At 60.7% G+C, this 57,671-nt stretch carries 45 protein-coding genes and 3 tRNA genes (1 of these 48 only partly in view); 11 read left to right on the forward strand and 37 right to left on the reverse strand.

The features are described from left to right. Positions 1 to 66: 66 nt before the first annotated feature. The 14 genes from DES49_RS07590 to dsbD all read right to left on the reverse strand — a co-directional run bounded on the left by DES49_RS07590 (position 67) and on the right by dsbD (position 11,134). Entirely contained in the window at positions 67 to 291 is a 225-nt protein-coding gene (locus DES49_RS07590) for a hypothetical protein (RefSeq protein WP_133735813.1), read from the reverse strand. After that, positions 279 to 1,979 carry a DUF6792 domain-containing protein gene (locus DES49_RS07595; protein ID WP_133735814.1) on the reverse strand — a complete coding sequence of 567 codons (1,701 nt, stop codon included), beginning with the start codon at positions 1,977 to 1,979 and terminating at the stop codon, positions 279 to 281. The genes DES49_RS07590 and DES49_RS07595 overlap by 13 nt, the downstream gene beginning before the upstream one ends. A 17-nt stretch (positions 1,980 to 1,996) precedes the next feature. Next, positions 1,997 to 3,106: an RCC1 domain-containing protein gene (locus DES49_RS07600; RefSeq protein WP_133735815.1), complete on the reverse strand. Its 1,110-nt coding sequence runs from the start codon at positions 3,104 to 3,106 to the stop codon at positions 1,997 to 1,999. A 31-nt stretch (positions 3,107 to 3,137) separates the two neighbouring features. Next, positions 3,138 to 3,293 carry a hypothetical protein gene (locus DES49_RS15480; RefSeq protein ID WP_166646031.1) on the reverse strand — a complete coding sequence of 52 codons (156 nt, stop codon included), beginning with the start codon at positions 3,291 to 3,293 and terminating at the stop codon, positions 3,138 to 3,140. Then, entirely contained in the window at positions 3,269 to 3,703 is a 435-nt protein-coding gene (locus DES49_RS07605) for a beta-barrel domain-containing protein (RefSeq protein ID WP_166646032.1), read from the reverse strand. The genes DES49_RS15480 and DES49_RS07605 overlap by 25 nt, the downstream gene beginning before the upstream one ends. Positions 3,704 to 3,803: 100 nt before the next feature. Then, positions 3,804 to 4,910, reverse strand: a complete 1,107-nt coding sequence (locus tag DES49_RS07610) for an RCC1 domain-containing protein (RefSeq protein WP_133735817.1) — start codon at positions 4,908 to 4,910, stop codon at positions 3,804 to 3,806. A 31-nt stretch (positions 4,911 to 4,941) separates the two neighbouring features. Continuing rightward, positions 4,942 to 5,508, reverse strand: coding sequence for an HlyD family type I secretion periplasmic adaptor subunit (locus tag DES49_RS07615; RefSeq protein ID WP_243864951.1), 567 nt, complete (start codon positions 5,506 to 5,508; stop codon positions 4,942 to 4,944). A gap of 314 nt (positions 5,509 to 5,822) precedes the next feature. Then, a tRNA-Cys gene (locus DES49_RS07620) sits at positions 5,823 to 5,896 on the reverse strand. A 21-nt stretch (positions 5,897 to 5,917) separates the two neighbouring features. Then, positions 5,918 to 5,993, reverse strand: a tRNA-Gly gene (locus DES49_RS07625). 99 nt (positions 5,994 to 6,092) lie between these two features. After that, positions 6,093 to 7,154, reverse strand: a complete 1,062-nt coding sequence (locus tag DES49_RS07630) for a flavin monoamine oxidase family protein (RefSeq protein ID WP_133735819.1) — start codon at positions 7,152 to 7,154, stop codon at positions 6,093 to 6,095. Positions 7,155 to 7,178: 24 nt separating this feature from the next. Then, positions 7,179 to 7,820 (reverse strand): SOUL family heme-binding protein, encoded by a 642-nt coding sequence (locus DES49_RS07635; protein WP_133735820.1) that lies wholly within the window; start codon positions 7,818 to 7,820, stop codon positions 7,179 to 7,181. Positions 7,821 to 7,920: 100 nt separating this feature from the next. Then, positions 7,921 to 8,490, reverse strand: a complete 570-nt coding sequence (dsbG, locus tag DES49_RS07640) for a thiol:disulfide interchange protein DsbG (protein WP_133735821.1) — start codon at positions 8,488 to 8,490, stop codon at positions 7,921 to 7,923. Beyond that, the gene (locus tag DES49_RS07645) at positions 8,490 to 9,317 is read right to left on the reverse strand and encodes a TlpA disulfide reductase family protein (protein ID WP_133735822.1); all 828 of its coding nucleotides are present in this window, start codon (positions 9,315 to 9,317) and stop codon (positions 8,490 to 8,492) included. The genes dsbG and DES49_RS07645 overlap by 1 nt, the downstream gene beginning before the upstream one ends. 11 nt (positions 9,318 to 9,328) lie before the next feature. Then, complete coding sequence (dsbD, locus tag DES49_RS07650; RefSeq protein ID WP_133735823.1) at positions 9,329 to 11,134, reverse strand: protein-disulfide reductase DsbD; 1,806 nt, start codon at positions 11,132 to 11,134, stop codon at positions 9,329 to 9,331. 78 nt (positions 11,135 to 11,212) lie between these two features. Here dsbD and DES49_RS07655 point away from each other — a divergent pair, with 78 nt between their 5' ends. Both DES49_RS07655 and DES49_RS07660 read left to right on the forward strand, forming a co-directional pair. Beyond that, positions 11,213 to 11,899 (forward strand): response regulator, encoded by a 687-nt coding sequence (locus DES49_RS07655; protein ID WP_133735824.1) that lies wholly within the window; start codon positions 11,213 to 11,215, stop codon positions 11,897 to 11,899. Beyond that, the gene (locus DES49_RS07660) at positions 11,896 to 13,155 is read left to right on the forward strand and encodes a histidine kinase dimerization/phospho-acceptor domain-containing protein (protein ID WP_133735825.1); all 1,260 of its coding nucleotides are present in this window, start codon (positions 11,896 to 11,898) and stop codon (positions 13,153 to 13,155) included. Before DES49_RS07655 ends, DES49_RS07660 begins: the two co-directional genes overlap by 4 nt. A 9-nt stretch (positions 13,156 to 13,164) precedes the next feature. Here DES49_RS07660 and DES49_RS07665 read toward each other — a convergent pair whose 3' ends face one another. The 9 genes from DES49_RS07665 to DES49_RS07705 form a co-directional block, all read right to left on the reverse strand. Then, positions 13,165 to 13,710, reverse strand: a complete 546-nt coding sequence (locus DES49_RS07665) for a DUF2058 domain-containing protein (RefSeq protein WP_133735826.1) — start codon at positions 13,708 to 13,710, stop codon at positions 13,165 to 13,167. Positions 13,711 to 13,759: 49 nt separating this feature from the next. Continuing rightward, the gene (gene pgsA, locus DES49_RS07670; RefSeq protein WP_133735827.1) at positions 13,760 to 14,302 is read right to left on the reverse strand and encodes a CDP-diacylglycerol--glycerol-3-phosphate 3-phosphatidyltransferase; all 543 of its coding nucleotides are present in this window, start codon (positions 14,300 to 14,302) and stop codon (positions 13,760 to 13,762) included. Between the two features lie 3 nt (positions 14,303 to 14,305). Next, positions 14,306 to 16,153: an excinuclease ABC subunit UvrC gene (uvrC, locus tag DES49_RS07675; protein ID WP_133735828.1), complete on the reverse strand. Its 1,848-nt coding sequence runs from the start codon at positions 16,151 to 16,153 to the stop codon at positions 14,306 to 14,308. Next, on the reverse strand, positions 16,143 to 16,793 hold the full coding sequence (gene uvrY, locus DES49_RS07680; protein WP_133735829.1) for a UvrY/SirA/GacA family response regulator transcription factor: 651 nt from the start codon (positions 16,791 to 16,793) through the stop codon (positions 16,143 to 16,145). Before uvrY ends, uvrC begins: the two co-directional genes overlap by 11 nt. Before the next feature lie 138 nt (positions 16,794 to 16,931). Further along, a complete protein-coding gene (locus DES49_RS07685) occupies positions 16,932 to 20,084 on the reverse strand; it encodes an efflux RND transporter permease subunit (protein WP_133735830.1) in 3,153 nt (1,050 codons plus the stop codon). Continuing rightward, positions 20,084 to 21,166 (reverse strand): efflux RND transporter periplasmic adaptor subunit, encoded by a 1,083-nt coding sequence (locus DES49_RS07690; protein WP_243864952.1) that lies wholly within the window; start codon positions 21,164 to 21,166, stop codon positions 20,084 to 20,086. The genes DES49_RS07685 and DES49_RS07690 overlap by 1 nt, the downstream gene beginning before the upstream one ends. A 69-nt stretch (positions 21,167 to 21,235) precedes the next feature. Beyond that, positions 21,236 to 22,522, reverse strand: a complete 1,287-nt coding sequence (locus DES49_RS07695; protein ID WP_133735831.1) for a lactate 2-monooxygenase — start codon at positions 22,520 to 22,522, stop codon at positions 21,236 to 21,238. 69 nt (positions 22,523 to 22,591) lie between these two features. Further along, positions 22,592 to 23,341, reverse strand: coding sequence for a sulfite exporter TauE/SafE family protein (locus tag DES49_RS07700; protein ID WP_133735832.1), 750 nt, complete (start codon positions 23,339 to 23,341; stop codon positions 22,592 to 22,594). Positions 23,342 to 23,350: 9 nt separating this feature from the next. Continuing rightward, positions 23,351 to 24,478 carry a pyridoxal-phosphate-dependent aminotransferase family protein gene (locus DES49_RS07705; RefSeq protein ID WP_133735833.1) on the reverse strand — a complete coding sequence of 376 codons (1,128 nt, stop codon included), beginning with the start codon at positions 24,476 to 24,478 and terminating at the stop codon, positions 23,351 to 23,353. Positions 24,479 to 24,614: 136 nt separating this feature from the next. Between DES49_RS07705 and DES49_RS07710 the strand changes: the two genes are divergently transcribed. Both DES49_RS07710 and DES49_RS07715 read left to right on the forward strand, forming a co-directional pair. Beyond that, positions 24,615 to 24,704, forward strand: a tRNA-Ser gene (locus DES49_RS07710). Positions 24,705 to 24,979: 275 nt separating this feature from the next. Continuing rightward, the gene (locus tag DES49_RS07715; protein WP_133735834.1) at positions 24,980 to 27,697 is read left to right on the forward strand and encodes a cation-translocating P-type ATPase; all 2,718 of its coding nucleotides are present in this window, start codon (positions 24,980 to 24,982) and stop codon (positions 27,695 to 27,697) included. Here the strand turns inward: DES49_RS07715 and DES49_RS07720 are convergent. Both DES49_RS07720 and DES49_RS07725 read right to left on the reverse strand, forming a co-directional pair. After that, complete coding sequence (locus tag DES49_RS07720) at positions 27,694 to 31,113, reverse strand: hypothetical protein (RefSeq protein ID WP_133735835.1); 3,420 nt, start codon at positions 31,111 to 31,113, stop codon at positions 27,694 to 27,696. The two genes, DES49_RS07715 and DES49_RS07720, sit on opposite strands and share 4 nt — an antisense overlap. Next, on the reverse strand, positions 31,110 to 32,384 hold the full coding sequence (locus DES49_RS07725) for a metallophosphoesterase family protein (RefSeq protein WP_243864954.1): 1,275 nt from the start codon (positions 32,382 to 32,384) through the stop codon (positions 31,110 to 31,112). Before DES49_RS07725 ends, DES49_RS07720 begins: the two co-directional genes overlap by 4 nt. Positions 32,385 to 32,494: 110 nt before the next feature. On the opposite strand from DES49_RS07725, the gene DES49_RS07730 reads away from it, so the two are divergent. The 3 genes from DES49_RS07730 (at position 32,495) to DES49_RS07740 (ending at position 34,720) form a co-directional block, all read left to right on the forward strand. Further along, positions 32,495 to 33,250: a CLCA_X family protein gene (locus DES49_RS07730; protein WP_133735837.1), complete on the forward strand. Its 756-nt coding sequence runs from the start codon at positions 32,495 to 32,497 to the stop codon at positions 33,248 to 33,250. 87 nt (positions 33,251 to 33,337) lie between these two features. Next, on the forward strand, positions 33,338 to 33,661 hold the full coding sequence (locus DES49_RS07735) for a DUF6522 family protein (RefSeq protein WP_133735838.1): 324 nt from the start codon (positions 33,338 to 33,340) through the stop codon (positions 33,659 to 33,661). 447 nt (positions 33,662 to 34,108) lie between these two features. Then, entirely contained in the window at positions 34,109 to 34,720 is a 612-nt protein-coding gene (locus DES49_RS07740; protein ID WP_133735839.1) for a PEP-CTERM sorting domain-containing protein, read from the forward strand. 69 nt (positions 34,721 to 34,789) lie between these two features. On the opposite strand, the gene fghA is transcribed toward DES49_RS07740, so the two are convergent. From fghA to DES49_RS07755, 3 genes are all read right to left on the reverse strand, one after another. After that, a complete protein-coding gene (fghA, locus tag DES49_RS07745; RefSeq protein ID WP_133735840.1) occupies positions 34,790 to 35,644 on the reverse strand; it encodes an S-formylglutathione hydrolase in 855 nt (284 codons plus the stop codon). A gap of 28 nt (positions 35,645 to 35,672) precedes the next feature. Continuing rightward, positions 35,673 to 36,782: an S-(hydroxymethyl)glutathione dehydrogenase/class III alcohol dehydrogenase gene (locus DES49_RS07750; protein ID WP_133735841.1), complete on the reverse strand. Its 1,110-nt coding sequence runs from the start codon at positions 36,780 to 36,782 to the stop codon at positions 35,673 to 35,675. An 87-nt stretch (positions 36,783 to 36,869) separates the two neighbouring features. Continuing rightward, positions 36,870 to 38,117: a polyhydroxyalkanoate depolymerase gene (locus DES49_RS07755; RefSeq protein ID WP_133735842.1), complete on the reverse strand. Its 1,248-nt coding sequence runs from the start codon at positions 38,115 to 38,117 to the stop codon at positions 36,870 to 36,872. Between the two features lie 117 nt (positions 38,118 to 38,234). Here DES49_RS07755 and DES49_RS07760 point away from each other — a divergent pair, with 117 nt between their 5' ends. From DES49_RS07760 to DES49_RS07770, 3 genes are all read left to right on the forward strand, one after another. After that, positions 38,235 to 39,026, forward strand: coding sequence for a 3-hydroxybutyrate dehydrogenase (locus DES49_RS07760; protein ID WP_133735843.1), 792 nt, complete (start codon positions 38,235 to 38,237; stop codon positions 39,024 to 39,026). Between the two features lie 76 nt (positions 39,027 to 39,102). After that, positions 39,103 to 40,116 (forward strand): MBL fold metallo-hydrolase, encoded by a 1,014-nt coding sequence (locus tag DES49_RS07765; protein WP_133736145.1) that lies wholly within the window; start codon positions 39,103 to 39,105, stop codon positions 40,114 to 40,116. Positions 40,117 to 40,261: 145 nt separating this feature from the next. Next, on the forward strand, positions 40,262 to 41,251 hold the full coding sequence (locus DES49_RS07770) for an aldo/keto reductase (protein WP_133735844.1): 990 nt from the start codon (positions 40,262 to 40,264) through the stop codon (positions 41,249 to 41,251). Positions 41,252 to 41,264: 13 nt separating this feature from the next. On the opposite strand, the gene DES49_RS07775 is transcribed toward DES49_RS07770, so the two are convergent. The 7 genes from DES49_RS07775 to DES49_RS07805 all read right to left on the reverse strand — a co-directional run bounded on the left by DES49_RS07775 (position 41,265) and on the right by DES49_RS07805 (position 52,190). Beyond that, entirely contained in the window at positions 41,265 to 42,956 is a 1,692-nt protein-coding gene (locus tag DES49_RS07775) for a TIGR03545 family protein (protein ID WP_133735845.1), read from the reverse strand. Between the two features lie 15 nt (positions 42,957 to 42,971). After that, a complete protein-coding gene (locus tag DES49_RS07780; RefSeq protein ID WP_166646033.1) occupies positions 42,972 to 43,490 on the reverse strand; it encodes a TIGR03546 family protein in 519 nt (172 codons plus the stop codon). 48 nt (positions 43,491 to 43,538) lie between these two features. After that, a complete protein-coding gene (locus DES49_RS07785) occupies positions 43,539 to 45,209 on the reverse strand; it encodes an ectoine synthase (RefSeq protein WP_133735847.1) in 1,671 nt (556 codons plus the stop codon). Positions 45,210 to 45,295: 86 nt separating this feature from the next. Continuing rightward, on the reverse strand, positions 45,296 to 47,317 hold the full coding sequence (locus DES49_RS07790) for a CocE/NonD family hydrolase (protein ID WP_133735848.1): 2,022 nt from the start codon (positions 47,315 to 47,317) through the stop codon (positions 45,296 to 45,298). A 151-nt stretch (positions 47,318 to 47,468) separates the two neighbouring features. Next, positions 47,469 to 48,782 (reverse strand): M20 family metallopeptidase, encoded by a 1,314-nt coding sequence (locus DES49_RS07795; RefSeq protein ID WP_133735849.1) that lies wholly within the window; start codon positions 48,780 to 48,782, stop codon positions 47,469 to 47,471. 37 nt (positions 48,783 to 48,819) lie between these two features. Continuing rightward, a complete protein-coding gene (locus DES49_RS07800) occupies positions 48,820 to 50,841 on the reverse strand; it encodes a CocE/NonD family hydrolase (protein ID WP_133735850.1) in 2,022 nt (673 codons plus the stop codon). Positions 50,842 to 50,867: 26 nt separating this feature from the next. Beyond that, positions 50,868 to 52,190: an ATP-grasp domain-containing protein gene (locus DES49_RS07805; protein WP_133735851.1), complete on the reverse strand. Its 1,323-nt coding sequence runs from the start codon at positions 52,188 to 52,190 to the stop codon at positions 50,868 to 50,870. 105 nt (positions 52,191 to 52,295) lie between these two features. On the opposite strand from DES49_RS07805, the gene DES49_RS07810 reads away from it, so the two are divergent. Beyond that, positions 52,296 to 53,333 (forward strand): D-alanine--D-alanine ligase family protein, encoded by a 1,038-nt coding sequence (locus tag DES49_RS07810; protein WP_243864956.1) that lies wholly within the window; start codon positions 52,296 to 52,298, stop codon positions 53,331 to 53,333. Position 53,334: 1 nt separating this feature from the next. Here DES49_RS07810 and DES49_RS07815 read toward each other — a convergent pair whose 3' ends face one another. Both DES49_RS07815 and uvrA read right to left on the reverse strand, forming a co-directional pair. Further along, the gene (locus DES49_RS07815; protein ID WP_133735853.1) at positions 53,335 to 55,368 is read right to left on the reverse strand and encodes a CocE/NonD family hydrolase; all 2,034 of its coding nucleotides are present in this window, start codon (positions 55,366 to 55,368) and stop codon (positions 53,335 to 53,337) included. A 143-nt stretch (positions 55,369 to 55,511) separates the two neighbouring features. Continuing rightward, a protein-coding gene (gene uvrA / locus DES49_RS07820) for an excinuclease ABC subunit UvrA (RefSeq protein ID WP_133735854.1) crosses the window boundary here: on the reverse strand, positions 55,512 to 57,671 show its end. Its footprint extends 3,408 nt past the window's final position; 2,160 of the gene's 5,568 nt are visible here — the last part of the coding sequence; its start codon lies beyond the right edge, outside the window; its stop codon occupies positions 55,512 to 55,514.

The raw sequence follows: 57,671 nt of genomic DNA on the forward strand, positions 1-57,671 counted from the left end.
ATCAGGGTGCCCAGAAGGCGGGTCATGCGTTTCATGTTGTTGGCTCCTTTTTGTTGATTCTGGCGGTCAACGTTCCCGCATACTCTCGTCCATCGACTTCATGATCGGCGACAGGAAATAACTCATCATGGAACGGCTGCCCGTCTTCACTTCCGCCGTAACTTCCATGCCAGGCCGCAACCTGACTTCCTTGCCATTCACCGGAATGGTTTCCTTGTCCATCCCCAGCCGCATCTTGAAAAGCCAGCCTGACTTCTCGTCGGGGATGGCGGCGTAGCTCAGGCCGACCACCTCAGCGTTGATGACGCCGTATTCAGTACATGCAATCGGCCATGGCCACTCCCGCCATCGAGAGCGTCAATGCCGGCTCCGCCATCCACTTCGTCATTACCGGCTCCAGCCTCAACCTGATCATTACCTTCACCGGTCTTAATATCGTCGTTTCCGTCAAGACCATAGACGCGATCATCTTTCGTGCCGGTTGTAATCGAGTCGTCATCATGGGTGCCGAACACCACCTGCTGGGTAATATCCTCCTTCAATTCAGGCGATTCGGTTCTTGGGTACCACACCTCAGATACGCCGTCCCCGTAGACTTCATCCTCTCCCAACCGGTCGTCATAGATCGTTTCCCCGGGCTCGGAAACGTCACCGTTGTCACCATCCTCGCTGTTTCGGGACAGCATCAGCGACAGGGCGTCCAGCTTATCGGCCCAGAAGGCCTCGGAATACTGAGAGGGGTCGGTGTAGGCCTCGTTGTCCATGAAGGACGGGGTGACATCGGAGAAGTCGCCTTCGACGAGAAACGAGAGGTTGTTGAGCACGCTGTAGCGGGCCACCGCACCCTGGGTGGTATCGGCGTTCAACTGGTCCATCAGGTCGCTGGAGCTGACGCTGTCCAGGGGCGTTATTTTGAAGCCTTGGTCACTGTATTGGGATGCAACCTCGCTTAATAAAAGGTGAGATTCGTTAATATCACTTTCGCCATCGGATGTGTCATTCGACGCCTCGCCGGATAAACTCGACGTGTCGAAACCCAATATTTCCGAGATCCCCTTAATAAAGGTATCGTGCTCCGCCTCCCCAGTATTGGAGCTCTCGTTCAATATTTGGCCGATATCGTCAATTGACAAGGAGCTGTCGAACTCCGAGATCATGTGGTGGGCGAACAGGGAGTGGGCCAGATTACCGCTGCCATGCCAGCCTTCTTCCGTTGCAACCCTGTAGATCTCGCCAAGGAGCGAGTTTGTGGCAGGGACAACCTCAAGGCCTTCTGTCGTGACAAAATTGGAAACGTTGTCATGACCCTGATTCGACTGAAATGTTTGCGTAAAGATATTGGCTACTGTATCGGCAATATTTGAGTCGGCTACTGACTGGTAAATCTGCTCTATTAATGTTTCCTGTTCGGATTCCGTATCGGGCAAGCTATCCACGCCCGCTCCGTTAAACGTGTAGGCGTGCTCAATGGTATCGTCATAAGCATCGGCCAGTAACGTTGTGAGATGCCCGCCCAGAGAATGACCCGCAGCGTATATTGTGGCGTCCGCAGGAACATCCTCGTTCTCCACCACCACGTCGTTAAAATAGGATGTCATCGCGGCGAGTTGATAAGAAGCTTCCCCCTGGAGGAAAACTCCACCATCCGCCAAGATACCATCCTGAAAAAGACCTTCCAGACTGTCCATTTCGGTACCACGATTAACGAACCAGTACTCACTGGATCCGTCATCGTCAGAGCCCTTTCTCTTAACCAGCATACCCTGGTAGCCGCTATCGTCCAGCTCGCTACCTTCAAAGTTGGGTGAGGTGCTGACGATTTCGAAATTATCGATGAAATAGTTTATTTCGGTTTCGGATAAGCTGCCTGATAGGCGCTCTATCAAATCATCGCTATCGGAGGTTTCTGAGATCTGATCATTGTAGACGACTACAGACAGTAGCGATGCCTCGAACGCGGATTTAGTAAATTCAGACATGGTATTTCCTGCCCTATTTAGTGGGTATAGAATTTGAAATGATAGTCTTCGAGCATATATTTATAAGGCCAGAACCAATGCTCCTCAGGGATCAACTCGGCAACACGTCCGTCCTTAAGAATAAAGAATATGGAGTGGGTATTGGAAAAGAAGTCTATAGCGCCTTGAGGCGGATAGAGTAGTTCTGGTTTCAGAATATATCCTTGGTTGGATGCCTCAATTGGTGCAATTATTTGATCCCCCCAACCCAAAAATTTCCCAGACGTTGTTTTAGCGATACGTATTGACCCACCTTCAATTTTCTCAATATCTTCCAGGTAAGGGTGTTTCTTGATTTGCCTCACAGGCGTCAGCTCCCCGTTACCGAGAGCACCTGCACCATTATCACCAAAAACGTAAACGTCACCGTTGTCACAGACGAAAACAGCGCCTGGTGGATAATCAACGCTTTTTACAGAACAGGGTATATCCAATAATTCCGGGGTCCATTGCTCCCTTCTTCCGGATGAGAATATTGGATACTGCCCGGAGCTTCCCCACGCATAGACATCCCCATCTTCTGAAATCGCAAAAAACAGGCTTCCCACAAAAACTTTTTTAATCTTATCGCCAAATTCAAAAGGTATTCCTTGCACCTCATCTGGGATTTCTCGACCCCAGACTTTTACAGTATTGTTTTCAAACAATGCCATCGAATAATAACTCTCGGCATCAAAATCCTTTATATTACAAACGCTCTCAAAACGTTTCGGTTTCTCAACCCTCTTTTCCACCTGAAACCCAAGTGGATTATATTTATTGCTCCCCCAGGCCCAGATACACCCTTCACGGTCCTGCGCCAGAGCATGCGAAGCTCCAACCTCAATACCCACAATGTTTTCCAGGCCGGGTAGCTGGAATACTTCTTCCCCCCCCTTGCCGGCATAACTAAGGTAGTAGGTTCCACCGCCATATCGCACAACGGTTCCATCATCCTGAACCATATACAGCGCTCCACTGCCCACACTGCCCTTATGCCGCTCAAGCCCCAGCCCCTGGTATTGGGTATCGGCCTCAATAGCGGCGCAGCCGCTGAGCAAAAGGCTGGCTGCGACCAGGGTGCCCAGAAGGCGGGTCATGCGTTTCATGTTGTTGGCTCCTTTTTGTTGATTCTGGCGGTCAACGTTCCCGCATACTCTCGTCCATCGACTTCATGATCGGCGACAGGAAATAACTCATCATGGAACGGCTGCCCGTCTTCACTTCCGCCGTGACTTCCATACCAGGCCGCAACCTGACCTCCTTGCCATTCACCGGAATGGTTTCCTTGTCCATCCCCAGACGCATCTTGAAAAGCCAGCCTGCCTTTCGTCGGGGATGGCGGCGTCGCTCAGACCCACCACATCGGCCTTGATGACGCCGTATTCAGTAAACGGAAAAGCGCTCACTTTGATCTCGGCCGGCTGCCCCAGGTAAACGAAGCCGATGTCCTTGTTGGCCAGCATGGCTTCTACCTCCAGCTGCGTGCCCTGGGGCACGATTTTCATCAGTGGCTGCGCGGCGGTGACCACGCCACCGACGGTGTGTATCTCCAGTTCCTGGATCACGCCGTTGACCGGCGACTTCAGGATCTGCTTTTCGTTGAGGGCTTCCGCCTTTTCCAGTTCTTCCTCCAGTGTAGAAAGTTCCTGTTTTAGGCGATCCAGTTCACTCAGGGCCTTTTGTTCGGCGTCGGATCTGAACACCAGCAGGCGCTGTTCGGTTTCTTCAAGTAAGAAACGACCGACAATAAAGATGCTTCAAATGCTGACTGAGTAAACTGGGACATCATTCTCTCCAGAACAACTATTTGTAAAACCTGAAATGGTAATCCTCGAGAAGGTATTTATACGGCCAGAACCAATGCTCCTCCGGGACCAGTTTTGCGACCGAGCCATCTTCATTAATGAAATAGATCGAGCGCCTACTCGAATAGAAGTCGATCGTTCCTTCCGGAGCATCAATTCGTATAGGCTCAACCATATATCCTTGGTTGGATGCCTCAATTGGTGCGATGATTTGATCACCCCATCCAACATATTGGTTATTCATTAACTTGGCGATCCGAATGGACCCGCCTTCAACCTTCTCTACACCGCTTAAATAGGGATGCTTCTCTATTTGTTTCCTCGGGGCACGATCTCCAGTACCAAGAAAACCTGCACCATTTCGACCAAATACATAAACATCACCGTTGTCACAGACGAAAACGGCACCCGGTGAATAGTTCACACCCTTCACAGAACAAGGGATGTCCAGTAACTCAGGCTTCCACTGATCCTTAGCTCCTGATGAAAAAACAGAGTGGTGACTCGAACGTCCCCATGCATACACTTTACCGCTCTCTGAAACAGCAAAAAAAAGACCGCCGGCATAAACGCGTTCAATCGAATCCTCTATGGAGAGGGGTTTCCCTTTCACATTTCCAGGAACCTCAACACCCCAGAATCTAATCGTGTTGTTTTCATGGAGCACAATCGAAAAATAGCTTTCCGCATCAAAATCCTTGATGTGACATAGTTCGTCATATCTGGTTGGTTGTTCTATCTCACTGTTCGGCTGAAATCCAAGTGGATCGTATTTGTTCCTCCCCCAGGCCCAGATACACCCTTCCCGGTCCAGCGCCAGAGCATGCATCGTCCCAACTTCAATACCCTCAATATTCTCCAGACCGGGCACCTTAAAAACGCCATCTTCTCGAGGCCCGGTGAGACGAATATACCCATTCCCTGGGCCATAACGAAGTACCGTGCCATCATCCTGGACCATATAGAGCGCGCCGGTTTGGACGCTGCCTTTATGCCGCTCAAGCCCCGGTCCCTGGTATTGGGTATCGGCCTCAATAACGGTACAGGCGCTCAGCAAAAGGCTAGCCGCGATCAGGGCGCCCACAAGGCGGGTCATGCGTTTCATGTTATTGGCTCCTTGTTGTTGATTCTGGCGGCTAACGTTCCCGCATACTCTCGTCCATCGATTTCATGATCGGCGACAGGAAATAACTCATCATGGAACGGCTCCCCGTCTTCACTTCCGCCGTGACTACCATACCAGGCCGCAACCTGACTTCCTTGCCATTCACCGGAATGGTTTCCTTGTCCATCCCAAGCCGCATCTTGAACAGCCAGCCTGCCTTCTCGTCGGGGATGGCGGCGTCGCTCAGGTCCACCACATCGGCCTTGATGACGCCGTATTCAGTAAACGGAAAAGCACTCACTTTGATCTCGGCCGACTGCCCCACGTGGACGAAGCCGATGTCCTTGTTGGCCAGCATGGCCTCGACCTCCAGTTGCGTGCCCTGGGGCACGATTTTCATCAGTGGCTGCGCGGCGGTGACCACGCCGCCCACGGTGTGTATCTCCAGTTCCTGGACCACACCGTTGACCGGCGATTTCAGGATCTGCTTTTCGTTGAGGGCTTCCGCCTTTTCCAGTTCTTCCTGCAGTATAGAAAATTCCTGTTTCAGGCGGTCCAGTTCACTCAGGGCTTTTTGTTCGGCGTCGGATCTGAACACCAGCAGGCGCTGTTCGGTTTCTTCAACGGTGGCTTCGATTTCTTCGACCCCTACCTGATGCTATATCCGAGGTATTTCGACAAACGCAGTCGGTGAAAGCCGGTCAAGCATCGATTCATGCAAGACAGCTGGCGTGCAGCGTGCGAAGCCGCTGATTACGGAACGCAGTATCAGATGCGGGATCTGCGCAAGAAGAGGCTCACTGAGGAGTTCCTAAGGGTACCGGCTGAACCGGGTTATTTTCCCAGTTTTGTCCCACCAGCGAAGATCGAGAAAGAGCAGCTATTTAGGTCTTTGATTTAAAGCGGTAATTTTGGAGGCGCGGGTCGGAATCGAACCGGCGTAAACGGAGTTGCAGTCCGTCGCATGACCACTCTGCCACCGCGCCAGGGAAAGGTAAAAAAGGAAATGGAGCGGGAAACGAGATTCGAACTCGCGACATCCACCTTGGCAAGGTGGTGCTCTACCAGCTGAGCTATTCCCGCTTCGTAGTGAGGCTGGCATTGCCCTCAACAACGGATGTGTATTGTACTCATGCGTGGATGGTCGTCAATAGATGTTTTCGCCGGCGGGACCATTCATCGTTAGTGCGTTCGCAGTAGCTGCTGAGCAACAGCCTCCGCCTGCTCCAGTGCTCCCTCCATAAAGCCCCCATTACGAGGAGCCATTTCTGACGCAGCAAACAGTAAACGCCCATCCCATAATCCATTGAGTTCCTGAGGCAGACCGTACACGGGGTGGTTAGGTGGCGGTTGGTGGTCGGCCTGTGTCGCGATCTCCGACTCCAGGGCCCAGTCCCTGAGAAAGGTTTGCACCGGGCGCTCAGCCTGCACTCCGTAGAGTCGCCCAAGCTGCGCGAGGCTTGCCTGGATTAACTCGTCCCGATGATCCCGCCGAACCTGGGCGGGAACCCCGTAAAACCCAAAAAGGGCGCCTGGCTGACCTGATTGGGGGCTTGCGTCATGGAGTTCCATCAGCGGCCCACTCCGGCTCATCGCATCCCCGGAAAGCCCATCCGTGCGCCAGAAGGGTTCGTCATAGACCGCCACAAGCTTGGCATGCCCTGCCATCCAGGTTGGGATATCGGTGAGCAACTGGCGCTGGCGTGGGTCAAGCGCTGGCTCGAAATGCAGCTCAGCAGCGATCCGTGGTGGCACGGCCAGCACAATCCGCTCTGCCTGCCACAGTGACCGATCAGCAAGCGTGATCTGACCATTGGCAACAACCTCCCTCACGGGCGTCCCCAGATGCAGCCGCTCTTGAGGCAATCCCCGCGCGAGTGCGTTGATCAGTGCGCTGGCGCCACCCTCGATGCGCAGAGACCCCTCCATGCTCGCATAACCCGCGCCCCGATGGACCCTGCGTTCAGCATCCTCGAAAAGCAGGTCGCCGGCGCTGTGCTGCTCGAAGACCGGCAGCCTCAGACGTTGACAGAGCTTGAGCATCCGCGGCTGGATCGACCAGAACCAGGCGGGCCCCAGGTCAAAAGTGGCTCCCAGACAATTCGCGGACTCTACGCGTCCACCCAGACGATCACGTGCCTCAAATACCTGGCAATCCACACCGCTACGTTGCAGGTGATCAGCAAGCGCCAGCCCTGCCAGTCCGCCACCAATGATCGCCACGCCTGTACTGTTTTTGGCCATACACTCGGGCCCCGGATGAAGGATTCACCCCGACTGCTCTTCAAGTGAGCGAGCCACCGGGATCATGATTTCATTGCGACGCAGGAACCAGGGCATGAACGGCGGATTATACCGGGCCCAGATCGGTTCGTCGGTCACTTCGAGCGAGTTTTCCGAAACCCAGGTCTGTAGCTTTTCGAGGTGCGTTCTATAACGCTTGGCGCTCCAGGTTCCCGAGTACCTGATCACCGCAACCCGACGTGGCGGCACCTTGTGCAGCGTCACCTCAGGGTTGGTCGGTCTGGGCAGGTTCTCGAGCGTGTAGGATTCAGGCATGACGAAAGACACCACCCAGCCGGTGTCTGTCTTTCGTTGTCCCACCGGGGCGGTCATGGCGATTTCCTGGGAAGAAGGCGTTTGGGTGACCGGCGAAGTCATCGAAATATCCGCTTCTCCGCCGTTTTCCCCTGAGATATAACCAAAGAGTCGCTGGAAAGCTTCGCCGCCGGCCTCCTCCATCGAGGCATCCACCGTCGTCTGCGCAACGACGACACTGGGATAATCCCGGAGCTCAAAGGAACCGTCTTTTTTGATGCGCTCGTAGGGTGGTTCTTCAACAAAGACGCTGCAGCCCTCCAGAAACAGAAATGAAATTGTCAGAGCAACGATTGTGGTTAATCTTCTCATGCCGGGTTTTTCGCCATAGATTTACTTAAACAAACCTACGACGGCGCATTGCGAGCAGTTCAATCACAGCATGATGCTACTCCCGCTGCCCTGACCCTCATCACTCCGGCTTCGGACTACCCATGATGTCAGCCATCTCCCGGGGCCGGGGTGCGCCCTGCTTGGCGGAAAGCTTGTCCTCGTCATCCCAGTAGATGGTGGTCGGGGTCGCCCGGGCTCCCAGATCGCGCATCAGAAAGTTGTTCTCCCGCACCTGACCTTCTGCTTTCTTCACAATCGCCTCATCCGGCTGGATACCACCCTCTTCATAGGCTCTGCGGTTGTCCGCCAATCTGGCTTCCGGATCCTCACTGCCCAGGATGGTGGCGGCCTTCGGCGTACTGCTCCTTTTGATGATGCCCACCATGATGTGGCGGAGCTGGACCCTGCCGGATTCGATCCAGGGGGTGGCCTGCTCCCGGAACTTGTCGCAGTAGGGGCAGTTGGGGTCGGTGAAAGTATAGATGATGGTCTCCGCATCATCCGCGCCGTCCTGGACCCAGTGACTGTCTTCCAGGGTCTGCCAGATGTCTTCGTCATCGGACTGTTGCGCATGCGTGGGCAGGACCAGCACGAACATGAGCACAATGCCGGCAAGAAATCGTTGGAGCGCAGTGGTGGTTAATGTCATCAGTTGTTGTCTCCTGTGTTGGTTTCGAATTCGGATAGATTATCCGCGAGTGTCGCGCTGGAGAGTTCCCCATAATGAGTGGTCACCAGCTGACCCGATGCGTTGTAGAAAAGGGTGGTGGGCAGTCCCTGGTTGCCGGTATTGGAAGCGACCTCCCGCCGACGGTCCAGGACCACATTGCGCAGCGTCAATCCATGTTCATCCAGGAAACTGTTAACCGTCGGCGGGCCTTCCCCCTGATTGACGAACACAAAGGCAATGTCCTCCTGCGCCTCCTGGGCCTTCTCCAGCACCGGCATTTCGCGCACACAGGGGGGACACCAGGAGGCCCAGAGATTGACGACCATGGGTCGGCCATCCGCCATAGTATCCAGTGCCCGAGCCTCTCCATCGCGTGACTCGACGGTCACCTCCGGAATCCCCTGCCCCTGGACCTGCATCAGGGTGATCAGGCCCCAGGGAAGGGCCCAGAGCAGGATCCCAGTCGTCACCGCAATCCCCAGGGCCCCGCGCACGGATGGATGGCGCCAGAGCTGATAGGTGGTGGCAATAGCACAGCCGATGAGGCCGGACAGCAGATGGAAGCCGCCATCGCGGATGTCGATGATCCCCAGCGGGTCATCCCAGTAATGCTCAAAATAGAGCGCCACGAAACCGATCCGCGCGCAGAGCAGCGACCAGAGCAGTATGTCCGCCAGTGGTCCGCCCACTTTCACCTGATCCCGACGGCCTGCCACGGCGCCGACAAGAAGCGCCACCACAAAGGCCGCAATGATCAGGACATGGGCAACGGAAAGGCTCAGCGGCCCCACAGCAATGGATGACATCAATACCTCCTTCAGAGTGACGACGCACCGGTGGCGGAAAGTCTATCGAGGAAGGCGTCACTGCTGATCTCTCCGGTGACACGATAGCCACGACGCTCTTCCCCATCAGGCCCGATCAGCATGATGGTCGGCGGACCCACCACGCTCAATTCCTCCGTCAGCCGCTGATCAATCCGGTCATTGGCGGTGACGTCCGCCTGCAGCAGCTGCACATCCGCCAGGGCCTTCTGGACCTCAGGGTCCCCAAAGACCTCCTCCTCAATCACCTCACAGCTGATGCACCAGTCGGCGTAGAACTCCAGAAGCGTCCACTGGCCCCGCGCGCCGGCATTCGCCACGGCCTTTTCCAGATCCTCGGGGGATTTGATGACCTCAAAACCGGCCATCCCCTCCTCGGCCTCTTGCGGGGCACTTGGCGTTGCGCCGCCCGCGTAGGGCGCAAGCGGTGAACGCAGATCACTGCCGCCCCCGGCCGCTCCACCCAGCATCAGGCCGCCCCAGACGCCAACCACCAGCGCCAGCGCTGCAAACAGCGCCCGTGCCGGCTCCGCCAGGGACGCATGGCGCACTGCGTTCAGGCCCAGAGCCGCCGTGATGAGCGCCAGGACGCCCCAGAGTGCCATAGCCACATCAGCTGGCAGGATACGCTCCAGGAACCAGACGGCGGTACCCAGCAGAATCACCCCAAATACAGCCTTGACGCCATTCATCCAGGCGCCGGGTTTCGGGAGGAAGCTGGCACCCAGGGTTCCGAATGCCACCAGTGGCGCGCCCATGCCGAGCCCAAGGGCGAACAGGCCCAGACCGCCATGGAGCGCATCACCGGACTCGGTAATATACAGCAGCGCCCCCGCCAGCGGTGCGGTCATGCAGGGGCTTGCCAGAAGCGCCGAAAAGAAGCCCATAAGCGCGGCGCCGCCCAAGTGACCGCCATTCTGGCGTCCGTTCATGGTCTCAAGGCGTTCCCGGATGAAGGCCGGCAGCTGCAGCTCATAAACGCCAAACATCGACAGCGCCAGCAGCACAAAAATCACCGCCAGGCCGCCAATGAACAGCGGCACCTGGAACGCGGCCTGAAGGTTGGCGCCAATCAGCCCCGCTGCCGCCCCCAGGACGGCATAGGTGGCCGCCATGGTGACCACAAAGGCCAATGACAGCCAGAACGCACGGCCGCGCCCGGCCTGGCTGCCCACGATCACCGCAGACAGTATCGGAACCATGGGAAGCACGCAGGGGGTAAAGACCAGAAGCAGGCCCAGCCCGAAGAACAACGCCAGGTTCCAGACGAGGCTGCTGTCCGCAAGGCTGCTGGCGAGGAACTCATCCTCGGCCTGGCGATTCTCCCCTCCAGTCGCTCCGGCATCGGATACTCCGCCTTCACCCGAGCCGGCCGTTTGCCCGTCCAGTGTTACGGTGGCGCTCTGGGGCGGATAGCACAGGCCAGCGTCAGCGCAGCCCTGCCAGCTGAGCTCAAGGGTGCGGACCTCACCCGGATCAATCATGACCTCAGCCTGATTGTAATAGACCTCCGATTCCCCGAAATACTCGTCCGTAATGATTTCGCCTTCCGGGTATTCCACGCCGGCAGGCTCCGCCTCCTGCCCGGTGATGGTCATACGCTTGCGATACAGGTAGTAATCGTCCGCAATGGTCCACTCGAGACGGAGCTGGTCACCGTCCGGAACCAGTTCATACTGGAACGCCTCTTCCGGCGACAGAAAATCCGACTGATTCATGGCGCCCTGAACCGGTAGAATGGCAGCCAGCATCAGGAACAGGGCTGCCAGAACGGCCGTTACGGACCGAGTGCGTATCATGACTGTCTCCCTGCTGCTCATTAGGAAGCAGGGATTGTGCAGCGCACCGATTAAGTGGGCATTAAGAGGTTTCCCGGAATGCATGTGCTTTTGATCGAAGACGATGAACTCGTCGCCTCCGGCCTGGTGAGCGGTCTGGAGATGGACGCGTTCGTAGTGGACTGGGTCACCAATGCCAGAAGTGCCGAAAACGCCATCGCCACGATGGACACGGACATCGTGATACTGGATCTCGGGCTGCCGGACGTTGACGGCCTGGAATTGCTGCGCCAGTGGCGCGCGCGTGGCGTCACCGTGCCGATACTGGTGCTTACTGCCAGGGATGCCATGGAGGACCGGGTGACCGGGCTGGAGTCCGGGGCGGATGATTACGTGCTCAAGCCCTTTGATCTGGATGAGCTGAGCGCCCGGCTGCGGGCGCTGCGGCGACGGGCATCAGGGCAGTCCTCCCCGGCCATTGATCACGGCGGCCTGCGTTTTTTACCGGCTCAAAGCGAGGTGACGCTGAACGGTGTTCCGATTAGCCTTTCGAGTAAGGAACTGCTGCTGTTGGAAAAATTCCTGCGTGCGGGCAACAGCCTGCTGACGGAAGAGCAGCTGAAAGATGCCATCTACGGTATGGATACTGAAATCGGCAGTAATGCCCTAAACGTCCATATTCACCACCTGCGCCGCAAACTCGGCCGTGACCTCATTCAGACCGTCCGCGGCATGGGGTATCGGCTGGGCCCACCGCCAGGCGATGTAGCTCGGGAGCAGCAATGACACTGAAGCGGCGACTGGTTCTTGGCCTCGGGCTGGCACTGGGGATGCTCTGGGCATCCGCGGCGGCCCTGCTGTTTCTGGATCTGCGGAGCCAGATCTCGGATACCCTGGATGAGCGCCTGGCCGCCTCGGCCCGGATGGTTGCAGGCCTGGTGGCCCGCCATCCCGACCTGTTGGAACAGCCCAGCAATTATACAGAACTCGTGGAACCGGACTCCGAAGGTGTGGCCTGCCAGATCCAGGCTGCCAGCGGCGAGGTTCTGGTCCGCACTGAAGGCGCCGACAGCCAGGCCCTGGCGGGCACCGAGCCCGGCTACCGGAATACCGTCATTAACAGGGAGCGCTGGCGACTCTATACCCTCGAGCACAATGGCATGCACATCACCACGGCCGACCGCATGAACGAACGCAATGCGCTGCGCCAGGGCATTTTCCTGGTGCTGGTGGCCCCTTTCGCACTGGCGCTGGCCGGCGGTATCGGCGTGGTCTGGTTCGGCATAAGCCGGGGCCTGGCACCACTGGAAAGGCTGAGCCGTGAAGTCGCCCAACGCAGCCCCTCCATGCTTACCCCGGTGGACATCGGCTCGGCCCCCTCCGAACTGCAGCCGGTGGTCTCAACGCTGAACAACCTGCTAGCACGGGTTAATGATGCCATACAGCGGGAGCAGCACTTCGCCAGCCAGGCAGCGCATGAGCTGCGGACCCCACTGACCGCGATTAAAACCCACCTGCAGGTTGCCCAACGCCAGGCGCCGGAAGCCAGCAAGGCGCTGAGCCAGGCAGAAGCGGGTATCCAGCGCCTGCAGCGGATCATCGAGCAACTGTTGATGCTCGCGCGGGTTGAACGCCTGGGCGTGGACAATCAGGAGCGGGCAGCCGTGGAAACGGTGATCCACCAGGCCATGGTGGACCTTCCGGATCGTGACCGGGTCAGGATCGAGGCGGCCCCCTCCCTGCCGGATCTTCCGGTTCCCGCTCCGCTGGCATCAGCGGCACTGCGTAACCTTCTGGAGAATGCACTGCGCCATGGCGCAGGTGATGAACCGGTGGAACTCAGGGCGGATCAGAGCGGCTCGGATCTTGTAATGACAGTAACCAACCGGATGGGCGAGAGCGCGGGCGGAGACGTCCGGCGCAGCGAAGGTCTGGGGCTGACGATCGTGCGCGCGATCACAGAGCGGTTCGACGCCCGGTTCGAATTCCGTTACCCCCGGGATGGAACCGTGCAGGCCGTCATCGTCTGGCAAGCGCGCTGAGGGCGTCCTCTACCACATCAGGTCGTCCGGGATTTCAAATCCGGCATAGGGATCATCCTCGTCATCGTCCTCCTTCTTACGCTCATGGAGGACCACGACAACCGACTCATCACGCTCCTGGATCTTGCGGGCAATGCCTTCCGGGATCACATCGTAGGTGCCGTCAAGGCAGACAACAGCCAACTGCCCGCGCGCCAGGGCATCCACGGTCTGTTCGTCCACATACAGCTTTTTGATCTTGCTGTTATGCACGAACTGGTAGGCTGTCTCACCCTCCTTCCGGCTCAAACGATTGGTTTCGACCAGCTGGCGGATCTGTGCCTGAACCGCGCGACGCTGCGCTTCCTCTTCGCGCTGACGGTTCAGCTCACGATCCCGCTCGGCCTGCTCCTCCCTGGCCTGCCGGGCCCGTTCACGGGTCTCATTGACCGACTGTGTCCCCTTGGGCTGCTGCTTGCGCTGCTTCTGCTGTTGTTTCTTTTCTTTTTTAGCAGCCTTGGCCTGTTTCTCGTCGGCCAGGCCCTGTTTCAGTAATTGATCCTGGAGTGACGGCATTGCGGGTCGTCTCCCTGGTGAAATGAATGGACTGATTGAGACCGTTGGTCTAGTCGGCCATTTCCTCCCAGGCCGCCTTGAGATACACGCTCATTGACCAGAGCGTCAGCGCCGCCGCGATGGCGAGAATGACCAGGCCTGCACGGGCCACCGGCTCTCCCGGCGGATAGGCCAGCAGCAGCACGATGGCCACCATCTGGAAGCCGGTCTTGAGCTTGCCGATATAGGACACCGCCACACTGGCCCGCTTACCCATCTCGGCCATCCATTCGCGCAGCGCGGATATCACGATTTCACGGCCAATAATGACAATGGCCGGTATGGTCAGAAACAGGGAGCCGTAATCGTGGATCAGCAACGCCAGCGCCACCGAGACAATCAGCTTGTCCGCCACCGGGTCCAGGAAGGCCCCGAGGGGTGTGGACTGGTCCCAACGCCGTGCCAGGAAACCATCCAGCCAGTCCGTGATCGCGGCTATGGCGAAAACAACGGCGCTGGCCATGTACGCCCAGTGGAAAGGCATGAAAAACACCAGCACGAGGGCCGGGATAAGAATGATGCGCGAAACAGTGAGTATGTTCGGTAAATTCATTGGCTACTCGTTATGCAAAGCGGCGTAGATGGATTCCGCGAGCTGATGACTCACACCCCGTACCTTGGCGATTTCCTCGATGCTGGCCTTGTTGATTTCCTGCAGACCGCCGAAATAGTTTATCAGGTCTTTTCGCCGTTTGGCGCCAACACCCGGAATTCCCTCAAGTGTTGACTGGCGCCGTTTCTTGTCCCGCCGCTGCCGGTGGCCGGTAATGGCAAAGCGGTGGGCCTCGTCGCGAATGTGCTGGATCAGGTGCAGCGCGGGCGAATCCGGCGGTACCCGGAAGCTGCTGTCGGTCACCGCCTCGACCAGCTCCTCCATACCCGCCTTGCGGGTTTCGCCCTTGGCCACGCCAATCAGGACCACGTCCTGAATCTGCAGCTCCTCGAACACCGCCTTGGCCACGTTGAGCTGACCCCGTCCGCCGTCGATAAACACCAGATCCGGGCGCTTGCCGTCGCCCGCCTTAATCTTACGGTAACGACGCTGCAGCACCTGGCGCATGGCACCATAATCATCACCCGCAGTTTCGCCCTCGATATTATAGAGCCGGTAATCGCTTTTCAGAGGGCCGTTCTCGTCGAAGACCACGCAGGAGGCTACGGTGTTCTCGCCCTGGCTGTGGCTGATGTCAAAACACTCCATGCGCGCGGGCACCTCGTCCAGCTCCAGGAGTTCCCTCAGGGCAAGCAGGCGGCGGTAGACCGTCTCCTTGTTGGCAAGGTGGCTGCGCAGGGTCTGCTCGGCATTGGTCTGGGCCATCTGGAGCCAGCGGCGGCGTTCCTCGCGCACGCGATGGCGCACTTTCACCTCGCGCCCCGCCTGCTCGGACAGCGCCTGATCCAGTACAGCGCGATCACCGAGCTCCATGGAGACCACGATCTCACGTGGAATCTCCCGGGGATTGCCCTCGCCCAGATAGTACTGGCCAATAAAGGCGGTAAGCAGCTCCTCCTCGGACTGATCCATCGAGAGGCGCGGGAAGTAGTTCTGGGTGCCCACCAGGCGCCCGCCACGCACCGAGAGCACCACCACGCAGACGATGCCGGCCTCCTGCATCAACCCCAGGATATCCACCGAGGCGGACCCCCCTTCAATGGCCTGTTGCTCCTGGACGTGGCGCAGATAGTTGATCTGGTCCCGGTAATGAGCCGCCTTCTCGAAATCCAGATTCGCGGAGGCGTTCTCCATGTTGCTGATCAGCTCCTCGATAATTTCCGGGTTCTTGCCCTGCAGGAAAAGCGTGGCCCGACGTACATCGGCACGGTAATCCTCGGGGGAGATCAGGCCCACGCAGGGGGCCGTGCAGCGATTGATCTGATACTGCAGGCAGGGCCGCGTGCGGTTGCGGAAATAGCTGTCACTGCAGTTGCGGATCCGGAACACCTTCTGGAGAATATTGAGACTTTCCCGCACCGCGCCGCCACTCGGAAAAGGCCCGAAAAACCTGCCCTTATCCCGCTTACTTCGACCTCTTTTGTAGTTCAGCGCCGGGTAATCGGTATGATCCGAGAGATAAATATAGGGGTAGGACTTATCGTCGCGCAGCAGAATGTTATAGGGCGGGCGCAGCGACTTGATCAAATTCTGTTCAAGCAGCAGCGCCTCGGTCTCGCTGGCGGTGACGGTGACCTCGATATTGGCGATACGACTGACCAGCGACCGGGTCTTGATCGCCTGGCCCTGGTTGCGGAAATAGCTGCTCAGGCGTTTTTTGAGATTACCGGCCTTGCCGACATAGAGGATATCGCCATCGGCATTGAACATCCGGTAAACGCCGGGACGTTCGGTGACCTGCTTGAGGAATGCGGCGGAATCAAATTCGGGTGCAACGTCTTCAGACTTCATCGGCGTCAAGAATGCCGTGTTTCACCGCTTTGAGGGTGAGCTCAACGTCGCTTTCAATGCCGAGCTTCTCGAAGATGCGATAGCGGTAGGTGTTCACCGTCTTGGGGCTGAGACAGAGCCTGTCGGAGATCTGCTGGACCTTCTGGCACTGCACGATCATGGTTGCAATCTGCAGCTCGCGTTCGGACAGTTCGTCGAACGCGTTGTGATCCTCATCGCCCCCGTTCACCTTGCCAAGCGCCATCTTCTGCGCAATTTCGGGGCTGATGTAGCGTTGCCCCAGTGACGCCCGCCTCACGGCCTGGAGCATCTCCTTCAGGTCCGCCCCCTTGGTGATATAGGCGTGGGCTCCCGCCTGCATGACGCGCGTTGGGTAGGGGTCGTCAGCACAGGCGGTGACGGCGATAATCCGAACATCATCATTGATCCGCAGGATCCGGCGCATCGCCTCAAGCCCGCCGATGCCGGGCATCCGCAGGTCCATAAGAACCACGTCCGGGGCATCCCGGCGCACGTGCTCGACAGCAGCCTCTCCTGACTCCGCCTCCCCGATAATTTCAATCTCATTGTCATCGGAAAGCATCCTTGTTATGCCGGTACGGACCAGTTCATGGTCATCAACCACCAGAATCCGGATCAAACTCACACCTCTTGGCATTCACTGGGAATCAACGGGCAGTATAACGGACGCGCTGCTCTGAATCCTCCGCTGAATCGTAAAACGGCGCCTGTTATAGGATTGTGAAACTTACAGGTCGCACCGGCAAGAGGCAATCCCTCAATCCGTGCTCCGTCTGAGTCTCAGCACGGAAACCGTCAGTGCGGGCAGGAAGGTAACAGTTACCAGCGTGGCGCCCAGCAGACCAAACAGCACAATGGCCCCCACACCCCGATAGAGCTCGGTACCCTCACCGGGCATGAACACCAGCGGTGCCAGCCCGAAGGCCGTTGTAAGCGTGGTCATGGCAATGGGCCGGAGCCGATACTCAACCGCTCGCCTCACCGCCTCAGCCGCGGTTATACCCTGTTCACGGAGGTTCCGGCGGGCCTGGTCCACCACCAGGATGGGGTTGTTCACCACCGTTCCGAGGAGAATCAGGAAGCCCAGCATCGTGATCATGTCAAAGGGCTGGCGGATGGGCTGAAGCCCGAGCAGCGGCAGGACACCCTGGCCGACGAGGTTCATCAGCACAAGGCCGACAATGCCGCCCGCAATGCCCAGCGGTACCGTGGTCATGATCAGCAGCGGGTAGCCCCAGTGGGCGAAAATCGCGACCAGCAACAGATAGACAATGGCCAGTGCGATCATGAAGTTGCCGCTCAGGGCGTCCCGCGTCGCCTCCATCTGCGTACTGGCCCCCGACAGCGAGACACTGACGCCGGAAGGCCACTCCCCGCTGGTCCGCAGCTCCTCCAGGAGCGCCTCCCGCACCCGCTCGACACCGGATTCAAGGGGCACGTCCGGCGGCGGAATGATATTGAGCGTAACAGTCCGCTGCCCATCCACACGGCGGACCGTGCTGGTATCCACCGTCTCCTCGATCCGGGCCAGGGAGGACAGCGGCAGTGTTCCACCCGCCGGCGTGTGGATGCTGATTTCGGAGAGCCGGCTGAGTTGCGGGTCCTTGCCCGCCTCCCCATAAACGTAGAGGTCGATCTTGTCGTCGCCCAGGAAGAAATCATCCACGTAGCTGCCCTCGGTCAATGCCGCTACCGCAAAACCGATGGCGTCCGTATCCAGCCCGACTTCCTCCGCGCGCTCATAATCAGGCCTCACTTCGACCAGCGGCTGGGCCAGGGTCAGCGTCGACGGCTGGCTGTCGATGCGGGGGTTGTCGAAGATCTCGCCGGCGCGCTGATAGGCGCTGTTGGCGGCTTTATAGACGGATTGCAGGTCCGGTCCGGAAATATCCAGGTTGATGCTTCGTGTGCCCCCGTCATTACCGGAGATGATGGACCCCTTGGCGGCAAAGGCGCGCATGCCCGGGAAGGTCTCATACACGCGGGTGATCTCGTCCATCAGCGCCTGGATGTCATCCGGATCAACGGTCTCGGCGATGATGCGGATACCGCCCGGCTCGACGCTCAGGTTCAGGTAGGCCATGGGGGGCACCCGGGTCTCGCCAGCCTCATAGGCCGCACGATCCGCCTGGACATGGGGAAGGAAGTGGTCCTCAACCTCCTCGGCAATCCCCTGCATTTCCCCCAGGTTGTAACCGGGCGGCGCGGACATGGAGGCGAAGGTCTTGGGCTCCTCCCCTTCCGGCAGGTACTCCGAGGGCGGAGTCAGGAAAACCAGTATGGCGGCCGAGCCGACCACGGTGAGCACAATGGCCCCCAGTGAACGGGGCGAGGACGCGACCAGCCAACGGACCTGCGCCAGACAGAGACGCATCCAGCGGGGGTTGCGCCCCCCATTGCCTTCCTCCGGCTGCTCATTGCGGGCGCCGAAACTAAGGCGCGCGCTCAGCATCGGAATGAGCGTGATGGCCACGAGCATGGAGGCGACAATGGCGCTGCTGATGGCGATGGCAACGTCCGAGTAGAGCTGGCCGGCCTCTTCTTCCACGAACAGGATGGGCAGGAATACCAGAACCGTGGTCATCGTAGACGCCAGGACCGCCGGCCAGACCTCCTGCACACCCTTGAGCGCGGACTCGAAGCGGTCGAGCCCCAGACGGCGATACCGTTCAATGTTCTCCAGAACCACGATGCTGTTGTCGATGGTCATGCCAAGCGCGAAAGCCACTCCGGCCAGCGAAATGACGTTGACCGTCCGTCCGGTGACCATCAGGCCAAGGAAACCGGCGATGGCACACAGTGGAATGCCGATCACACCCACCAGGGTGGCCGTCGCCGAGCGCAGGAAGATAAACATGACCAGGGTCGCGAGCACGGCGCCAATACCCAGGTTGGTCCAGACGTTGCCGATGGAAGCCTGCACATAGCGCGCATCATCGGCGTTCAGGGACAGCTGCAGGCCCCGGGGCTCCAGTACCTCCTCGTTGATGGCCGCTACTTCCTCCAGCATGTCCTCCTTGATGGCAATGACATTGGAGCCGCTCTCCCGACGGACAGAGAGGCTGATCACGCGGTTGCCATTGAGGTAGGAATTCTGCCGGATGCGCGAATGCCCCTGCTCGACACTGGCCACGTCGCCCAGGCGCAGCACCGCGTCACCCTGGCGGGACAGGATCAGCGACTCCAGGTCCTCGGCTGAATTGAACCGCCCGACCGTCCGCAACAGATAGCGTCGCTTGCCGGCGTCCACCTCTCCGCCGGAAATATCCTGGTTGCGCGCGCGGATGGCATCCCGGACGTCGGTCATCCCCAACCCGTAGCGGCTCAGGGCCTTCTCATCCACCCGCACCTGCATCTGACGATCCGCACCGCCCCCCACCTGAACCTCGGAGACACCCTGAACGCTCTCCATGCGGGGACGGACCTGGTCCTCGACGAAGTCCTTCATCATCACGATGTCGAGCTGGCGCGGGTTGCCCGGCAGGGTCGAGACCCGGAAATACATGAACGCGTTGGAGGAAAACGAGGTGGCCACGATCCGGGGCTCGTCCACGTTCCGGGGGTAATCCGGGACCTGGCTCAAGGCATTGTTCACATCGATCAGCGTCTCGGTGATATCGACGCCAAAGGGGAACTCCAGCTCGATCTCGGCGGAGCCGCTGGAGGCCGTCGCCTCCATGCGGCTCAGGTTGGGGATGTTGCGGAGAAAACGCTCCTGCTCAACGAGGATATCCTTCTCGATATCCTGGGGTGTTGCCCCCGGCCAGCTGGTTTCCACAGTGACCGTGCGCACTTCCAGGTCCGGAATCATCTGTACAGGAATGCGCAGGGCCGCGGCCGCGCCCAGGATCGCAACAATCAGGGCGACAACTGTGACCAGGGTCCCCTGTCGGATAATGGCGGAGAACATCAATCAGCCTCCGGTTCCGCCAGCCGAACCGTCATGCCGGGCTCAAGCGACTCATTGCCCCGGACGATCACCCGCTCTCCCGCGCTCAGGCCTTCCGTAACAATGACGTTATCCTCATAACGGGCCGCCACGGAGACCCGTTCTTCGCGAATGGCATAGCCCTGATCCGACGCCTCACCCAGAACCCAGACGGTAACCCGGCCCTCCGGGTAGCGGTTAAGCGCATCGCGCGGCACCCCAATGCCCTCCCTCCCGGTAGGGAAACGGAGTTTACCGGTAACCGTCATGCCGGGAGAAAGATCACCGGGTTCATCGGGGCGCGCCCGCAGCATGAAGGTGCGCAGCTGGGGGTCAACCACCCCGACGCGCGAATGGATGGGAATACGGCGGTTGTCGCCACTGGAAGTGAGGATCAGCTCCGCCTCGCTTTCGCGGCCGAAATAGGACTGGGGAACCTGGAAATCCAGGTATAGATTGTCTGTATCCACAAGGGTCAGGAGCGTATCGCCGGGATCGACCCATTCCCCCGGGTCACTCGAACGCATGCTTATAACACCGCTGAATGGCGCGGTAATCCGGTGGCGGGTCACCCGGGCCTGCTGACGCTTTTCGTCGGCCTCAAGCCGTGCCAGTCGGGCCTCAGCCTGGGCCTTCTCGCTTTCGCGGGTACTCACCTCGGTTGCGGCAATATTGCGACCTTCGCCTACGGAGCGCGCCTCCCTGACGCGACGTTCCGCATCCTCCAGCGCGGCGCGCGCCTCACGCGTGCTGGCACGCGCGCTCTCCAGACTGAGCGATTCCAGCTCATCGTCCAGGCGCACCAGAAGATCGCCCTCCTCGACGCGGTCCCCGGCCTCCACCTGGACTACCTCAATCTGTCCGCTCACAGCAGCCGAGAGGGAGGAACGCCGCAGGGCGGTTACCGTGCCGTTGACCACTGTCTCGCGGATGATCTCTGCCGTGTTTACGGCACTGGTGCGCACCTTGGGTCCTTCACTGGCCCCTGTCCGGGGCGCTATCATCACCGCGGCCAGGACCAGGGCTAACGGCCACGCCCACCGACGGGCTCCTTGTTCAATCATTGCACGCATCCTGTCCGGTTTTACGTTCACGCACCCCAATCAACAAAGGTCTACGTGCAAAACCTGGAGCTAGACCAGCGTATCCGGGGTTATTTCGCTGATGGAGCGGCACCCGGCAAGACCCATGGTCAGCTCAAAGTCCGTCTTGAAATTGCGGATTACCTCCCGCGCACCGTCCTCACCGTCCAGTGCCAGCCCGTAAACCCAGGGACGACCAAGGCCCACGGCAGTAGCGCCGAGCGCCAGCGCCTTGAACACATCGGCACCCCCGCGGATACCGCTGTCCATGATCACCGGGATCTTACCCTCCACCGCTTCAACCACGCGCGGCAGCATTTCAAAGCTCGATACTGAGCCGTCCACCTGACGGCCTCCATGATTGGAGACAATCACGCCGTCCATCCCATAATCCCGGGCCTTGCGCGCGTCGTCCGGATGCAGGATGCCCTTGAGCAGAATCGGCAGGCGCGTGTGATCACGCAGCATGCTGAGATCTTCCCAAGTGAGCGACGGGCGGGAATAGACGTTGATGAACTCCTGCACCGCCGCCCTCGCCTTGCCGGAACGCAGGCCTTCAAGGGTGCTTCCGGGCCAGGACTGGCCGATTTCCCTGAGGGCCTTCAGCGTCTCCAGGGTGACCCTAGGCTTGGGCGCCTCATCATCCTGCTCGGTAATCGCCTTTTCCAGCCGTTTCAGGAAGACCGGATCGCTGGTGTACTGGGCGATTCCCTTGCCGCGCAGGAACGGCAGATACGCCAGATCCAGGTCCCGGGTTCGCCAGCCCAGCATGGTCGTATCCAGGGTCACGACAATGGCTTCGCAGCCGCAGGCCTCGGCGCGGGAAACCAGGCTCTTCACCAGGTCATCGGACTTACTCCAGTAGAGCTGGAACCATCGGGGGCCCTCGCCCATGGCCTCGGCAACCGTCTCCATGGGCTGGGAGGCCTGGTTCGAGAAGATCATGGGAACCTCCTCAGCGGCAGCCGCCCGTCCCACCGACTCATCCCCGTGAGGGTCCACCATTTCCAGCACACCAATCGGGCTGAGCAGGAAGGGACTCGGCAAACGCCGGCCGAAGAGCGTCACGCTGGTGTCCCGCTCGCTGACGTCGTTCAGCATCCGGGGCAGTATGCGCCGTTCGCGGAATGCCTGCCTATTGCTGTCCATGCTGGTCTCGTGACCCGCGCCGCCGGCAATGTAAGCAAAGGCTTCCGGGGACATGGCCCGTTCCGCCCGGCGCTCAAGCTCGTCACTGTCAATCGGGACCATGGGGCGGTCGCCGCTCAGACCCTTGAGGTAGATCTCACGCTGGCGGTCCAGCGTGGGGATGATGCCGTCATTCTTGTTGTTGGCCATGGGTTCTGGTTCCCTCGACTGGTTGTTTGGCACTGACCATAGCACTTTGATCCGCCCGGATTAAGTGCCTCAGGAAAGGGCCTGCCAGACCAGTCTCAGCGCCAGAAGTGTCAGGATAATCGTGAACAGGCGCTGGAATACCCGGTTGCTCATGCGGTTAACCAACCGCAGCCCCAGCCAGGTGCCGATAAGGCCGCAACCGATCATGGCCAGGACCCAGACAATCCACTCCGTGAATACAAAACCGGCAAACCCGAAAACCAGGATCTTGGGGAGGTGCTGGAGCGTCATTGCGCCTGAGAAGGTGGCGATGGTGCGGAAACGGTCCGTATGGAGCTGCTTGATGAAGGCGGCCACCAGCGGGCCGGTCGCTCCGACGAAGAGGGTGATGAAACTGGTAAGGGTCGATGCGAGAAAAATGCCGGGTTTGCCCAGGGCCGACTTCGGGATGGGCGGTCCCCAGCACAGCCACAGAATAAACCCGGCAATGGTGAGCTGCCACGCTGATTCCGGAAGCCGGACCAGAACCAGGGCGCCGGCCGCCATCCCAAGAACCACACCGGGCGCAAAAGCCGCCAGCACGCCCCAGTCCACCTTCCGCCAGGTCATGGCGAAGCGGCCGCTGTTGGAACCCAGCTGGATCAGCCCGTGGACCGGCACAATGGCCACCGGCGGCAGCCAGAGGGCCATGATCCCGAGCAGCAATACCCCACCCCCGGCGCCGAAAGCGGCCGTTATCATGGAGGTGAAAACGGACGCCAGCAGCAACAGGGCAGCCACCAGAGGAGGCAGCCCGGGTGGAATCAGGACCTCAAGCATGGCCCCTGTCTACAGCAGCGCGTCCAGTGCTTCACTGAGGTAATCCACGCTGCGATCGATATTGCGCAGCTTGTCCAGGCCGAAGAGCCCGATACGGAAAGTCTTGTAATCGTCCGGCTCATCACAGGCCAGCGGCACGCCGGCGGCCGTCTGGAGCCCCTGGGCAATGAAACCACTGCCCTTGTGGAGGTCATCACGCCCGGTATAGAGGACCACCACACCCGGCGCCTCAAAGCCTTCAGCGGCAACGCTGGTAAAGCCCCGCTCGGCGAACATGGCCCGTACGCGACGACCCAGTTCCAGCTGGCGTTCGCGGGTTTTCTCGAGGCCGTCGTTAACCGTCTCCAGCATGGCATCGCGGAACTGCGCCAGTGCATCCGTGGGCATGGTGGCGTGATAGGCATGCCCGCCGCCCTCATAGGCCTGCATGATGCCGTGCCACTTCTTGAGGTCGCACGCAAAGCTGCTGCTCGTCGTCGCCTCAAGACGCTCCAGCCCGCGTTGGCTCAGCATGACCAGTGCGGCGCAGGGAGACGCGCTCCAGCCCTTCTGCGGCGCGCTGATCAGCACGTCGGCGCCGACGGCTTTCATGTCCACCCAGAGCGCGCCGGAGGCCACGCAGTCCAGTACAAAGAGACCGCCCACCTCATGGGTCGCGTCCGCAACCTGTTTCAGGTAATCGTCGGGCAGCAGCAGACCCGCAGCGGTCTCCACATGCGGAGCAAAGACAACGCCCGGCTTGTTCGCGCGGATCGACTCCACCACCTCTTCAACCGGCGCGGGGCGGAACGGCTGCTGGCTGCCTTCCTGGAGCGGCCGTGCCTTGTGCACGGTGGTGTTTTCCGCGATCCGTCCCGCATCCAGAATCTGGCTCCAGCGATAGCTGAACCAGCCATTGCGCACCACCAGGCAGGACTCGCCGTTGGCAAACTGGCGAGCCACGGCCTCCATGCCATAGCTCCCGCCCCCGGGCACCACGATAGTGGCGTCCGCGTTGTAGACACTTTTCAAGGTGCTTGAGATGTCATTCATAACCCCCTGGAATTCCTTGGACATATGATTCAGGGAGCGGTCGTTGAACACCACCGAATATTCCAGCAGTCCTTCCGGGTCAACGATCGGAATCTGTTTCGACATCGCTAGGGCACTCCTGTTGTCGTTGTTCAAAGTCGGCCTGTTTTAACATGTTCCGCCTTTTCACTCCACTTCCGGACCCCGCCCCACGCATTCACAGGCGCCCTGCCAATCGTTACAATGCGCGCTCCCCGGCTCCGGAGAGGTGGCAGAGTGGACGATTGCACCGGTCTCGAAAACCGGCGTCCGTGCAAGCGGACCGAGGGTTCGAATCCCTCCCTCTCCGCCATTTCATAAGCCGTGCTTCAGCGCGGCTTATGAAATGGCCTGAGGGCTGGGCGAGAACCCTCGCGGGTTCGACCGAAGCACGCAAAGCGTGCTGAGGAACGCCTGAACACAGTGAAGGCGGCCCCCGAAGGGGGTGAGGCGCGCAGCGCCGAATAATCCCTCCCTCTCCGCCATTAACAAAGCCCACCCCCACTTCCCTGATTCACATCATTGCGTCCCCGCCTCCAATATGGTCAATTCAGTCATTGCTAATAGACCACCAGACACCGGAATCCGATGAGCGAAAAAGATCCAGGCACTGCCGCGCCCGACAACCTCCCCTGGCACGCGCTAACCTCCCACGAAGCGCTCAAACGCCTTGATAGCAAATTTACTGGCCTCAGCAATGCCGAAAGCAACCGCCGCCTGTCCGAACACGGCCCCAACCGGATAAGCAGCGCCCGCACCCGCCCCTGGTGGCAACGCCTCCTTGAGCAGTTCAACAACATCCTGATCATCATCCTGATCGTCGCGGCGGTTGCCAGCCTGGGCCTGAGCCATTACGTCGATGCCGGCGCCATCTTCGGGGTGGTGGTGATCGTCGCCCTGATCGGCTTTATCCAGGAAGGCAAGGCGGAACAGGCCCTCGAAAGCATCCGTACCATGCTTTCCCCCCGGGCGAATGTGATCCGTGACGGTGCACGTGGCGGAATCCCAGCAGAGGATCTGGTCCCGGGGGACATTGTCATGGTGGAAAGCGGCGACCGGGTGCCCGCGGATCTGCGCCTGCTCGAAGCCACACGGTTCCGCACGGAGGAAGCCGCCCTCACCGGAGAATCAACACCAGTCGACAAAAGCGCATCAGCAACCCCTGAGGACGCGGTTCTTGCCGAGCGCACTTCCATGGCCTTTGCCAGTACCATCGTGGTCCAGGGAACAGCCCGAGGACTCGTGGTTGAGACGGGTAAGTATACCGAGATTGGCCGCATTTCCGAGATGCTTCGTGGCGTTGAACAGCTCCGGACGCCCCTTCTGCAGCAGCTTGACCGCGCCGGCCGTGTACTTGCGGCCTTCATCCTTGCGGCGGCTGTAATAACAGCGGTTTTCGGCGTCCTTGTTCACAACCTGCCAGCAAGTGAGATGTTCATGGCAGCGGTTGGGCTGGCTGTGGCCGCCATTCCGGAAGGCCTTCCCGCCATTGTCACCATCGGCCTGGCGCTTGGTGTCCAGGCCATGGCTCGTCGCAACGCCATCGTGCGACGCTTGCCCGCCGTGGAAACCCTGGGCTCAATCTCGACCATCTTCTCCGACAAGACGGGCACCCTGACCCGCAATGAGATGACGGTACGCAGCATATTCCTCCCCGAAGGTGAGTATCAGGTTACGGGTACAGGGTTCGCTCCAGAGGGCCACTTTCAGGCCAGCAGCACGCAACAGCCCGTTCAGCCGGAGAGCCACCCGCCCCTGCTGCATTTCCTGAAAGTGGGCGTTCTCTGCAATGATTCGGAGCTCGCCCGCGAGGACGAGCACTGGCGCATTCACGGTGATCCCACCGAAGGCGCGCTGGTGGTTGCCGGCGCCAAGGCCGGCCTCGATGCACGCACCCTCCGCGGCGATCACGAGCGCCGGAACGCGATTCCGTTTGAATCCGAACGCAAGTACATGGCGACCGTTCATGAGGTGGACGGCCGGAATCGTCTGCTGGTCAAGGGGGCGCCTGACCGGCTACTGGAAATGTGTCACCGGGTCCGCACACCGGATGGCGAAGGCGATCTGGATCAGGATCTTTGGCACGAACGGATCCATGCGCTGTCTTCCCGGGGCCTCCGGGTCCTGGCACTCGCTGAGAAGGATTCAACCCATCTTGAGGGTGAACTCGAGGATGAGCATGCGGAGGATGGGCTTGTGCTCCTGGGGTTGGTTGGGATGTTCGACCCACCACGGGATGAAGTGATCGAAGCGGTGCAACAGTGTCTTTCCGCCGGCATCCGACCGGTCATGGTAACTGGAGACCACGCCGCTACCGCCCTCGCCATTGCCAGGCAGCTCGGCTTTGCCCACACAGAGCGAGCGCTTACCGGCAAGGACATTCAACAGATGTCGGACGAGGACCTGGAGGCCTGCATTCTTGAAGTGGACGTCTTCGCGCGCGCGGCCCCGGAGCACAAGCTGCGCCTGGTCCAGGCCATGCAGGCCCGGGGCGGTGTCTGTGCCATGACGGGTGACGGCGTCAATGACGGGCCTGCGCTCAAACGCGCGGACGTGGGTGTTGCCATGGGTGTCCAGGGGACCGAGGCGGCCAAGGACGCGGCCGAGATGGTGCTGGCGGACGACAACTTCGCCACCATCGTCAGCGCCATAAGCGAAGGCCGCAAGGTCTACGACAACATCCGCAAGACGATTACCTTCATCCTCCCCACCAACGGCGGCCAGGGCCTTGCCATCATGCTGGCCGTCCTGGCCGGCACCACCCTTCCCGTGACCCCGCTTCAGGCGCTCTGGGTCAACATGGTCGTAGCGGTTACGCTGGGTCTTGCCCTGGCCTTTGAGCCCGCGGAACGGGATATCATGCAGAGACAACCCAGGGATCCCTCAGCTGCCCTTCTGGATGGGTTCCTGCTGTGGCGGGTCATCTTTGTATCGGCGCTGTTGCTGGTCGGTGTTTTCGGGATATTCACCTGGATCCTGGACTACCGGGGAGGCAGCGAAGCCCTGGCCCGAGCCGGCGCCGTCAACATGCTGGTTATGGGCAGTGCCGCCTACCTGATCAACAGTCGCTTCCTCAGGAACAACTCCCTGTCGATCCAGGGCATCTTTGGCAGTGGTCCGGTATGGCTTGCCATTGGGCTGGTCGCGGGCCTGCAGCTCGCCTGGACCTATATTCCCTTCATGCAGATGGTGTTTGGCAGTGAGGCACTCCCCTTGGCGTATTGGGGGCTCATTCTGGGCGGGAGTCTCCTGCTTTTCCTGATCATCGAGCTGGAAAAATGGCTCCTGCGCCGGCTTCACGCCTAAGCCTCCAGACCGGATTCCAGCCAGGAAACCACGGCCTGGATTTCCCCGGGTGGCGCCAGGTCCCCCGCCCGCCATAGTGTCTGCTGTTCCCTTTGCTCGGGGCTCAGCGGCTGCTCATCCACAATATGGCCATTCTCCCGGAACCAGTCCTCAAGCTCGTCCGCCTTCGCCTGCTGGAAGCGCGCCACCTTCCGGTCCCTGAGAGCCTGGATCAGGGCCTCAGCGTCGCCGTTCAGACGATCCGCCTGTTCGGTGACGGCTTCAATGAAGTTGTCCCTGACCACACCCGACGCCTCCAGGGCATTACGATCCACCCGTTTGCCCCGGCCACGGGCCCAGAGATCCACCCAGATGCGGCCAATCCGGCAACGCGCCCTGAGCTGACGCGCACGGGCTTGATCCGGCAGGGCATGCCCGCCCGCGTTGCTGTCCAACAGAAGCTCGAGCTCGCCAAGATGGCGGGTTCGCCAGTGTTCCATCAGATCGTGCAGCAGGGCCAGGTCGTCGCGCATGATATGGAATAGATGAATGGCGCCGGCATCGAATTCCGGTTGAACAGCCGGGACCCCCAGAAGCACTGCATAATCTTCCGGCGTTCGGGATTCCGGCTCGGGGATTGGCTGCGTCGCCGGAACGGCATACTGCTCCGGCTCCTGCCTCTCCCCATGTCGCCCGGCCAGCAGATCCAGGTGGTTAATGGAACGGCCCAGAGCACGTTCCCAGCGCCCAACGTCGGCTGGTTCCGCGGACAGGTAGATCACCTGGCGCCCCTCGTCATCCACCAGTGCCTGAAGATTGTGCACAATGGCGTCAAAGCGCTCCGGGTCGGAGGTGGTCAGCGCCTCATCGAGGAAGATCGGCAAGGCCTCGCGGCCGCCCTCCTGAACGCTGGTCCAGGCCAGGCGGACGGCAAGAAAGAGCTGCATCCGGGTGCCCGTGGACAGGTGATCCGGGCGCTGCAGAAGTCCCTGGACGGTATCCCGAACCTCGATACGGCCACTCTCACCCACAACCAGGTCATAACGATTGTGGGTGAACCGGGCCAGGCGGTCCCGTGCATCGGCAAGAACGGCGGGCTGATGCTCGGTGCGGTGCTCCTCGGTCACGTCAGAAAGCAGGAACTGGCCCGCCTCCGCGACCATGGCCTGGTTCCAGGCATCCTCCAGGGCATCCCTGGCGCGGTCGGCCGACAGCCTTGCCTGCTCCAGGTCCCGGTTACGGCCGGTCTCGTCGAGCCGGGCCTTCAACTCCGAGCGCTGGTTGCGCAGGGTCTCCAGCTCCCCCGCCCGTTCACGGGCATCCGTGAGGCGACGGTTCAGCTCGGTTTCCTGCCCCTCCATGGCAAGTGTCTGCAGCTCGGACCCCGTTTCAAGTCGGTCGAGGCGATCCTGCTCCAGCACCTGGGCTTTCCGGAACTCATCCCTGGCCTGCCGATATTCCGTGAGCTGGTTGCAGTAATCAGTGAGGGACTGACGGTTACCGGGTTCCAGTCCCGCCCTCTGGTACAGTTCCTCCAGCGCCTGACTTGCCTCGTCAATCTGCCGTTCAAGCCGGTTGATCTCATCCTTTGCCCTGGCGTGTTCCCGTTCCGCTTCACGAAGACGCGCCGCTCGCGACTCCAGGGCCTGAAAGTGGCTTTTTACCGTGGCGATATCCGCAGCGGCCTCCAGTTCGGCCCCGTACCGCGCCAGCACTGCCCCAACCCGTTCCAGATGGGCCTGCATCTGCGCCTGGAGCCGCTCCATGCGGTTCTGGATCTCCGCCCGCTGGGCACGGGCCTGCATCAATTCCGAGGCCAGCTGCACAAACCAGGCAATGCCCTCGGCGGTCATCTCCGGATCAAAACCCACTTGCCGCGCCAGGTTGGCCTTTTCATCCTCGAGCGCCGCCACCGAGTCCCGGAGGGTCGCCAGTTCCTCCTGCCGTTCTGCGTGTTGCCTGGCGCGCGAAAGCTGCAGCTGCCCTTCAGCAATATCAGTCTCGAGGGCCTTCAGGCGATCAGCAACCGCCCCGGGCTCCCATGAATCCGGCGGATCCAGATCCTGCTCCAGCGCCCGTTGACGGGCCTGCTGGCGCTCGATGCCCATCCCCCGGAACTGCCACAGGGACCAGCCCGCACCTACGGCGGCAACCAACGCCAGGGCCATTGCGGGGTACGCGGCGTCCCACAGAATGCCCGAAATCGTCGCAGCCAGGGCCGCTACCAGGGCTGTGCCTGCCCCCAGGAGCAGATGCTGGAAACGACTCGGCTCAAGCTGACGCAGCCAGCGGCTGAGCTCCCTGGCCATGGTGCGCTGCCCCTCGATCACCGATTCATCGGGAGTCTCGACACCGGCCTCGGGCTGGAGGGCCTCAAGACGGCGCCGTTTCTCACGCAGTCGTTCAGACAGGCGTGTCGCCTGCGCCACCGCATCAGGATGAAGTGCCGGCTCATCATCGGCCGTTGGGTGCAGACTGGCGACGGCCTCCTGCTCCCGGGCCCTGGCACGGTCCAGAGTGCCCTGCTGTTCGGTGAGCTTGGCGGCACAGTGCCCGGCCTCCTCAAGATTTTCCCGGCAGGCCTCGATGTCTTCTTCGGCCGGTGCCGCCTCCGCCAGCCCTGTGTCCACCATCGCCTGGGACGCACGGGAACGGGCTTGTTCAGCCTCACGATGCTCATTGCGGAGCTTATCAAGCTGGTCCTCAAGCCCCTGCAATCGTCTGGTTTCATCTCCATGCAGGCGTTCCATCGCCTCTGGAAAGCGATGCAGGAGGGTTTCAGCCTCGGATCGCTGCTGCCGCGCTTTCAACAAGGCAATGGCATTCTCGATGGCGGCCGCTTCCTGACTGGCTGCTTCCGCGCTTCTGATCCGCTCCTCCAATGCCGGCAGCTGCTCCCTTTGGCGCTCAAGGGCGTCATACTGCTGATGGATGGTGCGCAGCTGCTTTTCGCGCTCACGCACCTCCCGTTCGTGGCTTTGCCCATGCCTTGGGCCCACATTGAAGAGCGGATCCCGACGAACCGCCTCAAGGTCAAAGCCGCCGGCAAGCTCCCGCCTCAACTGGTCCAGAATTGCAGCTTCCGTCTGCCCCTCCTCAAGCAGGTCCGCCATGGAAAGCCAGTAACAATGGACGAATTCCGTCTCCGGCAGCGCGGGCGGCTCCACGGACTGGCCGTTTTTATGCCACACCACCTGACGACCCGTTCGGGTCACCACCAGCCGATCCGTGCCGGCCAGGAAGGTCGCCTGAAGGGTTAGCGCGCCCTCATCAGTCGCCGTATGGGGATCAATCAGGTGGTGCAGAGCCCGCACGAGGCTGCTTTTTCCCGAGGCGTTCGGGCCGGTGATAAGGTTCAGGCCGGGATCAAAACCCTCCAGGCTGATTCCTTCGCTGATGCCAGGCAGGTGCGTGACTCGGAGTTGTAACAGCTTCATTGCTCTTCCGCCCCCTGCGCCAGCATCTGCTCCAGTGCCCGGGTGCCGGCCTGATGCAACCAGTCGGCGATCATGGCGTCGTCCGGCCCGTCAGTGCCCAGCGGCTGCCACCAGGACCGATCGATCCGCGGCTTCATCTGCTCGCGTGCCCGATTGATCAGGCTGCGGCGCTCGGGGTCCTCCGACGGCCTGGCAAGAACCTGGAGGCGGTGGGCCATGAGGCCGGCGGGATCAGAGCGTTGGGCCAGCACCTCAATGCTGAGCTCGGGTTCGGTCGCGTAGGCCAGGTGCTCGACGAAGTAATGGATGTTGCCCTGCCCGGCATGGATCGTATCGAGGTTTTCCCGCTCCAGGAGTCGCCGAACATCACCCGCCAGAGCCGTACGGCCCGCCAGGGTAATGCGCAGTGCCACAGCTTCAGGTGGGAGACCCCGTTGAGTGAATGCCGCATCCCGTTCGTTGACGGCACCGATCAGCCGCTCACGCGCCTCTTCGGTCGAAGCCAGTGCCGTCAGATCCACCGTCAGTCGCTCCCATTGCAATGGCGCGATCAGCCATTGTTCCAGTGACCGGATCGCGCCACCCTCAACGCGCAGGAGCCAGGGTCCTCTGGGGCCGGATTCACCGGGATCCAGACCCGTAGCGGAGCCGAGATAACCATTAAGGTGGGACGCACTGAGGGCATCAGGCTTGTGGATGTGGCCCAGCATCCAGCCATCGAGTGGCGCCGCATCCAGCTCCGCAGAGCTGACAGGGGCATAGACACTGGCGGGCTGGTCCCGGTCCGCGTGCAGCAGGCCCAGGTTGGGGCCGGGACCGGGCGTGAATTCATGGCCCTGGAGCGGGCTTGCGGTAACCTGGCGCTGGGGGAAGGACCAGCCGTGGAGGGTCAGGCGCTCACTGCCCGCCGCCAGTTCCGCCGTCTGCCACTGCCCACCACGACCGAGCAGCTCAAAGCCCTGGATCTGGTCCGCCAGCCGGGGCAGTACACGAACATCATGGTTGCCCACAATACCCAGAACGCGGATACCGGCGCCGGTCAGGCGTTCAACGCCGCGTGAAAGCTCCCGATAGGCTTCAAAGAAGTCATCCTCGTCCTCGACCACGTCCCCGGCAAGGACCACCGCGTCTACCTCGCTCGTGATCGCCTGCTCCACGATGCGATGCCAGACACCGGTGGCCCCGAGGTCACTGGCGCGCCCGGTGAGTTCATCCGGCAATCGGCTGGGCGCCGCTCCCAAATGAAGGTCACCGACTGCTAGAATCTGCATGGCCATGATCACTCCCTGCTGTCAGTAGCGGCCGCGTTGCGGGCGGCTATCCCGCTGCCACGAGAGTGTACCGGGTCACGCCGGTTTTTCGAAACGCAAGGACCATCCCAATGCCATCTCAGCCAACTGCGGATGCCACACCCAGCATGAGCTTTGCCGACCTGAGGCGTCGTTTCGGGTTCCGCAGCATTGCCATCGGCAATTGGGTTACCCGCGAGGAACAGGCAAAGGCCGCCGTCCAGTTCCAACGCGCCCTGGAAGACCTGATGCAGCTCCTTGGCGGCCCGGAACAGCTCGTCTCCCTGCGCGGCAGCCTCACGCTGAATTACGGAACCGGCGGTCAGCCCGGCGTGGCTGCCCACTACGAACCTGCCCGGCGGTGTCTGGCCCTGGCCAAGAACGCCGGCCCTGGAAGCCTTGCCCACGAATGGTTTCACGCCCTTGACCATTACCTGGCGGACAAGGCGTTCCGGGGGGTTTCGACCGGCACTTTTGCTTCCCGCGCCTGGCTGGATAACGCCGAGCCAATCCAGCATCCGTTGAACCAGCTACTCAGGGCCTGCTTCCACGCGGTGATCCTCAGCGAGAACGGTGAGCACCCAAGCGAGCTGTTCAACGCGTCCGCCGGGATGGATTCACAGCTCCATACCCATTACTACAGCAAACCGGAAGAGCTCTGCGCACGCGCCTTTGAAGCCTTTGTTCAGGACACCGCACCCCGGAACGCATTCCTGGTCAGGGGCACCCGGGCAACCCGGGAGGCCGAACTGGGCCTTTACCCGAAACCACCCCAGCGGGGCCAGATCAACCAGGCATTCGCCACCTACTTTGCCAGCCTTGGCAGAGCACTCCACAAAACCGGCTAACAGGTGACATGGTTCGCCAGTGATTGACCGCTTTTTCAATCCGCTGATAATTTAATCCACTTACCTGCCACCCACTCCAGAGGCCCCATGACCGCGATCCCGAAAGAAGCTGTCTCCGTTGCTGGTGATGACGTTACCGTAGACGCCGAGGTGCTGGCACCCCGGCTGGGCCTTTCCGTGACAGCGCTGCAACAGGCCATGAACGAGGGAAAGGTTCGTACGCTTGTTGAACGCGGTGAAGATGAAGATGCTGGGCGTATGCGACTGACGTTCCGGTACGGGGGCATCCAGTTTTCCGTGATGCGGGAGCCGGGTGGGCAGCTGCATGAAACCGAACCACCGCCGCCGGAGCGCCGGCCTGTTCGCCCTTCCCTCATGCAGCTGATGGATTCGGACAGCGGGGACCACTGAGCCCTCTTACGACGCCCAGAGCGCCATCGCCTCCTCGGTCACCATGGCATGGCGTCGCGCGAGGGCCTTGCGGGCGGAAGCTGCTCTCCGCCCGTAGTAGCCCATTACTCCGAAGCTGGTCGACCAGCAATCCGAACTTGCTCATCGGGAATCGGTGCTCATCCGGAAACGGGAAACTGTAATTCGGATGATGAACAATCGGCACCATTAACTCACCTGGAAACACCAACTGGAAGGCCCCACAGGAGCTTTGTCAGATAATTATACACGCAGGATCGAAAGCAGGCTCATGACGCATTCGGGTGTCGACTTTCTTTACAGACGTACTCCATCGCAAGCGACAAAACTAGGCTTTTACCTTTTAAATCCGCCACATAAAATTTCTGGCACCCTTCATGCTTAGATTGCGCGGTCATTAACAATGGTTCATACGAAGGGAGTACCACCATGCAGTCTATCCGTAGTCTCGCCAAAAACAGCATCCTCCTCGGCGCGCTTGCAATCGCCGCAGGTTCCGCCAATGCCAACCTGATTCAGAATGGCAGTTTCGAAAACCCCGATGTTGATACCGGCAGCTGGGCATACTTTTCTTCCAGCGATGTCCCCGGCTGGGACGGCAGCAATATCGAGGTCTGGGACAGCTACAACGGCGTCAATGCGTTCGATGGCGTCCAGTTCGCCGAGCTGAATGCTCATCCGGATACAAACAACGCGTTTGAGATCTATCAGGACATCAACACTCAGATTGGCCAGTGGTACGACATTTCCTTTGCCTACCGCGCGCGCAATAACGACAGTGAAGAATTCCAGTTCCTGGCAGGCAACAGCAACTGGAACCTGAATGATCATGCTACAACTGGTTGGAGCCTGTTCTCCGGCGCATTCCAGGCGTCCTCAGCAACGTCGCAGATCAGGTTCCTGAGCGTGACCCCGGAGACCGGCACCATGGGTAACTTTCTGGACGACGTTCGGGTAACTGCCAAGGTCCCGGAACCGGGAACCCTCGCTCTGCTGGGACTTGGTCTTGCTGGTCTGGGCATGGCGCGCCGGCGGCGCTGATTCTGCCAGACCCCGTTACACCGCATCCGGCCCCAGTGCCGGATGCGCTCGTTTTGGCCCCGGACCGCCTCAACGCGTGGCGTTCAGAACACCGGCGTGATGGCGTAGATGATCCTCGATGAAGCTGGCAATGAAAAAGTAGGAATGGTCGTAATCCGGCTGCGTACGTAACTGCAGCGGCAGGCGTGCCTGTTCGCAGGCGTCGCGCAGTGCCTCCGGCTGCAGCTGCCCATCGGCGAGGAAGTTGTCCGCATCCCCCTGGTCCACGAGAAGCTCTTTCACGCGCGCTCCGCCACGGATCAGTTCACAGGCATCCCACTCCTTCCAACTCTCCCGATCATCCCCCAGGTAGCCACTGAATGCCTTGACGCCCCAGGGGCAGCGGCTTGGGTTACAGACTGGCGCAAAGGCCGAGACCGAACTGAACAGCTCCGGGTTCCTGAGCGCACAGACCAGAGCGCCGTGGCCGCCCATGGAGTGGCCGCTGATCGATTTCTGGTCCGTGAGCGGCAGCTGCTCCTCAACCAGCGCCGGCAACTCCCGGGTTACGTAATCGTACATCCGGTAGTGGGCGTTCCAGGGTTCACGGGTTGCGTTGAGGTAGAATCCGGCGCCGGACCCGAAATCATAGCTGTCATGTTCACCGGGCAGTTCCGTCCCTCTGGGGCTGGTGTCCGGACAGACGATGGCCATACCCAGCTCAGCCGCCACGCCGTGCGCGCCGGCCTTCTGCATGAAGTTCTCATCCGTACAGGTCAATCCGGAGAGCCACCAGAGCGCAGGCACCAGCCGCACTTCCGCCGCCGGGGGCAGATAGACGGCAAAGGTCATTTCACAATCCAGGACACTCGAATAATGCCGGTAACGGCGGTGCCAGCCGCCAAAACTGCGATTGGCGGATACTTCGGTCAGCATCGACGTCATCGTGTTTCCTTCCCCTGCAGCATGAATCTCAATAATGGAGGACTGTGCGGATACTCTTGCCGGCGTGAAGCAGTTCAAATGCCTCGTTGATCCGCTCGAACGGCATGTCATGGGTGACAAATTCGTCGATCATGATCTCGCCTTTCATATAGCGATCCACGTAGTCCGGAAGCTCGCTGCGGCCCTTAACGCCGCCAAAAGCCGAGCCCTTCCAGACGCGCCCGGTGACCAACTGGACGGGACGGGTACTGATTTCCTCCCCGGCGCCGGCCACACCGATGATGATGGATTCGCCCCAGCCCTTGTGACAGCACTCAAGCGCTGATCTCATGACGTTAACATTGCCAATACACTCAAAGGAGTAATCAACACCGCCATCGGTCTGGTCGATGATGACCTGCTGGATGGGGTCGTTGTAATCGTTGGGGTTCACAAAGTCAGTGGCGCCGAACTGCCGTGCCATGTCGAACTTGTCCGTGTTGATATCGATGGCAATGATCCGGCTGGCGCCGGCCATTTGCGCCCCCTGGATCACAGCCAGGCCAATGGCCCCCAGCCCGAAAACGGCCACCGTGGCGCCCCGTTCCACTTTCGCCGTGTTGAAAACGGCGCCGATGCCAGTGGTCACGCCGCAGCCCAGGAGGCAGATCTTGTCCATGGGCGCTTCCCTGGAAACCTTCGCAAGCGAAACCTCCGGCAGTACCGTGTATTCACTGAACGTCGAGCAGCCCATGTAGTGGTGCAGCGAACGGCCATTGAGCGAGAAGCGGGAGCTGCCATCCGGCATCACACCCTGGCCCTGGGTTGCCCTGACCGCCTGACAGAGATTGGTTTTACCGGAGAGACAGAACTTGCACTTGCCACATTCGGCGGTGTACAGCGGGATCACGTGATCTCCGGGTGCAACACTGGTTACACCGGCGCCCACGGCTTCCACGACGCCGGCGCCCTCATGGCCAAGCACGGAGGGGAAGAGGCCTTCGGGATCCGCACCCGAAAGCGTGTAAGCATCGGTGTGACAGACACTGGTGGCCACAAGGCGCACCATCACCTCCCCTTCCCGGGGATCCTCCACATCGATCTCGGTGATTTCCAGCGGTTTCCCTGCCTCCCAGGCAATGGCGGCGCGTGATTTCATGCAATGCTCCCTGTCGATATTGTGTCGGAATCTGTACGTCCCTGCGCTGACATTGGATGAGATTCCGGCAAAGTCAGCTCCCGGTTGTCAGGCGGCCCCCTTGCTCCCCTGCCGATCATCATGGCTGCGGATAAAGTCCTTCAGCCGGGGAGCGATGTCATTGCGCCAGTGACTCCCATTGAAGATTCCGTAGTGCCCGACGCCTTCTGCCAGATAATACTCTTTGCGCTCCTCGGGCAGGTTCTCGGCCAGTGTCAGTGCCGCGCGCGTCTGCCCGACTCCGGAGATATCATCCAGTTCCCCCTCAACGGCGAGTATGGGGGTCCTGCGTATGGCCGCCGGATCAATATGCCGGCCCCGGGATACCCACTCCCCCTTGGGGAGCGCATGCTTCTGGAACACCAGGTCAATGGTCTGCAGATAGAACTCCGCGGTGATATCCATCACCGACCGGTACTCCTCATAGAAAGCGCGGGTCTTTTCGGCACTGTCCTCGTCACCCTTGATCAGATGCTCGAACAGCTTCCGGTGCTTGAGAACGTGGTCGCCCAGATTCATGGTCATAAAACCGGCCAGCTGCAGGAAGCCTGGGTAGACACGGCGCATCATGCCCGCATGGGGCGGCGTCACAAGGGTAATCACACGCTTCTGGAACCAGGAAAGCGGCCGGGTGGTGGCAAGCTCGTTCACCTGGGTGGGCGCCTCCCGGGTATCAATGGGACCGCCCATCAACGTCATGCTGGCCGGGGTGCAGGGGTGGCCCTCCGCCTCCATCAGGCACACAGCGCCATAGACGGGCACCGCTGGCTGACAGACAGCCAGGACATGGGTGTTCGGACCGAGCTCGCTGAGCCAGTCGATCAGGTAGTCCACATAATCATCCAGGTCGAAATGCCCCTCCGACAAAGGCACATCCCGCGCGTCACGCCAGTCAGTGATGTAGACGTCATGGTCCGGCAGCAGCGCTTCGACAGTACCACGCAGCAGCGTCGCAAAATGGCCGGAAAGCGGTGCGACAATCAATATACGAGGATCCCCGGGCCGGTCACACTCCCTCTCAAAGTGCTTGAGCTGGCCAAAGGACTTGCGATGACAGATGGTTTCATGGACCGGCACGGATCGCCCATTGATCCAGGTCTCATCCAGGCCAAAGCGCGGTTTGCCATAGCGCCGAGTCAGGTGCTCGACCATATCGAAGCTCGCCGCCACCGACCGACCCACCGGGGTCCCCCCGATGGGATTCATCGGATGGCGCATCATGCGCAGCCCCTGATCCGCGACGTAATGCACCGGCGCCAGGGTCGAATGCTGGAATTCGTACAACGTATACAACATGATGGTACCTGCCTCTTCCGGAATCTGGGACTGCCCTATCGAGTCTTGATTCGCGGAGAGCGCGTGTCAACTTTATATTGAACAATAAATTTCGAACATTCAGAGGGAGCACGCATCATGACCGGACTCAAGGGGCTCAACGCTGTGATAACGGGTTCCACCAGCGGCATAGGCCTGGGCATTGCCAGGGGGCTGGCCGAGAGTGGTATGAACGTTGTCATCAATGGCATGGGGTCGTCGGAGGAAAAGCAGGCAATTTCGAAACAGATCGAAGCGGACAGCGGCGTGAAGGCGCCAGTATTCGATGCGGATCTGACCATGGGCGCGGAGGCCCGCGGCCTTATCGAACAGGCCCTGGATAGTCTTGGCAGCGTCGACGTTCTGGTCAATAACGCCGGCGTGCAGCACGTCAGCTGCATTGAAGAGTTCCCCGAGGACAAATGGGACCAGATCATCAACCTCAATCTCTCAGCCAGCTTCCATACCACCAAGGCGGCATTGCCCGGCATGCGCCAGCAGGGTTACGGGCGCATCATCAACATTGCCAGCGCGCACGGCCTGGTTGCTTCCCCCTACAAGTCGGCTTATGTGGCCGCCAAACATGGGGTTGTGGGCCTGACCCGGACCATTGGACTGGAGGTCGCCGAAGAACCGGATCTGACGGCCAATGCCATCTGCCCGGCCTACGTGCGAACGCCACTGGTGGAGGGGCAGATCGCCGACCAGGCGAAGGCGCACGGCATGAGCGAGGAGCAGGTAATCCGGGACGTCATACTGGCCGCACAGCCGAACAAGCGGTTCGCGACCATCGACGAGCTCGTGGCTTTCACCCGCCTGCTCTGCAGCCATGAGGGGCGCTCGTTCAATGGGGCAGCCCTGCCCATGGACGGTGCCTGGACGGCGCGGTGAGACAGCCTTTATGAGGAAATCCCGGCCACGGACCAACCTGTTACCCGGGCTGATCACGATCATGGTGTTATCTCTGATGAGCAATGGCTGCAGCAGCAATCGACATTACGATCCGGACAAGCCTCATCACACCGAGGATGGGTTCAGGAACAACTATCCCGTTGAAAGGCCGGGTGGCATGGATTTCCTGAGCTGGCAGTGGAACCGTTGGTGGGAAGGGCTGCCCAAGCCACCGGAGGCCCCCATCCAACCAACAGAGCCGGAGCTGGGCTTTATCCAGAACAACCGGGAAGACATCGCCGTGACCTGGGTCGGGCACGCCACTGTTCTGCTTCAGATCGACGGTATCAATGTGCTGACCGACCCCCAGTTCTCCGAACGGGCATCGCCCGTCTCCTTTGCCGGACCGCCGCGACACCAACGCCCGGGCGTTGCCCTGTCGGAACTTCCGCACATTGATGCGGTGGTCATCTCCCACGCCCATTACGATCACCTGGATCTGTTCTCGGTGCGCGCCCTCTACGAACAGGCGGGTGGCCCACCGGAATTTTTCCTGCCGCTGGGCATGGGGGCCTGGTTCACTGAAAACGTGACGGGCGGTAATGCCACGCATCTTACCGAGATGGACTGGTGGGAGCAGGCCTCCATACAGGGCCTGGAACTGCAGTTCCTGCCGGTCCAGCACTGGAGTTCGCGCACACCCTGGGACGAGAACGAGATGCTCTGGGGCGCCTGGGGTATCTCAAGTCCGGAATTTTCCTTCCTTTTCGGTGGCGACTTCGGCTACTCCCCTGACCTGAAAGACATTGGCGAACGTGTTGGGGGCTTTGATCTGGCAGCGATCCCCATTGGGGCCTACGAGCCACGCTGGTTCATGAAATCCCACCACGTGAACCCGCAAGAGGCCGTCCAGGCCCACCGGGACATTGGCGCAAACCAGTCCTTCGCGATTCACTGGGGGACCTTTGAGGGCCTGACCGACGAACCCCTGGACGAGCCGCCGCGGAAGCTGGCGAAGGCCAGGGAGGCCGCGGGGCTCCCTGAGGCTGAGTTCCGTGTCCTCAGCCATGGCGAGACGTTCCGCCCCTGAAAACGGCACTGGCCCTATTTCCCTCGTGTATCGGATATCTTTGTCGGCGTTATACGCTTGGTGATACTGTCGGAGGAGCGGTAAGTGAGGACGTAACCCCTCTCGAACATCCCGATAACCTTTTTATGATGGAGTGGGAGCAAGCATGGAAACCCGATCTTTCGGAAACACGGATATTCAGGTGACACCAGTCGGCCTCGGAACCTGGGCCATTGGTGGCTGGATGTGGGGCGGAACGGATGAAGCCCAATCCATCGATACGATTCACAGGGCGGTCGACAAGGGCATCGGCCTGGTCGATACGGCGCCGGTATACGGGTTTGGCCGCTCGGAAGAGATTGTGGGCAAAGCCCTGGCTGGTGGGCGCCGCGACAGGGTAGCCCTGGCCACGAAGGTCGCCCTGAACTGGAATGACGATCACGACAAGGTCTGGCGTGATGCCACTTCAGCCCGCATTGAGCGGGAGGTTGAGGATTCGCTGAAACGTCTGCAGACGGACCGGATCGACATCTACCAGGTCCATTGGCCAGACCCCAAGACGCCCATGGAAGAGACCGCGCGGGCCCTGGAAAAGCTCTACCAGGCGGGGAAGATCCGCGCCATCGGCGTGAGCAATTTCACCCCTGCGCAGATGGACGAAATCAGCAAAATTGTGCCCCTGCACAGCCTGCAGCCCCCCTATAACCTTTTCGAGCGGGATATCGAAGAGGAGATCCTTCCATACTGCCGGGAACATGGCATTGCGACCATTACTTACGGCGGGCTGTGCCGTGGTCTGCTGACCGGCAAGATGCGTGAAGATACGGAGTTTACCGGTGATGATCTGCGAAAGAACGATCCCAAGTTCCAGGGGGATCGCTATCGCCAGTACCTCAATGCGGTAACGGAACTGGATGCGTTTGCGCGTGAGCGCTACCAGAAGAATGTGCTGGCCCTGGCGCTTCGCTGGCTGGTGGACCAGCCGGGTGTCACGACAGCGCTCTGGGGCGCGCGGAGGCCCGAACAACTCGATCCGGTTGATGACATCGAAGGCTGGTCGCTCGACAGGGAAGCATTTGATGCGATTGATGCGATTCTCGCCAGATGCATCAAGGATCCTGTTGGACCCGAGTTCATGGCGCCACCCACCCGGTAGTGTCCGCAGACTCCTAAGGCCTTATGTCCTTCAGCGCTTTGCGCCGCTGGTCAATCTGTTCGCGGTATTCATCCAGCGCTTCCTGGCGTCCGGCCAGGGATTCAAGTTCAGGCCCCAGTTCTGCGCGTAATCTGTTTTCCAGCGCCTGCCGAGCCTCAGCCAGTTCGCCGCGAACCTCATCTCCCAGCGCCTTGCCAATAATCTGGTCAAGATTGGAGTTGAGGCTGATTTCCGGACTACCCAGGGTGCCGCCCACGCCCAGGTCCATGCGAAAAGAAGAAACCCCTTCAATGGCCCGGGCCAGCCGCTGAACAACCTCACCGGATTCCTCGGCGCCGGCCGCGAAGCTGGCCTGACTGACCTCTGTATTCACGGTCGCATCCAAGTCCCCGCCGGTGACGCTCAGGTTGCCATCAATATTCGCCTTACCCTCTTCCAGCACAATGGGAAGTTTCGAGCTGCCAGAGAAAGTGGCGTCCTTGAGGGTCAGCTGGCGCACTTTGAAATCCAGCTGATCACGGCCCGGCTCCTCGCGGTGATCAAAGGTCCCGTCCACCTCAAGGGTCGCGCCTGCCTCGTCGGTGCCATCGAGCTCCAGCGTCATGGGTTTGCCCCATATCGCCGGTTCTCGGGTTATATCCCGGATACTGCCGTCGAAGTCCACGTTACTGGCGCCCATCCGTGCCACGCCATCCACAGCCGCACGCTTGACCAGGAAACCAGGTAGGGGCTCTTCCTCGGGGAAGCGGATGTCCTCCCCTTCACCGCGCGGTGGGCCGGTTTCCTCTTCCGTCTCGCGACCGGCCATGTGCCTGGATGCGAGACGATAGCCGGTAAGCCCGTTATCCACCCAACGGCTGAGCTGCTCGCCCATCAGCTGACGGGTTACCCCCTGAAAGCCCTCATCCAGCCCGCTGGCCGCCATGAGCCGCTCAGCCTCCCGCGCGGGCAGGTTACGGGCCTGTTCGGCCAGTTCGCTCAACCGTTGACGGTCGCTTTTCAACCGATCATCAAGGCTGCTCACGCGCTCAAGGTCGCCGTCGATATCCTTTTTCAACTCGCGCACGCCTGCGACACGACTCAATGGATTCTTCTCCTTGAGTTCATCCCAGCGCTCACGATAGTTATCGACACTGTCGCCGCTCGGCAGGCTCTCAATGTGGTCGTTCCAGCCCTGCTCGATCTCCCTGGCTTCCGCGTCCAGTTCGTCCACCTTACCGGCCAGACGTTCGCGTTCCTCGTCGACGATCCTGTCGGGATCAGGCATTTCCATACCCGGCAGAACACTGCCGATATCAAAACCCTCGTCGCCGTCCTGGCCCGCCTCTTCCTTGCGTGAAAAAAGCCGGCCTTCGATAGCACCGCTCTCACTGCGCTCGGTGCCAAAACGCAGCCCTTCCACAGCCATTGTCTCGGCGATGAACTGGCGGCGCATCAGCGCATAGCCATCCAGCGCCATCTCGATGCGCCCTGCTTCCGTGATGTTGCGCATGGGCTCGTTGGGGTTGGTCACCTGGAGGCGATTAAGCTTGAGCGTCACCGGATTCAGGCCCAGATCGACACTGTCCAGCTCCACCTTCGCCCCCACGGCCTGGGTGCCGGCGAACTCAATACTCCACTCGATCAGCGGATTCGTGACCAGCCACAGCACCAGGATAATGGCGGCAAAGACACCCAGCCCCCACCAGCGTATCCATTGGGTCATAAAAGACTCCGTTAATCAGTGACTCATGGAAGAGTAGATGTCGTAGAACTTGCCGCCCCACTTGCTGCTCTTCAGCGCCAGCATCAGGCGTGATTTCTCGATACGCGCTTTCAGATGCTCGCGGTAGTTGCGGACAATGAAGATAACGCCGAAAAACACCGGAACGGCCAGCAACAGTGCAATCACCACCTGCCCCAGCAGCACGGTATTGTTAAAGCCGAGGAAGCGCCAGAAGCCGGTGTTGTACATGGCCGTCCACAGACCTTCCAGCATGCCGGCCTCGAGCAGCGTCTTGCCCAGGCTGTGCGCCAGCGGATCCAGAAGCCAGGCAATACCGGAAAACAGGGCGAAACTGACCAGAAACAGGCTCAGATTCACACGCAGCACAAGCACCAGAAGCAACAGGAACAGATTATGCGGCGCCCCCAGTGGCGAGAGCCCCATGAAAAGCGCCAGCAACACCGCAGCCGCAATCTGCGCTGGCGAGGTTTCCGAGTTCAACACTTTCAGGATGCGAGCGAGAATGCCGAGCACCTTCCATACTCCTTTGAGCAGTTACCGGATTTGGGGTTCAGGATATTCTCAACGCTCGAAGACGAACTCCTCGTACAGCAGTTCTTCGCAGTGGCGGCGTTTTTTCTCGAGATCCTGCTTGGACATGCCGCCCAGGAACAACAAGGCCACGCGGAAGCTGTAGCTGTCCTGATCCATCAGGTCGGACAACCGCTGCCCAGGGATGGCGACGATTTCGATGGTGGAGCCGGGGATGACTTCCTGTTCGATCCTGCGCACGGTCTCCTCGCTGGGCACCTGCGACACATAGGCATCTTCCCACTCGCGAAGGAAGAACTTGCCTGCCACGGCGAACTTACCCTCGCGATGCGGAAACGTCGGCCGGCGTCCAGTCGACAGTTCCACGGCCACCTGGTGATGGGAGCGCCCGTCCACTTTCTGGAAAAGCTGGCAGTGTGACTCGGAAATACGCGTGTTGATTTCCAGCAGCCAGATCTGGTCACTCTCCCGGTTCCAGAAATATTCGATATTGAACGGGGCGTTGTCGTAGCCGATGTGCTTGACCACCTTCTTCGTCAGCTCGGTCATCCGTTCCTGGACTTCATCCGGCAGAATCGTGGGGTACTGGTAACTGGAGAAGGTGGTCAGGTTTTCCTCGCGGAAGGAGTCGATGGTGCCGTATACCTCCACTTCGCCCTTGCAGGAGAAGCCTTCCTGGGTGCACTGCATGCCGCCGATGATGCTCTCGGCAATACAGTACTCACCCCCGATCTCGTCGAACTCGGCCGGCATCCTGACCATATCGAGCAGATAGTTGAAGGGGCCGGAGAACCGGCCGATGTTCGCGCGCACTTCTTCCATGGCGGTGTGGAACTGGCTGGCCTCATCGATGCGAAAGCCAAGATAGGAGGAAAAGGATTTCACCGGCTTGATCCAGAACGGGAAATCCATGACCTCAAGGACCTTGTCCAGGGCCTCGTCGTCAAACGGATTGAAGGCGCTGAACCTGGGGATGTTCTCCGGAACAACAGCGCGCTGCTCGACCCGGCTCCAGTATTTGTGCTCGCATTTCAGCACGGATTCCAGGCTCGCCGACGCCAGATCAAAGCTGTCACAGATAATGGGAACAATGGTACTGACCGGAAAGTCGATGTAGTGGATGACGCCATCCACCGCCCCCTTGTGTTCGCGGATCTGCTTCTTCGCGTGCTGGATGATCTCCTGGATGGGGTATTTCTTCTGCTCCAGGATCTGCCTGGAATCGAGCAGCGGCACGAAATTGTAGTGATCGGCCATGTCGATGGTGGCCAGCATTTCACGATTGAAGTCGTTCAGCCCGATCACGAAAATCGTTTCTTCCCCGAACTGGCTGAACGAGCCGCTCTCGTCCTCGATCTCGTCGCCGGCCAGCGCCGGGTAATACACACATACAAGCTGCAGCTCGGTGTGCGCTCTCACAATGTATTCGTCGTTCTGGTTGAGCGCATAGACAGCCCCCGGGGTGAGCGGGTGGCAGGTCCCATCCTTGGTGCTTTCCACTTCGCCCTCGCCACGGATGCAGTAGACCGTCTCCATATGATACTTGTGCCAGAAGCGATTCTCGGTGCCCGCCTGCATGACAGTGTCGTGCAGCGAATAGCCCATGCGGTCATCACGGCGGATCAGGCGCCGGCTGGAATAGTTAGGTCCGGCAATTACCCGGTTGGTATCGGCGAGTTCATTGACATGACGATAGATCATGGTCTGTATCCTTATTATTCAAATTTCCTTGAGCGAGGTGCCAGACACACCTCTTCTGAACCGCCGGTGAACAGTCCGCCCGCCGCTCACATATGATCGCGCGGCACATAGGTGTTCCAGTTCTTGGCCACGACGCGCTCATCGCCCTCGTAGGCGTCCAGCTCCGCGTAGAGGTGGAAATGGCTGCTGCTGGCGGTAAGTACCGCGCGCGTTGTTACCTCTATTGACCAGTCGCCACGGGACATTCCGGAGACACAATAGGTTTCCCCACGCATCGATTGAAAATCTTCACCAATGTGGCTATACCACTCGCGCGTATCGCTCCACATGGTCAGATCAATCTCCTCAACAAGGGTAGTACCACCGTTCTTGATCACTTCCAGCACGGATTCATCCTTGGACAGGTCGCGTATCACCCGCCAGTTCTGCTCGGGAGCCTCAAGGTGAGGAGTGGCAATCGGCGGCGCTGATTCCGGTTCCCCAAAGGCCCGCAGTTGCTTGTCCTCTTCGCGCGCAGGCCGTACTGGCAGCCGCACACGGCTGCCGCTCGGATGCACGGTCAGGCAGGTGAGCTCAGGTGCGGGCCAGGCGAGCGGCCAATAGGAGGTGGAGATCGATATCCGCAGACGATGACCTTCCGGGAAACGCTGGGCGATATCGTTCAGTTGCACTGCCACCCTGTACCGCTCGCCAGGCACCAGAGGACTGGGCGATGCATGGCTGTCACGGTGACTGAGGTTGAGCATACCGTAAGTACTGCGGGTAGCCTTGTGATCCGGGGCCAGGTCCGAGAGGCGGACACATATCATGGCCTGGGGCTGGTCCGCTTCCAGTTCCAGCTCAATGATCGGCGCGCCCATGATTTCCAGGGGTTCCGTCAACGGCTCAGTATCGAGCACCAGTGCGCCGCCATCTTCCTCGCGCTGATCATGGGGAAGATCCGGAGTGGCGCTGTAGGAGCACCACTTGCCGGCGAACAGTCCCACGCTCAGGGGCGACTGGATCCATAGAGGCGTATCACTGACGGGCGTCGAGGGATCCACGAGGTGGCCCTCACTCAGACCGTAGACGGTTTCGTGGATATTGGGCGACGGCCAGCCGGGCTCGGCCACCCAACGCCCCGGGCGCCATGTGTAGCTCGTTGCCGGCGGAACGCTGTCCTGCATCCATACGCGCAGATCCGGCTCCTCCATGATGCCGGTGTCCTGGCCCTTGAGCCAGTGATCCCACCAGCGCACTGCTTCCTGGAGAAAACCGATGTCGGGCCCGGGGTTGCCCATATGGGGATACATGTGGCTCCAGGGCCCAATCAGCCCCTTGCACGGCACGTCGAGGTTGCTCAGCAGCCGGAAAACGCTGTTGGAATAGCCATCCGCCCAGCCGCTGACCCCCATCACCGGGCACTGCACCGCCGAGAAGTCCTCACAGATGGAGCCGTGCTCCCAGTACTCGTCGCGACGCTGATGCGCGAGCCAGTTTTCCAGCCACATGCCACTGTGTTCCAGCCGGTCCAGCCACATGGCCCGCCACTTCTCCCCCACCAGCTCCGGATCCGGGGGCATGCTGGTGTAGTCAAACATCGTCGCGGCCCACGAGAGATTGTCCGTCAGCATGCAGCCGCCCATGTAATGGACGTCGTCGCTGTAGCGGTCATCGGTGGAACTGGCGCTGATCACCGCCTTGAGTTCCGGCGGTCTCAGGGCCGCGATCTGCAGACCGTTAAAACCGCCCCACGAGATGCCAATCATGCCCACAGAGCCGCTGCACCACTTCTGTTGGGCAATCCAGCGGATCGCTTCTACCCCGTCATCAAGCTCCTGCTGAAGGTATTCATCCTGCAGGACACCCTCGGAGTCCCCACTACCGCGCAGATCAAGCCGGATGCTGGCGTAGCCATGCCCCGCGAAATAGGGATGATTCAGCGCGTCCCGTGAACGGGTGTTATCGCGCTTGCGATAGGGAATGTATTCGAGGATCGCAGGCACCGGGTTGGTATCGGCGTCCTCCGGCATCCACATACGTGCCGCCAGGCGCGTCCCGTCGGACATCGGGATCCATATGTGTTCCAGGTGTTTTGTGGCGTGGGGAAAGGACTCAACGGATTTCAAGATGGCACTCTTCCTTGCAGTGTGTGCCGGACCACGGCCAACGTATTTGGCCTGTTTGCCCGGGCTCAGAATTGTGAGAGCGGTAATGTCCCCTCAAACTGCATAATAGAAGGTCCCTCACACCAATACTAGAGACCGCCACCAAACAGAGTCAATCCGGCTCGGCATGTGTCTCTCCCTGTTGCTGCAGGCGCAGCTCCCCGGGCCTGAAGGTCAGCAACTTCTCCGTCGCCTGGACGAGTACATGCGCTACCCTCTCGGTAGCATCCAGCGACACCCGCTCGTCGGCGGAATGGGCCCAGTCGATATCGCCGGGACCGTATACCACGGTGGCAGCGCCCGTGAGCCGCACCCAGGCCGACATGTCGCAGCCGTAGGGGGCCCCCGCGATGCGGGCTGGACGACCGAAGACTGACGCCGCCGCATCGGCCATGGTAGTGACCAGCGGATGTTCCATCGGGGTTTGTGCGGAACCGAACCCCGAAGCCACGAGTCGCGCCTGAGGCGGATTCTGCTCCAGCCAGGTATCGCCCGCGCACGCCTCGGTGATAACCCTCTGAATCCGCGCCCTGGCCTGCTCCACCGTCTCATTGAGCGGCACCCCTACGCGGATTTCCGCAGTAAGGCGATCCATGACGCTGGAAGACCAGTTGCCCCCGTTAATCAGACCGACATTGGTCGCGTACGGCAGATGGAGCGCACGCATCAGTGGATGGTTCTCGCCATCATTGATGCGCTTCTCGTCCTCGCGCAGAGCCCGGTGAATCGCGAGATAATGATCCAGGGCGCTTTCCCCCAGGTGCCGCCGGCTGGCGTGAGCAGCCAGGCCCGTCACCTCCAGAAAGAACGACATGGCCCCGGCATGGGCAACAACCAGCTTCGGCGATCCTTCGTCGTCCAGGGTGGGTTCCGGCACGACCACGGCGTCCGGGTACCAGCCCCGGCGGATGGCAGCAAGCGTGCCCAGCCCGCTGTCCTCTTCCGCAGGAACGCCCACGAACACAACGCGGCCGGCGAAGGTTCGTGGGCCCTTTGCAAAGGCCTCAAAGGCTTCCAGCGCCGAAACGACTCCCGATTTCATATCGCTGGCGCCACGCCCGTAAACGGTATCGCCATCCATATATCCGGAATACGGATCCAGCGTCCATTGGTTGATGTCGCCGGGCGGAACGACATCCAGGTGCCCGGTGAGTACTACTGTCGGACCGGGCTTACGGCCGCGCACCACCCCGATCACCACCGGCAGCCAGGCGCGTTCCACTTCATGGCCCGGGTAGTTGGGATCGTTGAGCACGTCGGCAATACCCTCGTTCCAGTAATCCACCTCCACACCCAGTTCCCAGAGCCATTCGGAAAGCCGGCCTATCACTGCATCTTCCTGCCCGGTCACGGAAGGAATCCGGATCAGGTCCACCAGCCGCCGCCTGACCCGGGTGGCATCAATGTATTCACGATGGTCCGTCATGTCGGTGTCATCTCATGCTTTTTCGTTATTGTCAGCGTCAAAGATGCCTGCGGGGAATCGAGCGATCCCACTCCTGCTCGTAGACCAGTTCGTCATCCTCGTAAGCCCTGAGTGTCGCCTCGATCCGAAACGCCCCGGCGCTGCAGCTCATTCGAGTCCAGGTCTCGGTATTCACGCGCCAGTCATCACGGAAAAAGCCCATGCGCCAGAAGATCTCGGCCTGGGCTGAGTGCACATCGTCGCCCTCAATCCGGTAACGTTCGTAACCGATCTTCTGGATATCGGTGGCAGTAGGCCCGATTCGGAACACCCCTTCAGAGTCGTCGACTTCAAGCGTGTGCGCGTCGGCGTCGAAGTCATAGTGCCGAACCCAATTCGTGGCTTCCGCCTCAATTTCAGTGGTCGCCACCGGAAGCGCGCCCTCGGGTGGCCCGAAAGCGGGAAGCGCATTGTCCGCCTCCTGTGGCGCACGCATCGGCAACGTCAGTGAACTGATTTCGGACCAGATGGTCAGTGCGGGAGCCTGCGGCGAAGGCCAGATCAAGGGCCAGTAATTGGAACTCACGCTGACCCGAATACGGTGCCCCGCCGGAAAATTCTGGGCGATCTCGTTGAGCCGGACCCGCACCCTATAGGGTTGGCCTGGCACCAGGGCCTCGGGCTCGGCGTGGCTGTCGCGATGGGCCAGGTTCAGAACCCCGTAGGTCACCCGGGTTGACGCCCCGTCCGGCGCCACGTCACACAGGCGCACAGCGACCTGAGCCTCGGGCTGATCGCTGGCGAGCACCAGCTCCACTTCCGGCGCACCAAAGATTTCCAGCGCCTGCGGCAAAGGCCCGGTATCGAAGCTGAGCGAATCCCCATCGGCTTCGCGTTGATCACCCGGCATGTCCGGCCCGGCGGAATAGGAGCACCATTTGCCGGCGCTCAAACCGGTGCGCAACGGTGACTGGCACAGCAACGCTTCGCTTTGGTTCGCCACGTCACCCTCGAGCAGGCCCTCACGGCTCAGGCGCAAGCGCCGGGGCTCGATAGTGGGGCTCGGCCACTCATTCTCGGCAATCCAGCGGCCGGGACGCTCCTTGTATCGTGTTGCGGGCCTGACACTATCCTGCATCCACACCCGGACCTGTGGCTCATCCATGATGTCCGTCGCCTCGTCCTTGAGCCAGTGGTCCCACCAGCGAAGCGTATCCTGGAGGAACCCGATGGCCGGCCCGGGCTTGCCCATATGCGGGTATTTGTGGCTCCAGGGGCCTACGAGCGCCCTGCGCGGCACATCAAGATGCTGCATCAACCGGAACACACTGTTTGAGTACCCATCAGCCCAACCGCTGACCGCATAGACCGGGCAACGGATGGCGCTGAAGTCCTCGCACACAGAACCGTGGCGCCAGTAATCATCACGCGTCTGGTGGCTGCTCCAGGTTTCCAGCCAGAGCCCGCTGCCGCGCAGGCGCTCGAACCAGCCCTCGCGCCAGCCATCGCCAAAGAGCCGCGGATCCGGCGGACAGCTGTTGTGGGCAAACATGACCCCGGCCCAGGAAGGATTATCCAGGAGCATGCAGCCGCCCATGTAATGGACGTCATCGGAATAGCGGTCATCGGTGGAACACACCGTAAGCACGGCATAAAGTTCAGGCGGTTGAAGGGCCGCAAGCTGGAGGCCGTTGAATCCGCCCCAGGAGATTCCCATCACGCCAACCCGGCCGGTACACCAGGGCTGCGCAGCGATCCAGCTCAGGATGGCCAGACCGTCGTCCAATTCCTGCTGCATGTATTCATCGGTCAGCACGCCCTCGGATTCGCCGCTGCCGCGGATATCCACCCGTACGCTGGCATAGCCGTGACCCGCATAATAGGGATGGTTGACGGAATCCTCATAAGTGCGCATGTCGCCCTTACGATACGGAATGTATTCCAGGATGGCCGGCACCGGGTGCGCCTCGGCATCCTCGGGCAGCCATATGCGCGCCGACAGGCGACACCCATCCGGCATGGGAATCCACACATGTTCCAGTTCCCGCACGACCCTGGGCCAATCAGTCCTTGTTTCCATTCAGAGCTCCTCGAAACACAGTGCCGTCATGAGAGACTCTCAGGGCTGTCTCTCAGGTCGAAATCGAGCCGCTCGACAACGGCGTCGTACGTAGTCATCAGTTGTTCGTGACTGCCAGCGCCCACATAGATCAGCGCGAGGACATAGCTGTAACTGTCCTGGTCATGGAGCTCGGAGAGCCACATACCTGGATGCGCTTCCAGTTCCACATAGGTGCCGGGCCACTCCCGGGCAACAGCCGTCAGGGTATCCTCGGAAGGCACATCCGCCACCCACGCGTCTTCATGGGTGCGCAGCCAGAATGCAGCGGCACAGTTGAACCTCCCCTTCGCTTCCGGAAACCTGGGATCGCGGCCCAGAGCCAGCTCCACCGCCACCTGGTGGTTGGAGACACCGTGGACCTTGTCGAACAGATCACTGTGGTGCTGAGCGATGCGGGTGTTGATCTCCAGCAGGCTGATGGTGTCGGTGCCGCGCTCCCAGAAGAACTCAATATTGAAGGCGGAGCCATTGAAGCCGATGCGCTGCAGTGTCCTCCGGGCCACCTCCTCCATCCGATCCGTTACCGAGGTCGGCATCTGGGAAGGATACTGATAGCGGGCGAAGGACGAGGCGTTGGCTTCACGCACCGAGTCAACCACGCCGTGCACATGGACCTCGCCGTTGAACACATAGCCTTCCAGCGTGCACATCTCGCCGGTGAGCAGCGATTCGGCGAGACAGTAATGCCCGCCCACGGCCGCGATGTCGTCCGGCAGTTCAACGTACTCAAGGATCCTGTCAAAGGGCTCGGCAATGCGGTGGATGTGCTCGCGAACCTCGGCGATGGCCCGATGAAACGAGGCCTCGTCGTCAATGCGGAAGCCAAGATAGGAACCGGCCGACTTCACCGGCTTCAACCAGAACGGATAGTCGAGTTCGAGCTGGCTCTCCGGGGACTCAAGGAAAGGATCGACAAGCTGGAACGCCGGGATCGCATCGGGCACCACCGCCTGCTGTTCCAGTCGGCTCCAGTATTTGTGTTCGCACTTGAGCATCGCGAGCAGATCAAGCCCGGGCAGGCCAAGGCGACCGGTCAGGATGGGCAGAATCGTGCTGACGGGGAAATCCATGTAGCCCACAACCGCATCCGCCGGGGGATCGGCCTCGCGGAGCTGTGCCTCGGCGCGGCTGAGCATGGATTCAATGGGGAAATCGTCGGCGTAGAGGATCTCCTCGGGCGTGAGAAGACCGTGGAAGCAGTAGCCGTCAGCTCCGGGCAACGCCTCCAGCTTGACCCGGTTGAACTCATTCATGCCCAGCACATAAACCTGTTTCCCAGTAGCGCCGGGCCGGGGGGCGGACGTCATATCCTTCTAACCTTTGACCGCTTTGTATACAGACCAGCATCGGCGAAAGCGCGACCTTGTGCAAGCGTTTTGATAGGCTGGGGCAAAAGGCTCATGGAGGCCGAAATGACCCAAACAAACAGTACTCTCGAGGTCGGCGTGCTGCTCGGCGATCCCCGTCTTCCCTATCCGTACGCCGTGGATAACCGATTCGGCCACGAGGAAATCGAAGCAGTGCGTCAACTGCAGACATCACTGAGCCAGCTCGAAGGCTACCGGTTCACCTATTACGATGACCATGAGCGGCTGATTGACGATCTCCGCCGCGACAGGCCGGATCTGGTGCTCAACCTCTGCGACACCGGCTTCCGGAACGACTGGGACCTGGAGCGCAACATCCCTGCCTTCATTGAAATGCTGGGGATTCCCTACACCGGTGCCGATCCCATGGGGATCAGTCTCGGTACGGACAAATCCATTGTGCGTGCGCTGGCGGCGAGTCTGGACATCGCCGTCCCCAATGAAACCTTCGTGGATCTGACGGCGGATCCGCTTACGCTGCCCACGTCCTACCCGTCACTGATCAAACCCAATGGCGGAGGCGGCAGTTTCGGCATTACGGAAAACTGTGTGGTGCATGACGCGATGGAAGCGCAGGCCTATCTGCAGTGGCTGGCCGAACAGAACCTGTACCCACCCGAAGCCATCTGTCAGGATTTTCTGACCGGTGATGAATACACCATCGGCATGGTCGGGAATCCCGCCAGCGGCTTTACCGTATTACCGCCGCTGGTCATCGACTACAGCAGACTGGACTCGAATCTGCCGCCAATCCTGACCCACAGCTCCAAGGCGGACCCGGATTCACCCTACTGGGACAAGCTCAGTTTCCGGCAGGCGGAGCTTGATGACGTCACCAAGGGGCAGATGGTGGATGCCTGTGCCAAGCTGTTCAAGCGCCTGGGTTTTCGGGATTATTCGCGTATCGACTTTCGCTGCGGCGCCGATGGCGTACCCCGGATGATCGACGCCAACACCAACCCCACCTGGTACTGGGACGGCAAGATGGCGATGATGGCCGGCTGGGCGGGCTACAGCTATGCGGACATGCTGCGCATGATCCTCGAGACGGCCATTGAGCGCAGCGGGCTGAACCGACCCTGAATCAGATCAACCGCCGCGGAATGGACTCATCCCACTCGCGTGAGAGAAACAGCTCGTCGCCTTCATGGGCGAGAAGCGTCGCCCGCAGCCGGAAATGATCCGCGTCAGCGCTCAGCACGGTGACGCACTCAATCTTCGTGGACCAGTCCCCGCGCTCCAGCACGCAGGTCTGATCAATCCGTGCCTCGGCATTGCTCGCATCGTATTCATGAATGCGGTAGTACCTGCCCACGGAATAGCCCACGGTAAGATCAATGTCCTCGATATAGGCCAGGGACGCGCCGCCGAAATCCCCGCCTTCGTTGTAGACGCGGTAAACGGTTTCGTTATTGGTCAGATCCCGCTCCACCGTGCGCTTTAACTCCCCCGGATACAGGTGTTCCGGATCGGCCTGCGGACCGCGTTCGGGTGGCTCGAAGGGACGCAGGTCCGCATCCGCCGCGCGTTCGGGCCGCACGGGCAGATCCAGTGTGCTCACGCCCGTGTAGAGCTTGAGGTGCACGGGCCGGGGCGCCGGCCAGATTACGGGCCAGTAGCTGGTGGACACGGCCAGGCGCACTGTGTGGCCGGCAGCAAACCGATAGGCCACGTCATTGAGCTGTACCCGGACCCGATAACGACGCCCCGGTTCCAGGGGCTCGGGCTCCTCGCGGCTGTTTCGCTGGCAGAGATTGAGCATGCCGTAACTCACGCGGGACGAGGCACCATCCGGGGATACATCGTTCAGGCGCACGATCACATAGGCAACCGGCTGGTCCACCTCCAGCTCCAGTTCCGCCACAGGCGCCCCCAGAATCTCAAAGTCCTCTTCGACGGGATCCGTGTCGAAGGAGAGTGACTTGCCATCATCCTCGCGCTGGTCGATGGCCATCTCACCTTCGGCGCCGAAACCATACCAGTCGCCGCCCGCCAGCCCCGTCGTTTCCGGCGAACTCAGCCGCAGGCGGTCCTCGCCGTCCGGCTTGCGACTCAGTGCCAGAACATTCAGGTACCAGCGCTGTGGCTGGATGCGCGGTGAGGGCCATTCCTCCTCGGCCACCCAGCGCCCGGGGCGGTATTCGTACAGTGGCGCCGGGGGCACATAGTCTTCCATCCAGACGCGCATGGGCGGCTCGTCCATGATGCCGTTGTCGATCCCCTTGAGCCAGTAGTCCCACCAGCGCAGCATCTCCTGGAAAAACCCGATGGCCGGGCCAGGCAGTGCATTGTGTGGAAACGCATGGGACCAGGGCCCGATCAGGGCCTTACGCGGTGCACTGAGGTTTTCCATCATGCGCGGAATGGCGTTGGGGTAGCCGTCAGCCCACCCGCCGACGGCATAGACGGCACACTCAATGTCGTCATAGCTCTCGCAGATGGAGCCGTGCTTCCAGTAATCGTCCCGGTGCGGATGATTCATCCAGACCGCCGGATAAAGCACCTGATTTTCCAGCCGGTAGCGCCACTGCTCACGCCAGTCCGGGCCGTAAATCGCCGGATCCGGGGGGAACGCGGCGGTCGCGAAAAAGATGGAACCCCAGGTCAGATTTTCGTTGAGCAGACAGCCACCCATGTAGTGCGCATCGTCTGCGTAACGGTCGTCCGTGGAACACATGGTGATAATGGCCTTCAGCGCCGGCGGGCGGTACGCGGCCACCTGCAGCGAGTTGAACCCACCCCAGGAAATGCCGAACATCCCCACCTCGCCGCTGCACCAGGGCTGCTCGGTGATCCAGTCCAGCACGGCCAGGCAGTCATCCTGCTCCTGCTGCACGTATTCATCCTCGCTCAGCCCGTCCGAATCACCCGTGCCCCGCAGATCGAGCCGGATCGCGGCATAGCCGTGGCCCGCCATGTAGTGATGCAGGGGCTCGTCCCGCAACCGGGTAAAATCGCGCTTGCGGTACGGCATGCATTCCAGGATCGCAGGTACCGGGTGAGATTCGGCGTCTTCCGGTAGCCAGATGCGGGCGGCGAGGCGACAGCCGTCCGGCATGGTGATCCAGGTGTTCTCGATTTCACGGACCGTGCGGGGGAACGTATCAACAACCTTCATAGATCCTATCTCATTGGCGAGCGTCGAGCCGGGCTGAAAGCGGGCGGCTATGGCGCTGATACAGGGAGTGAACCGGTGCGAGTATAACAGAACCCGCGACGGCCCAGAGTGCATTAAAACGTCTCTGAGCCCCCTGGTCCAGCTCAGCCAGCCGGGCGACGGCGCTGCGCCAGGAAGCCTTTCAGTACCCGCGCGGTCTCACTCTTTCGCCGTGTTTTGACCAGCGTTTCAGGCGGCCCCTCGGCAACCACCCTGCCCCCACCATCACCGCCATCCGGGCCCATATCAATCAGCCAGTCCGCCTCGGCAATGACATCCAGGTTATGCTCGATCAGGATGACGCTGTGGCCGGCATCCACCAGGCGATGCAGCACCCGGATCAGGCGCTCCACGTCGGCCATGTGCAGCCCCACCGTGGGCTCGTCGAGGATGTAGAGGGTATGCAGCTGCTGCTGGCGCCTTGTATCCGGTCGAGCCTTGGAAAGCTCCGTCACCAGCTTGAGCCGCTGGGCCTCGCCACCGGAAAGCGTCGGGCTGGGCTGGCCCAGGGTCAGGTAACCCAGCCCCACCGCACGCATCAGCTCCAGGGCATGGTGGATCTTCGGGTGAGCGCTGAAGAAATCCACCCCCTCGTCCACGCTCATCCTGAGCACTTCCCCGATATGCTTGCCACCATAGGTAACCGCCAGGGTTTCCGGCGTGAATCGATCCCCGGCACAGAGCTCACAGGGCACGGATACGTCCGGCAGGAAGTTCATCTCGATGCGTTTCACGCCCTGGCCGTCACACCCCGGGCAGCGCCCCTCCTTGGTATTGAACGAGAACCTGCCGGGGCCGTAACCACGGAGCCGTGCTTCCTCGGTGCCGGCAAAGAGCTTGCGGATGTTGTCCCAGAAGCCCACATAGGTGGCGGGGCAGGAACGGGGTGTCTTGCCGATAGGCGTTTGATCCACCTCCAGCACCCGGTCCAGTTTATTCCAGCCCTCCAGCCCCTGGCATCCCTCCAGCGCAGGCGCGGCCCCCTTGCCCTTGCGGGTCAACCGCCGAAGGTTGTCGTGGAGCACGCCCCGCACCAGGGAGCTCTTGCCCGAACCGGAGACGCCGGTCACGCAGACAAGCCGCTGCAGCGGCACGGAGACATCCACGGTCTGCAGGTTGTGAAGATCGGCCCCGTGGACTTCAAGTTGCTGCTCAGGCGTGTCCGTGCGGCGGTTTTCCAGCATCGGGTGCAGGATCGGATGCGCCAGGGAATGGCCGGTTGCGGAGTCCGGGCAGGCCATCAGGTCCTCGACACTGCCCTCGGCAACCACGCGGCCGCCATTGACGCCGGCGCCCGGGCCCAGGTCGATCACGTGTTCGGCGCGCCGGATGGTGTCCTCGTCATGTTCCACCACCAGGATGGTGTTGCCCTTGCCTTCCAGGCGGCCCAGGGTGTTGAGCAGCATTTCGTTGTCCCGGGGATGCAGGCCGATGGTCGGCTCGTCCAGGATGTAGCACACGCCCTGGAGGTTGGAGCCGAGCTGGGCGGCGATGCGGATGCGCTGGGCCTCGCCGCCGGAAAGCGTGGGGGCGGCACGGTCGAGGCTCAGATAGGACAGGCCCACCTGCTGCAGGAAGTCCAGGCGGGCCCGGATCTCCGGGAGGATATCCCGGGCAATCTCGGCTTCCCGGCCTTTCAGGGCCAGTTTATTGAAACGCTTTTCCGCGTCCTTCACGGACAGCGCCGTGTAGTCGGCAATGTTCCAGTCGCGGAAATAGACTGACAGCGCCTCCGGCTTCAGGCGCCGGCCCCGGCAGCGGGGGCAGGTACGCAGCTCGCCCTGCTCTTCCGGGTCGAGCCAGGCGGATTCCTCGCCGGTCTGTTCCTCATCGAAGCCCGCCAGCGCCAGGCCCGTGCCAAAGCAGCCCTCGCACCAGCCATGCTTGGAGTTGTAGGAGAATAGCCGGGGATCCAGCTCGGGAAAGCTTCGCCCGCAACCCGGGCAGGCCCGTTCCGTGGAGAAGATGGTTTCATCCCGGGACGTAACCAGTTTGAGGGTGCCCTGCCCGAACGCCAGCGCTTGTTCGATCAATGCATCCAGCTCCGCTTCCGCGCCCGCCGTCACCTTCAGGCTGCCCACCGGCAGATCAATATTGTGTTCCTGGTGGCGGGCCAGCCGGGGCCAGTTGTCCGTGGGCAGATAGTCGCCATCCACCCGCAGGGTCTCGAAGCCCTTCTTGCCCGCCCACTCGGCCAGGTCCGTGTAGTAGCCCTTGCGCGCCACCACCATGGGGGCCAGCAGGGTTGCGTTGCGGTTGCGGGC

The sequence above is a fragment of the Halospina denitrificans genome (assembly GCF_004364635.1).
GTDB lineage: Bacteria > Pseudomonadota > Gammaproteobacteria > Pseudomonadales > Oleiphilaceae > Halospina > Halospina denitrificans.

Excerpts from the sequence above, each read along its gene's own strand:
- DES49_RS07660 (WP_133735825.1), top strand. The coding sequence starts at position 11,896 with ATGACACTGAAGCGGCGACTGGTTCTTGGCCTCGGGCTGGCACTGGGG.
- DES49_RS07795 (WP_133735849.1), bottom strand. The coding sequence starts at position 48,782 with ATGACGGACCATCGTGAATACATTGATGCCACCCGGGTCAGGCGGCGG.
- DES49_RS07750 (WP_133735841.1), bottom strand. The coding sequence starts at position 36,782 with ATGAAATCACGCGCCGCCATTGCCTGGGAGGCAGGGAAACCGCTGGAA.
- DES49_RS07655 (WP_133735824.1), top strand. The coding sequence starts at position 11,213 with ATGCATGTGCTTTTGATCGAAGACGATGAACTCGTCGCCTCCGGCCTG.
- DES49_RS07815 (WP_133735853.1), bottom strand. The coding sequence starts at position 55,368 with ATGAAGGTTGTTGATACGTTCCCCCGCACGGTCCGTGAAATCGAGAAC.
- dsbG (WP_133735821.1), bottom strand. The coding sequence starts at position 8,490 with ATGACATTAACCACCACTGCGCTCCAACGATTTCTTGCCGGCATTGTG.
- DES49_RS07810 (WP_243864956.1), top strand. The coding sequence starts at position 52,296 with ATGACCCAAACAAACAGTACTCTCGAGGTCGGCGTGCTGCTCGGCGAT.
- DES49_RS07720 (WP_133735835.1), bottom strand. The coding sequence starts at position 31,113 with ATGAAGCTGTTACAACTCCGAGTCACGCACCTGCCTGGCATCAGCGAA.
- DES49_RS07725 (WP_243864954.1), bottom strand. The coding sequence starts at position 32,384 with ATGCAGATTCTAGCAGTCGGTGACCTTCATTTGGGAGCGGCGCCCAGC.
- DES49_RS07610 (WP_133735817.1), bottom strand. The coding sequence starts at position 4,910 with ATGAAACGCATGACCCGCCTTGTGGGCGCCCTGATCGCGGCTAGCCTT.
- DES49_RS07775 (WP_133735845.1), bottom strand. The coding sequence starts at position 42,956 with ATGACCCAATGGATACGCTGGTGGGGGCTGGGTGTCTTTGCCGCCATT.
- DES49_RS07730 (WP_133735837.1), top strand. The coding sequence starts at position 32,495 with ATGCCATCTCAGCCAACTGCGGATGCCACACCCAGCATGAGCTTTGCC.
- DES49_RS07705 (WP_133735833.1), bottom strand. The coding sequence starts at position 24,478 with ATGTCGAAACAGATTCCGATCGTTGACCCGGAAGGACTGCTGGAATAT.
- DES49_RS07645 (WP_133735822.1), bottom strand. The coding sequence starts at position 9,317 with ATGTCATCCATTGCTGTGGGGCCGCTGAGCCTTTCCGTTGCCCATGTC.
- DES49_RS07805 (WP_133735851.1), bottom strand. The coding sequence starts at position 52,190 with ATGACGTCCGCCCCCCGGCCCGGCGCTACTGGGAAACAGGTTTATGTG.
- DES49_RS07785 (WP_133735847.1), bottom strand. The coding sequence starts at position 45,209 with ATGATCTATCGTCATGTCAATGAACTCGCCGATACCAACCGGGTAATT.
- DES49_RS07630 (WP_133735819.1), bottom strand. The coding sequence starts at position 7,154 with ATGGCCAAAAACAGTACAGGCGTGGCGATCATTGGTGGCGGACTGGCA.
- DES49_RS07800 (WP_133735850.1), bottom strand. The coding sequence starts at position 50,841 with ATGGAAACAAGGACTGATTGGCCCAGGGTCGTGCGGGAACTGGAACAT.
- DES49_RS07770 (WP_133735844.1), top strand. The coding sequence starts at position 40,262 with ATGGAAACCCGATCTTTCGGAAACACGGATATTCAGGTGACACCAGTC.
- DES49_RS07760 (WP_133735843.1), top strand. The coding sequence starts at position 38,235 with ATGACCGGACTCAAGGGGCTCAACGCTGTGATAACGGGTTCCACCAGC.
- uvrC (WP_133735828.1), bottom strand. The coding sequence starts at position 16,153 with ATGAAGTCTGAAGACGTTGCACCCGAATTTGATTCCGCCGCATTCCTC.
- DES49_RS07665 (WP_133735826.1), bottom strand. The coding sequence starts at position 13,710 with ATGCCGTCACTCCAGGATCAATTACTGAAACAGGGCCTGGCCGACGAG.
- DES49_RS07635 (WP_133735820.1), bottom strand. The coding sequence starts at position 7,820 with ATGAGAAGATTAACCACAATCGTTGCTCTGACAATTTCATTTCTGTTT.
- DES49_RS07740 (WP_133735839.1), top strand. The coding sequence starts at position 34,109 with ATGCAGTCTATCCGTAGTCTCGCCAAAAACAGCATCCTCCTCGGCGCG.
- DES49_RS07700 (WP_133735832.1), bottom strand. The coding sequence starts at position 23,341 with ATGCTTGAGGTCCTGATTCCACCCGGGCTGCCTCCTCTGGTGGCTGCC.
- DES49_RS07735 (WP_133735838.1), top strand. The coding sequence starts at position 33,338 with ATGACCGCGATCCCGAAAGAAGCTGTCTCCGTTGCTGGTGATGACGTT.
- DES49_RS07765 (WP_133736145.1), top strand. The coding sequence starts at position 39,103 with ATGAGCAATGGCTGCAGCAGCAATCGACATTACGATCCGGACAAGCCT.
- DES49_RS07755 (WP_133735842.1), bottom strand. The coding sequence starts at position 38,117 with ATGTTGTATACGTTGTACGAATTCCAGCATTCGACCCTGGCGCCGGTG.
- pgsA (WP_133735827.1), bottom strand. The coding sequence starts at position 14,302 with ATGAATTTACCGAACATACTCACTGTTTCGCGCATCATTCTTATCCCG.
- DES49_RS07685 (WP_133735830.1), bottom strand. The coding sequence starts at position 20,084 with ATGTTCTCCGCCATTATCCGACAGGGGACCCTGGTCACAGTTGTCGCC.
- DES49_RS07690 (WP_243864952.1), bottom strand. The coding sequence starts at position 21,166 with ATGATTGAACAAGGAGCCCGTCGGTGGGCGTGGCCGTTAGCCCTGGTC.
- fghA (WP_133735840.1), bottom strand. The coding sequence starts at position 35,644 with ATGACGTCGATGCTGACCGAAGTATCCGCCAATCGCAGTTTTGGCGGC.
- dsbD (WP_133735823.1), bottom strand. The coding sequence starts at position 11,134 with ATGATACGCACTCGGTCCGTAACGGCCGTTCTGGCAGCCCTGTTCCTG.
- DES49_RS07715 (WP_133735834.1), top strand. The coding sequence starts at position 24,980 with ATGAGCGAAAAAGATCCAGGCACTGCCGCGCCCGACAACCTCCCCTGG.
- DES49_RS07595 (WP_133735814.1), bottom strand. The coding sequence starts at position 1,979 with ATGTCTGAATTTACTAAATCCGCGTTCGAGGCATCGCTACTGTCTGTA.
- DES49_RS15480 (WP_166646031.1), bottom strand. The coding sequence starts at position 3,293 with ATGGACAAGGAAACCATTCCGGTGAATGGCAAGGAGGTCAGGTTGCGG.
- DES49_RS07695 (WP_133735831.1), bottom strand. The coding sequence starts at position 22,522 with ATGGCCAACAACAAGAATGACGGCATCATCCCCACGCTGGACCGCCAG.
- DES49_RS07600 (WP_133735815.1), bottom strand. The coding sequence starts at position 3,106 with ATGAAACGCATGACCCGCCTTCTGGGCACCCTGGTCGCAGCCAGCCTT.